Below are 41,280 nucleotides of genomic sequence, written 5' to 3' on the forward strand. Positions count from 1 at the left end.
AAGGGCAAAAAAAGAGTCGGAAGACAGGAAATCCTGCCTTCCAACTCTTTTTTTAGTCTCCCATTGATTTAAAGGAAGGGTTTTTCAGTGGCCTCCTCTTTAGGCCAGCCCTCTTTTTCATTCAGTTACTTCTTTTTGTTGATAGACAATTTCCTTTTCTGCTTCCTTAACCTCACGTGTCGGTTTTTTGATGAAAAAAGCCAGCGCCAATGCAACAAGCGCAATGAACATGGAAACAAAGAATGAAAAGTTGATTCCGTCAAGCATTGCATTATTCATGATGGTTTCAGGAGCTGCTCCGCTTGCCGCCAATTCCTTGCCAGTCGATTCTGCCCGCGTATTCATAAGCGTAATCAGGAATGCCGAACCGATTGCTCCCGCCACTTGCTGAAGTGTGTTGTTGATTGCTGTTCCGTGTGGATAAGATTTTATCGGCAGCGTATTCAGTCCGTTTGTCATAACAGGCATCATAACCATTGAGATACCAAACATACGCGCTGTATATATGGCCATAATTTCTAAATATGAAGTTTCAAGCGAAAGTTGGCTGAAAAGATACGTCGTAAATGCGACAATAGCCAATCCAGGTACCGCCAGCACTTTAGCCCCGTATTTATCGAAGAGCCGGCCAGTAACTGGCGACATAAAGCCCATCACAAGGGCTCCTGGCAACATAAGCAGCCCAGATTCAACTGGCGAAATCCCTTTAATGGTCTGAACATAAATCGGCATTAAAATCATTGCTGAAAACATGGACATCGACAATGCGACGGAGATGACCGAGGACAAAGCGAACATTGGATATTTATAGATCCGAACTTCAAGCAATGGTTCATCCAATCTTAATTGGCGGAAAACGAAAATAACAAGTGAAACGACACCCGCCGCAATGGTTCCGTATACCGCCGGATCGTCCCAGCCCATTGTTCCCGCTGAACTAAATCCGTACAAAATGCCGCCAAAACCGATGCTCGAAAGAACGATTGAGGCTTTATCCAGTGATATATCTCTATTTTGGACAGTTAAATTTTTCAATTTGAAAATCCCAAGAGCAAGTGAAATCAGCGCTACTGGCAAGATGATAAAGAATAAGACCCGCCAAGAATAATGCTCAACGATATAACCGGAAAGTGTTGGCCCGATTGCAGGTGCCACTACCATTACCAGACCGAATATCCCCATCGCCGAGCCGCGCTTTTCAACCGGAAAAGCCGCGAGAATAACGTTCATCAGCAATGGCATCATCAAAGCTGCACCAGAAGCTTGTATCATTCTGCCAGCAAGCAGGATGCTGAAAGTTGGGGCTACACCTGCAAGCAAAGTTCCCAGTGAAAAAAGCGCCATCGCTAAGATGAAAACTGACCGGTTTGAGTAGCGCTGGATAAAAAAGGCGCTTGCCGGTATCAAGATGCCGTTCACCAGCATATAGCCCGTCACCAGCCACTGCACTGTTGAAGCCGAAACCTCCAAATCAGCCATAATTCTAGGTAAGGCTATGTTTAATAAAGTTTGGGTGAAAATCGTTACGAACGCCCCGGTAAAGAGAATTGCGATTATGCCATAAGGCGGTTTTTTCTGTTCTGTCATACTATTATGCCTCCGTATTTTCTAACTGTTTTTTCCTCATTGCACTATTCTATACCGCTTGTTCATTTTAATCAATAAAAATATACTGGCAGTCTAAACGGTTTGATTTGAAAGGGATTTCACGCTAAGATAGAACTAGACTGATAGTATAAAGGTGAAAAAAATGAATCTAAAAAAACAGAACATCATTAATGCAGCTTATTCGCTGTTCATTAATAAAGGCTATATCTCTTCTTCTATTCAAGATATATTAGACGAAGCCGGCGTCTCTAAAGGCACTTTCTATAATTACTTTTCTTCAAAAAGTGAATGTTTGGTTGCCATCATGGAGTCTATTGGAAGTGAAATCCGCCAAAAACGGATGGCAGCAGCTGTCGGCAAGAAAGTGAATGATCCTGAAGTATTAGCGGAACAATTGTGCATCCGCATCCAATTGAATCAGGAGAAAAATTTGTTCACGTTATACGAAAGCATTTTTTATTCTCAGGACGAAGAACTCAAACTGTTTTCGCGACAAACGTATATAGCTGAAATCGAATGGATTTCTTCTCGGATTATTGATTTGTTTGGCGAAAAGGCAACACCGTATGCACTGGAGAATGCCGGCATCATCCATGGATCGATTCAGCAATTGATCCATCTTTGGAGACTTAGTTCAGAAGAAGAGCTCCCAATCGAAAAATTGGCGGATTTTATCATCAGACGATTGAATACTACTATCACGGAGCAAATGGAGACTGGGGACCAATTTATCCAGAAGAAACAGCTTTTTGCCGACACGCAAGTTGAGGCAGTTTCACTAGCAGCCTTGGCCGTTCAGTTGAAAAGCCAAGCGGATTTGTTGGATGAAGAAGACGCGGATGCCAAACAGCTCGTTATCTTTTTAGCTGAAGAGCTGACCCGTCCCAAACCTCGGAGATTGGTATGTGAAAGTGTCTTGGCAACTTTAGCGAATTATCCCGCCCATGAAAAAACACTTGTGATATTGCTTGAACAAACGTGGAAACAGCTTCAAAAATTATAAAAAGGCAAAGCCGAAATCCGGCTTTGCCTTTTTCTATGGTTTTACGCGGCCTTTAGTGGCCTGCTCAAACGCATAAGCATATTCAATCAGTTGCGGTTCGCTAAAAGCATGGGCGGTAAATGTGATGCCAAAAGGCTCTTTTGTTTCCGATAAACAATAAGGCACGGCAATGGCCGGAAAACCGGCCGCTGCATTGATGTTGCAGCCGTGATCTTGCGGCAACACCAGAGCATCCGCTCCCACTTCTTTCAAAGTTGCCGCTATCCCCTGTTCCGCAGCTAGAAAACGGTTGCGTTCAAGCGCTTCAATATAGTTCCGTTCGTTCAGTTTGCCGGTCGTCAAGTCCGCTTGTTCAAGCAAATTTTGGCCATAGTGCAACATTTCTTGCGAATGCTTATTATTAAAAGCAATCACATCCTCTAATGAACGGATGGGATTCAAAGGATTGGATTTCCCCAAATAGGCATTGAGATTGGCCTTGAATTCGTGCAGCAGCACAGCGAACCCCAAGTCTCCTTGATCAGCTCCAAGGTCGACATTATCGATGATTTCTGCGCCGCATTCCTGCAATTGCTCAAGAGCCTTGTCAAACAAAGTACGCTGCTCGTTGGAAATGCTGTCTTCAAAGAGACCTCTCGGTACCCCGAGCTTTACTCCTTCCAATCCATTTTTTTTAAAGTGGATGGACCAATCGTATTTTTCATACGGTTCAGCAAAACTGGTGATGGCATCTTCCGGGTCAATAGCTATCAGCGTTGCAAATACCGCCACTGCATCTTCTACTGTGCGGGCAAGTGTTCCCGGAACATCTTGCGTATGGGAAAGTGGAATTATTCCTGTGCGTCCAATCAAGCCGACTGTCGGTTTGATGCCGACTAAACTATTCTGGACTGCCGGGTTAATGATGGAACCCGAGGTTTCCGTACCAAGTGCAGCGGCCGCCAAGTTTGACGCGACTGCTGCAGCGGAACCGGAACTGGATCCGCCAACATCAAAAGCGCCATAAGGATTTTTCGTTTGGCCGCCTCTCGAGCTATAACCGTTGGTCATTTTATCAGACATGAAATTCGCCCATTCCGTCAAGTTGGTTTTCCCTAGGATAACCGCTCCCGCTTCCCGCAATTTATCCACTACTTGGGCATCTTTTAGTGCGTAGTGGTCTTTGAGCGCCCGGGATCCGGCGCTTGTGTGCATTTTATCGGCTGTATCCATATTGTCTTTTATCAATACTGGGATGCCATGGATTGCTGAGCGTGGCCCTTTTAATTTTCGTTCGAAATCCAGCGCTTGCGCTATTTGCAGGGCGTCCGGGTTGATTTCCAATATGGCGTTGGTATTTTGGTCACGAAGCGAAATATTTTCCTGGTACATCAGGACAAGCTCTTCTGATGTAATCCGGCCTTCCGCAAGCTCTTGCTGCATATCAGCAATCGTCATTTCTTCAAGTTTCGTTTGGCGGTATTCCTCTAATTTTTTTTGATGCATGCGGCTCCCTCCTCTTATCGTTTAGACTATTTGTCCATTGAAAAGAGCCGGAATACACCGGCTCAAATTTTTTCTGTATAGGTTTTCATTAATTCATATAAGGACAATTCATATAACTGTCTGCCATCAATTTTAAAGACGTTTTGTGCGACAAGGTCTTCGATGATGTTGCTGCGCTTATCTTCAAACTTTGATTCTGGTATATATTCTTCCATGATGTTCTTTCTCTCCTTGTTCAACGTTTCTACGTATCTATTACCCCTTTCTTCCAGTTCATAAAACCTAAAAGAGAAAATCGGATTAGAAATGTCGACAACTTTATGACCATTCAGAACATCAAAAAGAATATGCTAAGACTTACAGAATCGAGTCGACTGCAAGTTTGGCGATCGTGGCGTTAGACAAGATGAAGTTGTCCACTTTGATGTGTGAAAAATTCGGGATATGTTCTTCCCGTTCAATTTCCACTGTTGTATGGACACCGGGTGAAATACGTTCTACTGCACATGCAATCATCAGCGATTTTCCATCCGTGAGCATTTGGTCTTCAATTTTATCATCGGAAAAGATCAGCACCGCTTTAGCATGCTGGACATTGGCTTTTCTCAATACGTCAGGATCTGTGGCCGCACCTCGGATAAAGTGGATACGCTCATTTACTTGTTTTGCTTTTTCGATAGTGTCAATAACTACAATATCCACTTTCTGATCTCTCTCTAGGATTTCTTTCATGGCATTTTCCGCTTTATGCGACCAATCGATGATCACAATGTGCTTTTTCCCTTCGTACATCAAATCCCCTCTTTCCTTTTGCCGTCTGTATAATGATAAACTGTCTACCGCTTTTCCAATAAACGAAGCGAACAATCCAATGCCGACTACGTATAAGAACATAATTGTAAAAAGCCTTCCGCCTAACGTTGTTGGAAAAAAATCACCGTAGCCAACTGTCAGCATAGTCGTCATCGTAAACCATAGTGCATCCATATAACTCGTGAACGTTTCCGGTTCAATCAGTGGAAGCATGAAGGTGCTGAGAATGATTAAAATCAACGTACAGAAAGTCAGTACCAGCCAAGAAAGGTTGGTGGCTTGAAAATACAGTTTCTTTAAGATAATCACCATTTCCACTCCTTTTTTTATGTACTTAAAAGCTGGAAAGAATTTCTTTTTCTTTTAGTATACAATGAAGGCAAGCGTTTGCTTAATTAATTTTCACGGCAACAAAAAAAGAACCAGAGAATCAATGAACGATTCTCCGGTTCTTTTTCACTTGCTGCTTACTTGTGCATATTTCACTCCACAGGTTCTAATTCAATACTGTTCAGTAATGAACGTACTTCATCTGTCGACTTAGTGTTCATCAATTGATTTCTCAATTCCCCTGCTCCGCGGAATCCCTTAACATAGATTTTGAAAAAACGATGAAGCCCACTGATTGAGCGCGGCAATTCTTCTATATATTGGTCATGGAGATCCAGATGCAATCTTAAAAGACCAAGAAATTCCTTACTGCTATGTTCTCTCGGCTCTTTTTCAAAGGCAAATGGATTTTTGAAAATCCCGCGTCCGATCATAACGCCATCCACACCATACTTTTCCGCAAGTTCAAGTCCAGTTTCACGGTCAGGAATATCTCCATTGATTGTCAGCAGCGTATTTGGCGCGATGCGGTCCCGCAATTCCTTTATTTCCGGAATCAGTTCCCAATGTGCATCTGCTTGGCTCATTTCTTTTCGCGTCCGCAAATGGATGGAGAGGTTGGCAATATCCTGTTCGAATATATTCGTCAGCCAGTCTCTCCACTCATCTAGTTCCGAGTAGCCCAGCCGCGTTTTCACGCTTACCGGCAACCCTCCCGCTTTTGCTGCTTGAATGATCTCTGCAGCAGCATCTGGCCGAAGTATTAGGCCGCTCCCCTTGCCTCTAGATGCAACATTCGGCACTGGGCAGCCCATATTAATATCGATCCCCTTGAATCCTATCTCTGCCATCCCAATGCTCATCTGGCGGAAAAATTCCGGCTTATCGCCCCAAATATGTGCAACCATAGGCTGTTCGTCTTCAGTAAAAAGCAAACGGCCGCGCACACTTTTCATTCCTTCTGGATGGCAATAGCTTTCCGTATTAGTAAACTCCGTGAAAAACACATCAGGTCGGCCTGCTTCACTTACAACATGGCGAAATACTACGTCCGTCACATCTTCCATCGGTGCAAGCACGAAAAACGGCTTCGGCAACTCTTGCCAAAAATTTTCTTTCATTTATATTCAAACCCTTTCTCACAAGCAAAAGCAGATGATTTAGGAAGCACTTGTTCATGCTTCCAAATTGTCTGCTTTACCGTTTCAGTAAGTATTAAATTTTATCAGCTAATTCCAGCCAAGCCACTGCTTCGCAATGTGTGGACTGCGGGAACATATCGACGGGCTGCACTTCTTGTGTACGGTAGCCCCCGTCTTCGAGTATCCGCAAATCACGCGCTAATGTTGCCGGGTTGCATGATACATAGACAACACGTTTCGGGCGCTGTTTCAAAATCGTCTGCAAAAGCTGCTCGTCGCAGCCTTTACGCGGGGGGTCGACCATCAGGACGTCCGCTGTCTTGCCTTCTTTGTACCAGCGCGGAATGACTTGCTCAGCCGGTCCCGCTTCAAATAAAGTATTTTCAAAGCCATTTAGCGCCGCATTGCGCTTCGCGTCTTCGATTGCTTGCGGCACGATTTCGACACCCATGACAAATTTCGCTTTTTGAGCAAGAAACAAGGAAATTGTACCGATGCCGCAATAAGCATCAATCACCGTTTCATCCCCAGTCAGCTTCGCATATTCCAGCGCTTGGCCATAGAGGACATCAGTTTGTTCCGGATTGACTTGGTAGAAAGAACGGGCGGAAATTTCAAAGCGAACATCGCCGATCCGGTCTTCAATAACGTCTTTGCCCCAGAGCGTCACTGTTTCATTTCCAAAAATGACGTTGGTTTTTTCACTGTTGACGTTTTGGACGATTGACGTCACTTCCGGCACAAGCGTACGAATCAGCTCAATCGCCTTTTGGGCTTGCGGGAATTTCTTTTTCTTAGTAACAAGGACAACCATGATTTCACCTGTTGCACGTCCTTTACGGACGACAACGTGGCGCAGCATTCCGCGATGCGTTTGCTCTTCGTATGGTTCAATGCCCAATGCCGGCAAGTTCTTTTTCAAAGCAGCCATGATGGCATCTGCTTCCGGTGTCTGGATGATGCAGATGTCGGTATCGGCAATGTCATGTGACCGGTTTTGGTAAAAGCCTGCGACGACGCGGCCATTATTATCAGTGCCGAACGGAATCTGGGATTTGTTGCGGTAGCGCCATGGATTTTCCATGCCTTTTACCGGATGCACCGGCACTTCCGGCAATTTCCCGATACGCGTGATAGCGTCACGCACCAGCTTGCGCTTAAACGTCATCTGGCCTTCGTAAGACAAGTGTTGGATCTGGCAGCCGCCGCACGTGTCAAAGACCGGACAAGGAGCCGTCACGCGGAACGGTGAAGAGTGTTTAATTTCAAGCATTTTGGCAAAGCCATAGGATTTCAAGGTTTTTAAAACATGAACTTCCACATCTTCCCCCGGCAGCGCGCCGTGGATGAAAAGCGGATAGCCCTCTACTTTAGCAACACCCGCGCCGTCATGCGTCAAATCTTCCACATGAACGAGCAAGCGATCATTTTTCTGTACAGGTTTCAAAGCGTTCACTCCATTTCAACTTTTCGTATTATAACATAAAGAAATGTAGAAGTGGCTGTTTAGGCTCGGGTTATAAACTGTAACTTCCGAGTGCCAAGTTCCGACTTTTGAACAACGAGTTACGACTTTTGAACAACGAGTTACGACTTTTTTCTTCTGAGTTACAACCTTTACCTTCTGAGTTACAACTTCTTTAAAAACAGACAAAAAGACTGCCTCCAAAAGTCATTTATATGACCTTTTGGGGCAGTCCTATTTTTATTTCTCATCTTTTGTTGCTGGCCCATCTTTCAGTGAAAACCAGAATCCAAAAACGACGGATGCAAATAACACAAGAAATGGTGCATAAAATATCAAGAAATCCTGCAGCATAGCTGTTTCCTCCTTTGGCGCCCACTATTAAGCGTGATAATCCGATTTTCCTTTAACGTAATCTTTATCAAATAAGAACAAACGGAACAGCAGATAAAGCGATGGAAGCAATAAGCCCAATCCTGCTACAAACGCGATGATCAAGGAAATGGCCATTGTCTCATTCGTGAAACTATCGTAAATCGTCAAGTGCGGATACAGAAGATATGGATAATGGGATATTCCATAGGCGAAAAAAGCTGTGAAGAACTGGCCGACCAACAAGATGAAAGCCAACCCGTATTTTCTTCGCTTCCAGATCAAGAATACCGTACCAAGGAACAACAGGGACGATATTCCGAACAGCCACCATAAATCCATGATACGCGCAAAATGTTCAGCGTTGTGTGTCCGCAATTCGATGATAATGCCAGTTGCCGTAATGATTGCTGGCCCTGCCCAGACAAGCGCGTATTTGCGCATCAGATCTGTCGCCTTTTCATCTCCTGCTTTATTGGCATACCATGTCAGGAATACCGCGGAGATATATAGTACTGCGGTCAAACTCAATACGACGATGCTCCATGTCAACGGGCTGGTAAACAGCGCCCAATAATCAAGCTGCGGTGAATCGTTGACCATATTGATAAAACCGCCTTCAGACATGGCAAGCACCGGTGAAAGAGATGCCGGCAATAGCAACCCGGATAAGCCATACATGTAAATATAGCCACGGTGGTTGATTTTCGCACCGTAAGTCGCAAATGCGTAATAAGAACCGCGAATTGACAACAATATTAATGCAAGGCTTGCCGGCACTAAAAGCGTTGTTCCATAATAATACGCCGTCAATGGGAAAAAGCCGATCATGCCGACAAAGAAGAACACGAAGAAAACGTTCGTGACTTCCCAGACAGGCGATAAGTAACGCTGAATAATATTCGTTAAAATGTGTTGTTTGTTGGTGAACGCACTATAGGCATTGAAAAACCCGGCGCCAAAATCGATTGATCCTACAATAACGTAAAAGAACAAGAATAACCAAAGAACCGCTATTCCTAGAATTTCGAGTGTCATTCTTGTTCACCGCCTTTTTCGACTTCTCGCTGAGCCAACTCCTGCTCAACCGGGTTGCGTCGGTACATGCGGGTTAAGACGACAATTGTCCCGATTCCCAATATAATGTACAGTCCGCCAAACAAAATGATCATCAAGTCGACATTGCCGCTTGTTGTGGCCGCTTCTTGCGTTGTCATGAAGTTGCGTAAGATCCATGGCTGCCGTCCGACTTCCGTAAACCACCAGCCGGCTTCAATTGCCACTAACGCAAGAGGACCGCCTAATAACACCAGCAATCTGAACCACTTCGCCTGAATGAATTTCCAGCCACGCCATGCAGCTACTACATAGATAAATGATAAGGCTGCCAAACTCATGCCAATGGTAACCATTGTGTCAAACAGATAATGGATCCAAAGAGGAGGAATTGGAACTTCGTTTTCTCTTAATTCGTTGATTCCAGTCACTTCTTCACCTGGAACTCCGTGCGCCAAAATACTTAGCGCATATGGAACCTTAATGGCATACTTGACTTCTTCCCCGTCAAGAACCCCAAACATAACCAATCCGGCATTAGCTTCCGTCTCAAAATGCCACTCTGCTGCAGCCAATTTCTCAGGCTGGTATTCAGCCAAATATTTCCCTGATAAATCGCCGATCAATGCTGTAGCGATGGAAAACACTAAGCCCAATTTCATCATTAAATACAAAGCTTTTTTATGGTAGACATGCGTTGATCCGCTAAGAATACGCAATGCGGCAATTGATGCCAGTAAAAATGCGCAAGTCATGAAAGCCGTCGCTACAACATGTGCAACTTTCGTTGGCATCGCTGGATTGAATATCGCGAGTAGCGGCTGAACATTGACCAGTTGGCCATTTAACATTTCAAACCCTTGCGGCGCATTCATAAACGCATTAACAATTGTGATAAAGACTGAGGATGCCGCTGCACCTAAGGCTACTGGAATCAGCAGAAGCAAATGCTTGCGCTGATCTTCGAACCGATCCCATGTGTATAAGTAAATACCGAGGAAAATCGCTTCAAAGAAAAAGGCGAAAGTTTCCAAGAATAACGGCAAGGCAATAACATTTCCTGCCACTTGCATGAAATTAGGCCATAAGAGCGATAATTGCAAGCCGATAATTGTCCCGGTTACAACCCCTACAGCCACCGTGATGACAAATCCTCTCGCCCAGCGACGCGCCATCAATATATAATGATCATCTTTTTTCTTGATCCCTACCCATTGGGCAATCATGATCATAAGTGGAACCCCTACGCCAATTGTTGCATAAAGTATATGGAACGATAGCGTCATCATAGTCAAAATACGACTAAGAAGGGCTGTATCTTCGAATCCCATTTGTTTGTCCCCTTTCAAAACCTATTATCAAACTCATCCTTTTACTACCCTTATTGTACCTCATCCCTAGTTCCCGAAACTTCTGCAAAGGTCCACAAAGCTTATATTTTTCCGCTATCTTTGAATAACATGTGACATTTGACCGAAACAATTTCACTGGGAAAAGCTCATTTTATAGACAAAATAAAGAACTTGCTATCAGGTTCATGGTCAATTTCAAATTTTTTTATACTAAGAATTCCATCTTCTTTATCAGAAAGAACCCAAGAAAAAGCATTACCAATTTAATTATTTTCAAAACAAAAAAGACCAAATCCTATATGGATTCGGTCCCTTAACTGTTCGCCTAGAAGAATCTCTTTTCGAATGCCTGTTTTTTATTTCTTCATTCAAAAACTATTTTCTGTCTTTCTCACCGATTGAAGACAGCGGCACTAAAACTTCAATATGTTGGCAAAGATTTTCAAATGTAGCAGGCAAAATGCCACCGTACTCACCATCCAAATTCAGTAGAACCGTTTCTTCAGAAGTAACAGTGATTTTGCTTGCTTTCGTATAAATCACATGCGGGTCTGATAAATGCTCCCCACGCAGTGCAAGGGAAGCCAGGCGGATAAACTCAGGCATGTTGACTTCTTTTAAAATCATCAATGTAAACTTGCCGTCATTGATGCTGGCGTCTGGAGCCAGTTTCTCAAAACCGCCGACCGAATTTGTTAAGCCGATCAAGAACATCATAGCTTGATCTTCAAATACATTTCCGTCATATTCGATTCGCACTTTTGAGGAACGAATCGAAGGAAGCATTTCAATCCCTTTCAAATAATAAGCCAACTGCCCAAGCACCGTCTTTAATTTGCTCGGTACTTCGTAGGTTAATTCCGTTAATCGGCCGCCTCCGGCAATATTGATAAAATAACGGTCATTATCCATCAGTCCAACATCTACAGGAATCGACTCGCCCTCTAAAATAATGTCGACGGCTTTGTTAATATCCCGGGGAATGTGGACAGCGCGTGCAAAATCATTTGTTGTTCCCATAGGAATCAAACCAATTTTCGGACGTTTTTCAAATTGGGAAATGCCGGAAACTACTTCGTTCAATGTTCCATCGCCGCCGACTGCTATAACCAGATCGAAGTTTCGCTCTACCGCTATTCTTGCAGCTGATACAGCGTCTCCTTCACCTGTTGTTGCGTGGCATGACGTTTCATATCCCGCTTGCTCCATCTTTTCTAAGACTTCCGGTAAATGTTTGCGAAACAATTCGCGGCCGGAAGTAGGATTGTATATAATTCGTGCACGTTTCATACGAATTCAGCCTTTCTGATCGTTCTATAGAAATAAGACAGAAAAGAACCATAAAAAGTTCCCAAGAAAAAAGCCGACAACTGGCCGGCCGGTTTTCCGCTTCTACTCCACTGTTTTAACTTAACGCTTCAACAAAAGTTTTGCGAAGATCCTCGTAGACCGCTTGCCAAAACTCTGTATTCCATGTAAAAGCATCTGAAATTTCCCCAATCATTGTTTCATGATTGATGGCATAACGCGGATCATCTTTTTCAGGCAATGTTGCTCTTTTTTCCATAACAAATTCCTGGATTTTTGGAGCACGAGGGCCCCAGTGCCCCAGCACTTCCCCTTCTTGTGAAAGGAAGATGTATTTTGGGATCGAACGGCCGCCATTTGTTAAATATTGATCCATCAATTCAGGATTTTGATCCCGATAAACACATCGCACCTCAAGATTGGCCGCTTCAGCGATTCTGCGGAGAATGGCGTTGTTCATCATTGCATCTCCGCACCAATCTTCGGTAATAACTAACACTTTTGGCTGCTTTTCTTTTAGCAAATCAATGAATTCCGGATCCTCCGGCAATTCAAATTTTTCATAGATGGAATAACTTGTTTTTTGATTGGATTCCATTTGAGCCATATAGTTCTCAATTGCGATGGCATCTTCAAAATACTGCTGTTCAATTGGCATAGTATCACATCTCCTTTTCCTTTAGTTTACTTGTACAGGATAAAAGCTTCAAATTATACACTTTGAAGAAAAGGGTCGACTGATCCAATTGGCTGTAGGCTGCAGAAAACTACAGATAGGTATATGATTTTTCTTCCTGTTGCCTCTATCAGAAATACAGGGACTCTCTACATGCATATCAAACCATGCTAACAAGTTAAAAAAGATGGTCCGACTCATCGGACCATCTTTTCTTTATCGCTGACACTGTACAATTAGCGCTTTGCAATTTCTTCAAGCAAGATTTTATTAAGCAACGGCGGATTTGCCTGCCCCTTTGTCTGTTTCATGATTTGGCCGACCAAGAAACCGATTGCGCGGTCCTTGCCGTTTTTAAAGTCTTCAATTGACTGCGGGTTATTGTCGAGCGCAGCTGTAACATATTCACGTAGCGTGCCTTCGTCTGAAATTTGGACAAGGCCCTTCGCTTTAACAATGTTGTTTGCGTCTCCGCCTTTTTCAATCAATTCCTTGAAAACTTTCTTGGCGATTTTCGAAGAAATCGTGCCATCCGAAATCAGTTTGATCATACCTGCTAGGCCAGCCGGTTCAAGTTTTGTCTCGCTTAATTCTTTTTGTTCAGCATTTAAATAAGCAGATACTTCCCCCATCAACCAGTTGGATGCCAATTTAGCGTCCGCTCCTTCAGCCACAGTCGCTTCAAAGAAATCTGAAATCGGCTTCGCTAATGTCAATACCATGGCGTCGTATGAAGACAAGCCAAGTTCTGAAACATAGCGCACTTTGCGTGCATCCGGAAGTTCCGGAATTTCCGCGCGCACCCGCTCCAGCCAAGCGTCGTCAATGATAATATCCACCAAATCCGGCTCTGGGAAATAGCGGTAATCATCAGACCCCTCTTTTACGCGCATCAATAAAGTTTTACCTGTAGACTCATCATAGCGGCGTGTTTCTTGCTCGATTACTCCGCCTGACAGCAAAACTTGTTCTTGGCGAACTTCTTCATGCTCGATGCCTTTGCGGACAAAGTTGAATGAATTCAAGTTCTTCAATTCTGTTTTTGTACCGAATTGTTCCTGGCCATACGGGCGAAGGGAAATGTTCGCATCACAGCGCAATGAGCCTTCTTCCATACGCACATCGGATACGCCAGTATACTGAATGATTGCTTTGATTTTTTCAAGATAAGCATAAGCCTCGTCTGCAGTGCGGATATCCGGCTCTGAAACGATTTCAATAAGCGGTGTTCCTTGGCGGTTGAAGTCAACTAACGAATGGCCGTTTCCTGTATGCGTCAGTTTACCCGCATCTTCTTCCATATGAAGACGCGTAATGCCGATGCGTTTTTTCTTGCCATGCACTTCAATTTCCACCCAGCCGTGTTCGCCGATCGGCTCATCGAATTGAGAAATCTGATAAGCTTTCGGATTATCTGGATAGAAATAGTTTTTGCGGTCGAACTTGGTGTGCCGGTTGATTTCGCAGTTCAGTGCAAGCGCCGCTTTCATCGCCCAATCTACTGCACGCTTGTTCACGACCGGCAAAACGCCTGGGTAACCAAGGTCGATGACGTTTGTATTGGTGTTCGGTTCTGCTCCGAAATGCGCCGGTGCAGGCGAAAACATTTTCGATTCCGTCTTTAATTCGACGTGGACTTCGAGTCCGATAATTGTTTCAAAGTTCATTGTGCTGCTCCCTCCCATGTTTGAGGAGTTTTTTTATGGAAATCCGTCGCTTGTTCAAATACATCTGCAACACGGTAAACCGTTTCTTCGTCGAAGTATTTTCCGATGATCTGCAAGCCAAGCGGCAAGCCATTTTCAAATCCGCATGGAACCGAGATTGCCGGTACGCCTGCCAGATTGACCGGAATGGTTAAAATATCGTTTGCATACATCGTCAACGGATCGTCGATGATTTCACCGATCTTGAATGCCGGAGTTGGAGTTGTCGGCCCGATAATGACGTCATAGTTTTCAAAAGCTTTGTCGAAATCCTGTTTGATCAGTGTACGGACTTTTTGCGCTTTTTTATAATAGGCTTCGTAATAGCCAGAACTCAACGCGTATGTTCCAAGCATGATACGGCGTTTTACTTCATCGCCAAATCCTTCAGAGCGCGTATTCATATAAAATTCTAATAAGTTGCCCGCTTTTTGCGTGCGGTAGCCGTAACGGATTCCGTCGAAACGGGAAAGGTTTGAAGATGCTTCAGATGACGCCAACAAGTAATAAGTAGCCAGTGCGTATTTAGAATGAGGAAGCGAAATTTCTTCCCACGTTGCGCCTTTTTCTTCGAGCACTTGAAGTGCATCGCGTACTGCTTGTTTCGCCGCTTCACTGACGCCTTCAGCAAAATACTCTTTCGGTACACCGATGCGCAGTCCTTGAATGTCGCCAGTCAATGCTTCGGCAAAGTTCGGCACTTCGATATCAGCAGAAGTTGAATCGCGCTCATCATGACCTGAAATTGCTTGGAGCAAAAGTGCATTATCTTTTACGGTTCTTGTAACCGGTCCGATTTGATCAAGCGACGAAGCAAATGCGATCAATCCGAAACGGGAAACACGCCCGTACGTCGGCTTCATGCCCACTACGCCACAAAAAGATGCAGGCTGACGGATTGAACCGCCTGTATCCGAACCCAAAGTGAAAGGCACTTCGCCTGCAGCCACTGCTGCTGCTGAACCGCCGGAAGAACCGCCAGGAACTGTTTCCAAATTCCAAGGGTTTTTTGTTTTTTTGTAGTATGAGTTTTCATTCGAAGAACCCATCGCAAATTCATCCATGTTCAATTTTCCGACCGTGATCATGCCAGCGGCTTTTAATTTTTCGACCACTGTCGCGTTATAAATCGGATTGAACCCTTCCAAAATACGGCTTGAAGCTGTTGTCTCAAGGCCTTCTGTAACGATATTGTCTTTAACGCCGATCGGCAACCCAAACAACGGCCCGCGTTCCGCCAATGGCACTTTGTCCATTTCTTCCGCTTGTTGCATAGCTTGCTCTTTGTTCATTGCCAGGAATGCGTCTACTTTTGGTTCAAGCGCTTCGATCCGGTCAAACGCCTGTTTTGTCACTTCGGCAATTGTCGTTTTTTCCGTATGTATCAATTCCTGCATTTGTGCAGCTGTTTTATCTGCGAATGTCATTTGTTGGCCTCCTCCCGCTTACTCTAAAATTGTAGGAACTTTAACTTGTCCCGCTTCATGTTCTTTAACGTTTTTCAATACTAACTCCCGATCCAGTCCTGGTACGGATTTATCTTCACGCAAAACATTAACCATTTCCAATACGTGCGTGGTCGGCTCTACATTTTCAGTATCTAATTCGTTCAGCAATTCCATTGCGTTTGTAATTGCTTCCAATTGATCTGCAAAATGTACAGCTTCTTCATCAGTAATTGCCAATCTCGCTAAATGCGCGACTTCGATTACTTCTTCTTTCGTCATTTTCGCCATTCTTCTACACCTCCGGATTCAGTAAACATAAGTTATATCATATCATTTTTCTAAGAAAAGCGGAAGCGCCCGGGCAGATTCGACAGGCATAAGACAATTTGGCGAAGCGGCGTGTGTTCAGCCGCACAGCCAGATTGGCTTATGACCCCGAGAATCTGGGCGCTGGAGTCTAGACAAACCAAATGAATAGGGACAGCCCGCAGGCTATCCCTTTTTCATCGCACTTTAATCATAAATATGGACAATTGGTTCTGTTTGATTTACTTTTCGGATGACCAGAGCTTCAGGACCTTTTGACGAAGTCACACTCACTTCGACCTGAACATTTTCAGGGAAATGTTCCATGACCAAACCGGTCAAATATTGCGTAAAACCGATAATTTCTGCTGCTCCATAAAATTGGATCGGAATATCGATTTGCATCTCCCGCAATTGGTCATCTTGGTAAAAACCGGTTCCGATGACGCTTGTAAAATTCGAGAAATACTTTTCTACGTCTTGTTTGAAATTCAGGAAGGCTGTATCGACTTCCCGGTATTTTTCTTGCGTACCCGAAGTTGGGAATACGACATATTCTTCGTTGATCGCTTTCCAATCGGCTACTTCCGTGTTTCCTTTAGGAGCCACTCCGTAAGCAAAGTAAGTCGAAGGGGCAATCGCATTGCGGGCGCTTTGTTGGAAAAGCCCTACCGTAATCGGTATGTTGGCCATGCCTTCTTTTTCACGGAGACGCTTAACGATTTCGTTGGCCAGCCGCTTTCCCTCTTGTTCCATTTGATCTTGCGGGATAGACTCTTCATAAGAAAGTCCGTCTGCAGAACTGTAATATACCGAATTCAAAGCCAATCCAACCGATACTCCACCAAGCCTGATTGTGTTTTCGTTGGTTTTCACCAAATAATTTTGTTCAACAATATGAGCTAAAATTTCCGCTGGAGGTCTGTCTCCAGCTTTTTTCTGCTGGTCCGTACGCTTATCTTCCTTATTCAAGCCAGCCGGATTGTCTTTGCTGGCTCGCCCAAGCCAAGCGGCTGCATCTTCGTCCGTAATTTTCTGGCCTTCTTGGAAATAATAATCGTCCGGCGAAAATTGATTTTGAGACAAGCGCAGCAGTCCATTTTCCGCTTCTTCTATATCGTAGCGCGAATGCAAGCGGCCAATGATTTTCCCGCGAGTCGCACTTTGCTTATAAGGCAGCAGTGTCCGATAATACTGGGCGTCCAGTTGCATGCTTGGAATAATAGCTGTTTCCACTTCTTCTTCCGTATTAAGAACTTCCGTTTTATCGTTTACGGAAGGAACACATCCCGTGAGCAGCAGCATGCTTATCGGGATCCACCATATGCGTTTCATGTAAAAATCTCCTTATTTGTTCAATTCCTCGATGAGACGTTCTTCGTCCCAAACGTCCACTTTCAATTCCATCGCTTTCGCTAATTTCGAACCTGCTTCTTCGCCTGCAATCAATAAATCCGTTTTTTTGCTGACACTGCCCGAGAGCTGACCGCCGAGCGCTTCAATCTTAGCACCGGCTTCGTTTCGTGTCATCTTTTCCAGCTTGCCTGTCAGCACTATTTTCTTGCCTGCAAAAGCATTGGTTCCGGCTTCTACGCGGACGCGTTTTCCGGTATACGTTAAGTTGACGTTTGCTGAAGCCAAACGTTCCATCAACGCGCGAACTTCTTCAGTTGAAAAATACGTCACAACCGAATCCGCCATTTTATCGCCAATTTCATGAATGTCAGTCAATTCTTCTACAGAGGCTTCCATCAGTTTTTCAATTGACCCGAAATGCTCAGACAGAATGCGCGCCCCTTTTTCTCCTACATGGCGGATTCCAAGTCCGAACAATAACCGCTCCATGGAATTAGAGCGTGAAGCGTCTATGGCAGCAAGCAGGTTTGAAGCTGATTTTTCACCCATGCGCTCTAAATTCAATAATTGTTCCTTTGTCAATCTATAAATATCGGATATATCGGCAATAAGCCCTTCGCGGTACAACTGCTCGATAACCTTAACGCCTAAACCTTCAATGTTCATGGCATTGCGCGACACAAAATGGATGAGCCCTTCTGTAATTTGTGCCGGGCACTTTGGATTGACGCAGCGCAAGGCCACCTCTCCCTCGATCCGCACAAGTTCGGCATCGCATGCCGGGCAGTTTTCAGGCATTTCAAAAGGCACTTCTTCTCCGCTCCGGAGTTCTTTCAATGAAGCCACGATTTCCGGAATAACATCACCGGCTTTTCGGACAATCACTTGGTCGCCGATGCGGATATCCTTTTCTCGGATCAAGTCTTCGTTATGAAGCGATGCCCGTTGCACAGTCGATCCCGCTACAAGCACTGGATCCAAAATTGCGGTCGGTGTAACAGCGCCGGTCCGTCCGACACTAAGCTCAATGTCCCGCAACGTGCTCAACACTTCTTCAGCCGGAAATTTATACGCAGTTGCCCATTTTGGGCTCTTGGCTGTGAACCCAAGCTCCTGCTGTTGAAGATAGCGATTTACTTTAATAACGATACCGTCAATTTCATAAGACAATTCCGAGCGGATTTCCGTCCACTTTTCGATAAAAGCAAGCACTTCTTCGACACTGTGGCAAACTTGGCGTTCATTACTCGTCTTGAACCCGAGATCCGCCACATATTGAAGCGTTTCTTCATGTTCTCTTAAACCATATGCCTCGCCGTCACCGCCGATTCCATAAATGAAAACATCCAAATTGCGGCTGGCGGTTATTTTCGAATCCAATTGGCGAAGCGAACCTGCAGCCGCATTCCGCGGATTGGCGAATAATTCTTCGCCCTTTTCGGCCCGCTCTTCGTTTAGCTGGAGGAACGATTTTTTCGGCATGAACACTTCCCCACGCACTTCGATGGCAACCGGTTTTTTCAATTTCAACGGAATTGTTCGCACCGTGCGCAAATTGACAGTGATGTCTTCACCAATTCGCCCATCGCCGCGTGTAGCGCCCCGTACAAACTTGCCGTCCTCATATGTAAGCGATACAGCTAAGCCGTCGATTTTCAGTTCACATACATACTCCACTTCGTCTCCGGCAGCGCTTCGAACACGCCGGTCAAAATCACGGATGTCTTCTTCGTTGAACGCGTTGGACAAACTGAGCATCGGCTGGTCATGCGTGACTTTGTCAAAATTGGAGAGCGGCGTTCCACCTACCCGCTGAGTCGGAGAATCCGGAAAAATCAAATCTGGATACATGGTCTCCAAGCCGATCAATTCGTTCATCAATTGATCGTATACAGCATCCGGCACCGCCGGTTTATCCAGCACATAGTAGGCGTGGCCATAGCCCCGGAGCTGATCGTTTAATTCAATTACCCGTTGTTCTGCTTCTATACGGTCCATTTTCTTTCCTCCCGCTTATTGTTTTACAATCGGCGCAAATTTAGCCAATAGCCTTTTAATGCCAACTGGGCTAGGGAAAGCAATATCAAGTTCCGTTTGTTCGCCTTCTCCTTTGACGCTGACCACGGTACCTGTGCCCCATTTCTTATGAGCTGCACGGTCTCCTGGCTGCCAGCCCAATTTGTCGCCGCCTGATGTCTGATAAGCCGGACGTGAGACAGCTGCGCGCTTTGGTGCTTGTTTATAGCTTGTTGCGGCGCCGGCCCGATGATTTGCAAAAGTCGGTTCAATCAAGTCCTCTGATATTTCACCGATAAAGCGGGATGGCATATTGTAGCTGCTCTTGCCGAACAAGGTCCGCGATGAAGCATGTGTTAAATACAGGCGCTTTTCAGCACGGGTAATTCCTACATATGCAAGGCGGCGTTCTTCTTCCATTTCTTCTTCATCGTTATTGGAGCGGGAATGCGGAAAGACGTTTTCTTCAAGTCCGATGATGAACACTACCGGAAACTCCAACCCTTTTGCCGCATGCATGGTCATCAAGATAATCGGTCCGTCTGTTTCTTCTTCGTCGTCCAAGGAATCGATATCGGAAATCAATGCCAAATCTGTCAAGAACGCCACGAGCGATTTATCGTCACTTTGTTTTTCAAATGCTTTTGTCACAGTCAAAAACTCTTCAATATTCTCCAAACGGCTTTCGCCTTCGATTGTTCTGTCAGCTTGCAGCATTTGGCGGTAACCGGACTTTTTCAATACCTCTTCAACCAATTCCGTTACCGACAAGTATTCCTGCATCTGCGTAAAGCCGTCAATCATCGAGCGGAATTCCATCACTGTCTGTGCTGTCTTCGGCGATAAGCCCATAAAGTCGACTTCCTGCAAAGCGTCCATGATCGTCCGGTCCTGTTCGATTGCAAAACGCGCCATCCGTTCGAACGAAGTGGCACCAATGCCCCGCTTTGGTTCATTAATAACACGCGACAAGGAAAGATCGTCGTCATTATTTGCGATTAAACGCAAATACGCCAACAAATCCTTGATTTCTTTGCGGTCATAGAACTTGGTGCCGCCGACAATAGTGTAATTCATATTCGACTTGACGAACATTTCCTCCATGATCCGAGACTGGGCATTGGTTCGGTACAAAATTGCAAAATCGGATGTTTTGTAGCCTTCCTTATCCATCAATTTTTGAATCGTCTGGACGACATATTGTGCTTCCTGGCGCTCATCGCCTGCTTTATGCAGTATGATGGCTGGGCCTTCCGCATTGTCCGTCCGCAGCTCTTTCGGATAACGGCTGGTATTTTTCTTGATCACATCATTAGCGGCTTGCAAAATCCGTTTTGTGGAGCGGTAATTCTGCTCGAGCATGATCACTTTAGCGTTCGGATAATCTTTTTCGAATGATAGGATATTCGTAATATCGGCTCCGCGCCAACGGTAAATCGACTGGTCCGAGTCCCCTACTACGCAAATGTTCTTGAACTTGCTTGCAAGCTTTTGGACAAGCTGATACTGCGCGTTGTTCGTATCCTGATACTCATCCACATGGATATAGTGGAATTTGTTTTGGTAGAATTCCAAGACTTCCGGCACTTTGTTGAACAAATTTAATGTCGTCATGATCAAATCATCAAAATCAAGCGACTGGTTTTTTTGCAGACGCTTTTCATAAGCGGAATAAACATCCGAAACCGTTTTTTCATATGGATTGTGCTGATTCATGTCTGCTGCAAATTGGGCCGCATCGATGCATTCGTTTTTTGCCGATGAAATGGCGTTCAGCATTGTGCGCGGTTCATATTTTTTCGGATCCAGGTTTTTCTCTTTTAGCACGCCTTTAATAACCGTCAATTGGTCGCTTGTATCCAGAATTGAAAAGTTTTTTGAAAAGCCCATGCGGTCGATATCACGGCGTAAAATACGGACGCACATCGAGTGGAACGTTGATACCCACATGCGCTCGCCCGTACCGTGCCCAAGCAGGCCGTCAATCCGGTTGCGCATTTCCCGTGCCGCTTTGTTCGTAAATGTAATTGCCAATATATTGGATGGATAAACTTGTTTTTCAAGTACCAGGTAAGCGATGCGATGCGTCAGCACCCGGGTCTTCCCGGAACCTGCACCGGCCATGATCAATAACGGGCCTTCGGTCGTTTTAACAGCCTGTTCTTGTTCCGGGTTCATCCCTTTAAGTAAATTTTTCGTAATAATTTCCATTGTGCACCACCTCGAACAATTGTTCTTATTATTATAGCGATTGTTGCTCCGTTTCCGCAACCGCCTGGACAGTTTCAATCGCTTTGCTTAAATTTTCATAAATGATATTACCTACTACAACCGTGTCGGCTATTGCTGCCATTTCCCGTGCTTTTTGCGGCGAATCGATCCCGCCGCCATAAAACAGCCTTGTATTTGAAAGTTGTTCTTTAACTTGTTCGACTAATTCAACATCGCCGTACATTCCGCTGTATTCCACATAGAAAATGGGCAGCCGGAAAAAATGTTCCGCCATTCGTGCGTAAGCTACCACGTCTTCAGCCGTCAAATCGGTTTTTGCGTCAGTCAGCTTTGCCGCTTTGCAGTCGGCATTTAAAATGCAATAGCCTTCCGGAACAAGTTCTTCCCAGTCCATAATGTCTCCATACTCACGGATTGCTTCGTGGTGAAGCCCTTTTATCCATAACGGATTTTCGCTATTCAGCACCGTCGGAATAAAATAAAAATCAAACCCAGGCGTTACCGAATCGATCGCTGAAACTTCCAAAGCAACTGGGACGCTATAACGGCGCACCCTTGCCAGTAAATCCAAGACATTGTCGAGTGTGACATTATCGCTGCCCCCAATCAAGATGGCATCGGTCCCGGATTCGCAAATTCGTTCCAAATGTTCATCGGAAATCGATTTGGCTGGATCTAATTTAAATACATGGCGCCACGTTTGAAAGTCCAAAATGATTCACCTAACCTTGCGTTTTTTTCATCATCTCATTATAACAAAAAAAAGGCTGTTCACTAAGTTAAATCATAGCCTTAGTGAACAGCCTGTCTCTTGCTGATGGAGCGAGAGCCGCATTGCTGCTGCCTCGCCCTCTAGTTTATCCGCAAAGGATTTGCCCTAATTCCTTTGCGCCAACTCCTTTGTTCAGTCTTTCGGAAGTTGAAATGGTTTTTCGTCCGGATAAAGGCGCCCTAACATTTCGTCGTAGGCATCGTTCCCGTAGTTTAAGCAGCGGCGGACACGGGAGATGGTTGCGGTGCTCGCCCCTGTTTCATTTTTTATTTTTTCGTACGTTTTTTTCATTCGCAGCATATGAGCCACTTCCAATCGTTGAGACAGCGACTGGATCTCGCTGATTGTGCATAAATCATCAAAAAAGCGATATGCCTCTTCTTTATCTTTCAATGCTAAAATCGCATCAATCAACTGGTCGGTTTGAGGGCCCCGTATTTTATCGACTTGCATACAAGCTTCACCATCCTTTTATATGTTTCCATTAAGGGGAATAGCGGACCCAATTATCAATTCCGGGGGCTGACGGAACAATATGAATCCACGTCTTGCCTGGCATAAGGCCAATAGGTCTTCCATCATCTATCGGCACGAGCATGCCTTCAAGGTTGCCCCATTCGCCTTCACGAACACCGCCATTTTGAAAAACGAGCGCTTTCCCGCCACTCATCAAGTCAATTGACTGCCTGCCTTCCCCGTCTATCGTTTTATGATCCGCTTCAAAAACCAAAACATTTGAAACTTCTACCGGTTGCCCTGAATTTTTGTCTAAAGTGGCAGTTCCTCCGGAAGCTCGGCTATAAAGTGCCGTAGTTTCGTCATATGTAAATTCATTGTGAAACTGTTCACTGGTACCATACAGAACTTCCAGAATGGATGCCTGTTCCATCAGTTTATCACTTTCCCCTGAGTCAAAGAAATAATAAGATGAATGCCCGCTATATTCAGTCGATGCTTGTGCTGCATCCATGCCTTTCAAAGCATTTTCATAAGTGATGTAGCTGTTATGAGGAGCCACTCGGTCGCTTGAGCGTTTGAACAAAGTGCCATCGTAAAACAAACCGTTTATATGATCTACTGCGCCTGCTTCAAGGAGCCGCTTAGCATCCGGGCTCCAGCCGTGGGCGATAAAAAAAGCATCATAACCTCTTGCAAGATCTACAAAATAATCCCTGGCGCTCCGGACTGGGCCCATCTCTTCCGGAAATTCGCTTTGATACAACGCTACCAATCTCGTTACGCTTCCTTCAGCCAGCATTTCAAACACAATGTCTGCTTCCGCTAAGCCGGTATGCGGCCGAGCATCCGGGTGGTTGTTGATGACAGCCATAATCGGACGGCTGTTAAACGGTTCCGATCCTTCAACTCCGCTAAACGGCGCTTTGGATATCTGCGGATTTTCTGGCGCACTTTCCTTTTCCGAGCTGTTGGCCAGCAAATAAACAGCGACGCCTGTACCGAGCAGTAAAATTGCAAGGATGCCGAATATCCAATTTTTCATCGACTACCTCATAAAAGCAGGAAATAAAGTTTTTTTATTCATAACGTCATAAATCCCTTTTTGTGTAACCCGAATGTACGGCAGATGAGTTGCCTGCAGGAACAGCAGCGTATAGACTGCATCGCCTTTTGTATAGCCACGTTCTTTCAAAGCCGCTTTTAGCGTGAGTTCTTGTTCGATCAGTTGTTCCATTGGCAGATCCGACATAGCACCTCCAATTGGAAGCGGCACAGAGCAAACCGTTTCCCCGTTCTCAACAAGGACGATGCCGCCTTTCATAAGCTTCAGCTGATTAAAAGCTTCCCACATGTCTTTTCGGCTTTTGCCGATCAAAATGATGTCGCCCGTATTGCTGTAGGAAGAAGCAAAGCCGCTGACATTTGAAGCAAACCCTTTGATCAGTGTATTGACGCGCCATTTGCCATGTTTATCGAGCAGCATAAGGAAACTTTCTTCATGGTCGGTGGACAAATTGCCATTATGTGTATCAACACTTACAGAATAAGGTTTTGTGATAACGTCATTTACCATTTCAAGGCCGAACGGCATAGAAAACTGAAAATCATCTTCTGTCAGTTCAAAATCCAACGCAAGATCCGGCATGGTAGACCAGTCGATTCCTGGAAGCGACTGTACTTTGTCGCCATCTTTTTTCAGCCAGACTCCTTTGGAGATAACGCCTGATGGTACGGGATTGTCTAGTGTATCCAATATGTTTAAGTTTGCATAACGGCCTGTGGCAATCACACCGTGAAGGCTTGTTACATTGTAATATCGCGCAACGTTATAAGAAGCCATCAAGTATGCATCAATTGCCGGAACGCCAGCTTCTAAGGCAATTTTTATGCATAAGTCCATAATTCCGTCTACATGGAAAGACGGCGTCGAGCCATCTGTCGTCATCATCAATTTATCAAAGACGTTGATATCTTTTTCAATGATCCCCTTTAACAAATTTGGCAAATCCGGACGAATCGATGAATGGCGAAGCGTAACGCCATAGCCGTGGAGCAAGCGCATTTCCACTTCTTCAGCTGTCATCGCTTCATGGTCGCCATCTGCTCCAAGCAATCTCATGCGTGCCAAGGTTTTTTCCGAAGCCCCAGGAAAATGCCCTTCGATTTTCTTCAATCCCATTTTTGCCTGTTGAATCCAGTACAACATCTGGTCATCTCCGGCCAATAGCTTCGGCCAGCCTGTCAACTCACCTCCAAGCAAAACATCCGGACGGTCCAGCCATTCACCTACCGCTTTTGTTGTAAACAACTGGTCTTCTTCGTTTAGCTCGGTCTGAGAGTCAAACCGTGTCCACCAATAGAAAGAAAAAGGCAATTGGTTCAACTGGTCCAACAATGAAAACGCTTTCTCGTTTTCTAATGCCAAGAACAGCGTCAAGTTATCGGACAAGAAGGAAGTGGTTCCACGTTGTGCCGAATAATCTGCAAATGTCTGGGGATTGTATAGTTGGTAGGGATGAACATGAGGTTCAATATAACCCGGAACAACAAATTTCCCTGTTAAATTTACGATATCAGTCGAAGAATCAATTTTCGGCATCTCTTGACCAGCGTATACGATGCGGTCATCTTTGATCCAAATATTTCCTGTCATCCATTTTTTAAATATACTATGCAAATAATACGCATTAGTCAAAACGAGATCCGGAGCTATCTCTTTTGTAACTACTTTCAGCTGTTCCCTTATTTCTGTGTTTTTCCATAATGGATTCACAAGTATCCCGCTCCTTCTGTTACTTTTTCAATACATTAAATACTAGCATAACAATGCATGAAAATACAGTTGAAGATGGGAAAAAATGAATATTGCAATCGTCTTTTGACACAAAAAATCCACGCTGAAAGCGTGGATTTTTCATTAGTTTGCAATTTGGTTTGTGAAAGGTTCTAATACGTTTTCCTTGTCCACTTCTTTGTAAGTTAAAACTTTTGACACTGGTTCATGTGTTTCACCGTAAAGTTCTTCCACTTTATATGAATGAATATCTTTATAAGCTTTTTTCATCGCTTCATAAATATCTTCTTCGGTTTCTCCGTTTGGAGCCCAGTACAAGATTTCCATTGAATTTTCTTCGCCTGTCGCAACGGAGCGGCGGCAATAGCCTATTGATGCGGCATGTTCAAATCCTTCTCGTGCATAAAAGCGCAAACGTTTTTCCGTATCTGTATCTTCGTAGTTGACCGGTTCTACTTCTAGAATAATCGGTTTATTTTTATCTTTCAGCATCTGCAAGGTCTTTTTACCAAGGCCCATGCCACGGGATTCTTTTGAAACGAATAAATAATCAACAAACGAGAAGTTCGAGAATTCCGCATACATCAAAACATGATAAGGACCTTCATCTTTATAATAAACATTGCCTTTTTCTTTCAGCAACGTCTCCATATGCTCTTTCGATTTCATTTCTTCTACTGGAAAATACTGATTCAACTTTTCATACCAATTCATCAAATTGCCCCTTTCAATTTTGAAAGCTATTAATCATGTTTACAGCCATATAAAGCCATATCATTCTGGAGAGTAAATAGAGGTAACTGCGGGTCTTTCATAATTATCAACTTAAACCTATACCCAAATTCCTGAGGAATAAAACAAAAATGGCACAAATTCATATGAACATGTGCCATTTCTTATCTAATAAAACCAGCATATCATTTTTCTAATCATTTTACGATTATTTTGCTCGCCAGCCAATATCAGAGCGGTAGAAAAAATGATCCCACTGAAGCTGTTTCAACTGTTTGTATACATTTTCTTGCGCATCCTGAATTGATTTACCGGCAGCAGATACAAGCAACACGCGTCCGCCATTGCCTATAAACCCTTCATCACCTTTTTTAGTGCCGGCATGAATGATTTCCAGCCCTTGCAAATGGGCTAACTCAGGAAGCAAATGGCCTTTTTCCACTGTTCCCGGATACCCTTCGCTTGCCACAACCACTCCTAGTATTGCTTGTTCATCCCATTCAAGCGAATAAGCGCTCCCATTTAAAATGGCTTGCATAAATTCAGCAAAATCGGAAGTCATTCTAGGCAGCACGACTTGCGTTTCAGGATCACCGAATCGAGCGTTAAATTCAATCACTTTCGGCCCTTGATCAGTCAGGATAATTCCGGCATATAAAATTCCGTTAAACGGTACGCCTTCTTTTTCCATCGCCTCAACGGTTGGTTTCACAATCCGCTCGAATGTTTCATTAATTACTGACTCAGGAATTTGAGGCACCGGTGAATAAGCGCCCATGCCTCCCGTATTCGGTCCACGATCGCCGTCGTATGCCCGCTTATGGTCTTGCGAAATAGGCATCGGATAGATTTTGCCGGCTTGGACAAACGACATAAACGAAAATTCTTCTCCAGCCAGAAATTCTTCAATGACCACTTTGGAACCCGAACTCCCGAATTTCGCATCTTCGAGCATATCATTGACAGCGGCAATAGCTTCGCCTTCTGTCATGGCTACAACTACTCCTTTGCCGGCAGCTAAACCGTCCGCTTTCACAACAATAGGCGCCCCTTTTTCACGAATGAACGAAATTGCGGGTGCTGCTTCCGTAAACGTTTCATACGCAGCGGTCGGGATGTTGTATTTTTTCATTAGTTCTTTCGCGAAGGCTTTGCTCCCTTCTATTTGCGCGGCCGCTTTGGAGGGGCCGAAAATGGACAAGCCTTTTTCATTGAAAAAATCGACGATGCCTTCTGCAAGCGGCTGCTCGGGGCCAACAAATGTGAAGCTAATGTCGTTCGCCTCGGCAAAGTCCGCCAATGCGTTAAAATCCATTTCATCAATAGCGATCAGTTCTGCCTCAGCTTCCATCCCGTCATTTCCAGGAGCTGCGTAAACCTGTTCAACCGCTGAAGCACGTGCAAATTGGCGGACAATGGCATGTTCTCTGCCGCCTCGCCCAATGACTAATACCTTCATGTCGCTTCACCTCGCTTAATGTTTGAAATGACGAATTCCTGTAAAGACCATGGCAATACCGAATTCGTTCGCTTTGTCGATCGACTCTTGGTCCTTTTTCGATCCGCCTGGCTGAATGATCGCTTTTATGCCGGCTTGTGCTGCAGCTTCTACAGTATCAGACATCGGGAAAAATGCATCAGATGCCATAATAGCCCCCTGTGCCTGCTCTCCAGCTTGCTCAAGGGCAATTTTAGCAGATCCGACGCGGTTCATTTGGCCAGCTCCGATACCAAGCGTCATATCCGCGTTGCAAACAACAATTGCGTTTGACTTGACATGCTTAACGACGCTCCAGCCAAGTTTCAGCGCAGCGAGTTCCGCTTCTGTCGGTTGGCGTTCTGTTACTACTTGAATTTCGGCATCTTCGTAACCTAAAGCATCCGGTTCTTGAACAAGAAGGCCACCTTCAACAGTCACCAGATTCCAGCGGTCTTTGCGCGCCCGCTCAAATGGAATGGTCAACAGGCGAATATTTTTCTTTTGTGTAAGTATTTCAAGAGCTTCTGCCGTGAAGGCCGGTGCGATAATAATTTCTAAGAAGATGCCGGCCAATTGCTGAGCCGTATCCGCATCTACTTCCCGGTTCAACGCCACGATTCCGCCGAAAATCGACGTAGCGTCCGCTTCGTAAGCCTTGGCGAAAGCTTCACTGATCGATTCGCCTGTACCTACGCCACAAGGGTTCATATGCTTGACAGCAACAGCAGCAGGTATTGTGAACTCTTTGATGATTTGAAGCGCCGCGTTGGCGTCTTGGATATTGTTATACGATAACTCTTTGCCATGCAATTGGTCCGCACCCGCAATCGAGAAATCAGAACCGAGCGGACTGCGGTAAAATGCTGCTTTTTGGTGCGGATTCTCACCGTAGCGAAGCGGCTGGTTTAATTCGTATGTAAGGGTCAGTTGATCCGGGTATTCTTCTCCCGTCAGTTCAGTCAAATAATTGGATATGTAAGAATCATAAGCAGCCGTATGGCGGAAGACTTTTGCAGCCAGGCGGCGGCGGGTTTCGGGAGTCGTGCCGTTTTGTTCATGGAGTTCGGACAAGACCGCTTCATAATCCAAAGCATCAACAATCACTGCCACATATGCATGGTTTTTCGCAGCAGAACGGAGCATCGTCGGACCGCCAATATCGATATTCTCAATAGCATCTTCTACAGTTACATCAGGCTTTACGATTGTTTCACGGAACGGGTACAAGTTAACGCACACAATGTCGATCGGCGCAATGCCGTTTTCAGCCATTTCTCGCTGATGTTCTGTGTCATCCGGTTTGGCAAGCAGTCCGCCATGCACAAGCGGATGAAGGGTTTTAACGCGGCCGCCGAGGATTTCAGGGAATTTTGTCACTTCATCGACTGCAGTAATCGCTACGCCATTCTCTTCTAAAAAGCGCTTTGTGCCGCCAGTCGATAAAATTTCATAGCCCATCTTTTCAAGTTCTTTAGCAAAATCCAATATCCCTGATTTGTCCGATACACTGAGTAGCGCTCGTTTTTTCACTGTGAGTCCTCCTATAATGGGCTGAATTGAATTTCTTCAGCCTTGCATTGAATCATATAAATCTTTTGTCTTAACTGGTTGGTGGAATAATTTTTGCAGCGTCGCCGGATAAAGTTCATGCTCCAGTTTATGAATCTCCTCTTCCACCGCTTCTCGCCCACGGCCAGCAACGGGGAAAGACTGTTGAGAAATAATCGAGCCGGTATCCATACCAGCATCCACATAATGAACAGTGACGCCAGCTCTTTCTGCCCCTGACGCCAATGTCTGCCCGATAGCATCTTTTCCTGGAAATGCCGGCAAGACCGAAGGATGGATATTGATGATCCGGTTCTCAAAAGCTTCGAGCAAAACCGGGCCGATCAAACGCATAAATCCAGCAAGAATCAGCCATTCCACTTTATGTTCCACCAATTTTTCTTTAAGCATTTCTTCGTACAATTGTTTTGAATCATACTGCGCCGGAATAAAAGAAAACGACTTGATTCCAAGCCGTCTCGCCCGTTCCACTACGAAGGCCTCCGGCTTGTCAGTCACAACAAGTGCAATTTCTGCATTCAGCCTGCCTTCTTGAATAGCATCCGCAATTGCTTGAAAGTTTGAGCCGTTTCCTGACGCGAAAACGGCGATTTTTGGTTTAGTTGCCATGTAAGCTGCCATCCTGTTCACCAGAAAATTGAACCCCAGCTGTTTCTGAAACTTCACCAATCACATAAGCTTGCTCCCCGTTTTGAGCTGCTGCATCTAAAACCCGGCCAGCGTCTTCAGGAGCCACTGCCAAGACAAAGCCGATGCCCATATTGAAAACAGAATACAGATCCCGGTCAGCCAAACCGCCTTTTTCTTTCAACAAGCGAAAGACATCAAGCACCGGCCAACTGCCAAGCTGAATTTCTGCTCCTAGTCCCGCTGGCATCATCCGCGGGATGTTTTCGATAAAGCCGCCGCCTGTTACGTGGGCCATGCCGTGGATATGGACATCTTTTGACACCGCAGTAACTGCCTTAGCGTAGATTTTCGTAGGAGTCAGCAGCACCTCGCCAAGAGCTCCTAACGTTTCATAGCCTTCCACTGCCTGATTCAGCGTAAAATTGTTTTCTTCAAAAACAATCTGGCGGACCAGTGAATAGCCATTTGAATGGATTCCGCTTGATGCCAAACCGATCAGCACGTCGCCTGCTTGAATATTCTCGCCCGTAACAATCTTGGATTTCTCAGCAGCTCCGACAGCAAAACCGGCAATGTCGTATTCGTCTTCTTCGTAAAGGCCCGGCATTTCAGCCGTTTCTCCGCCGATCAAGGCAGCGCCGGCTTCAACGCAGCCGTCTGCCACGCCTTTGACGATCTGTTCGATTTTTTCCGGCACCGCTTTGCCGACCGCAATATAATCAAGGAAAAACAACGGTTCTGCACCTTGTGCAACGATATCGTTGACGCACATTGCAACGCAGTCAATACCAATCGAATCGTGCTTGTCCGCCATGAAAGCAAGCTTTAATTTTGTTCCGACACCGTCTGTTCCGGATACTAAAACCGGTTCTTTCAGGTCGAGCGCCGACAAATCGAACATGCCGCCAAATCCTCCGAATGTCCCCATCAAGCCTTTTCGTGCTGTTCTTTCCACATGGGATTTCATGCGGTTGACTGCTTCATAGCCCGCTTCAATATTAACGCCTGCTTTTTCATATGCTTTTGACACGTTGTTTCCTCCTATCGCACTGTTTCTTTCTCATGAGGCAATACTGTACTTGGGAAAATATTTGTTGGGTATTCCCCGGTAAAACAAGCCAGGCAATGGCCGCATTTCGAGCCTGGATCGGTTCTGCCGATATTTTGCACCATGCCATCCACTGATAGGAACGACAATGAATCGGCTCCGATGATTTCACGCATTTCTTCTATTGTATTATTCGCAGCAATCAATTCACCCGACGTACTGATGTCAATGCCATAGAAGCATGGGCTTTTGATTGGCGGTGAAGAAATGACCACATGCACTTCTGTCGCCCCCGCTTCTTTCAGCAAATTGACGATATGGCGGGAAGTCGTGCCGCGGACGATGGAATCATCGACCATAACGACGCGTTTGCCTTTGACCACTTGGCGGACCGGCGACAATTTCATCTTCACGCCCTGTTCACGCAAATCCTGCGACGGCTGGATGAACGTCCGGCCGACATAACGGTTTTTGATCAACCCAAGTTCATAGGGAATGCCGCTTGCTTCCGAATACCCAATAGCAGCCGAGATGCTTGAGTCTGGTACACCGGTTACAACATCCGCTTCTATTTTAAATTCTTTTGCCAGCTGGATGCCGAGGCGTTTGCGGGCTGCATGGATATTGACTCCATCAATATCAGAATCGGGGCGTGAAAAATACACGTATTCCATTGTGCAAATTGAACGTTCTTCTGGATAAGCAAAGCGTTCTGCACGTACGCCGTCATTTGTGATGATTAAAAATTCGCCAGGTTCAACTGAACGAACGAATTCTGCTCCAACGATATCAAAAGCGCAAGTTTCGGATGCTACTACCCAGGAATCGCCCAGCTTCCCTAGCGACAATGGGCGCAAGCCGTTCGGATCAAGTGCAACATACATTGCTTCTTCCGATAAGATAATACAAGCAAAAGCACCTTTTAAAAGGGACAATGCATTTTTTGCTTTTTCTTCAAATGTTGCATAGCCGCTTCGTTTGATCAAATGAGCCAATACTTCTGTATCAGATGTTGTTTGAAAAATGCTGCCTTGGCGTTCCAGATGGCCTTTTAACTCGGTTGCATTCACCAAGTTGCCGTTATGCGAAATAGCCAAACTGCCTGTCGTTGAATTGAACAAGAGCGGCTGTACATTTTCAATGCCGCTGCCTCCTGCTGTCGCATAGCGGACATGGCCGATTGCCGCTTTCCCTGCAATTTTTTCAATTTTCTCAGGCGTAAACACTTCACTGACCATACCTTCGCCTTTTAACGGCTTCAAAGATTGTCCATCTGTTGAAACGATTCCGGCGCCTTCTTGCCCGCGATGCTGCAGCGCATGCAAACCGTAATAAGTCAATTGAGTTGCATTGGCATGTCCCCAAATACCGAAAATACCGCACTCTTCGTTTAAGCTTCTGATTTCAGCAAGCATGGGATAGCTCCTTTCCAAGCTGAGCGAAGCGCATCGACTGATTTATTGATCCAAGCCGTGCCGTCTTCACTTTTGATGATTACATGGTCTCCAGTGACAGTACCGATCCGCTTGGCATCCTTGACAAGTGCTTCAAATTCTTCAACATGTTCCGGTGATACGGAAATGATAAATCGTGATTGCGATTCGCTGAAAAGAGCTGTTGTTGCTGATCCTAGAAGCGTTGCTTCAATCCCTAATCCGTTGCCGAACGTTTTTTCTGCAAGTGCAACAGCCACACCGCCTTCTGCTACATCATGTGCAGATGCAACAAGACCTTTTTGGATGGCTGCTAGAATTTGTGCTTGGCGCTCCGCTTCAACCGCTAAGTCGATTGCCGGCGCTTTTCCAAAAATGCGGCCTTCAACCATTTTTTGAAGCTCACTGCCGCCGAATTCCGTAAAGCTTTCCCCGATCAAATACACAGCATCTCCGATATTCTTCACATCTTGCGTTGTTACATGAGCCAGGTCTTCTACAAGCCCAACTAACCCGATTGTTGGTGTTGGATAGATTGCTGTACCGTTTGTTTCATTATATAAAGAAACGTTTCCGCCGATAACAGGTGCATCTAAAATAGTGCAAGCTGCCGACATGCCATCAGCCGCTTTTTCAAGCTGCCAGAAGATCTCCGGCTTTTCCGGATTCCCGAAATTCAAACAATCGGTAATGGCCAGCGGTTTTGCTCCTGAAACGACCACATTGCGTGCCGCTTCCGCTACTGCAATCTTGCCGCCAGTTTCCGGATCCAAGTAAATATAGCGGGAATTGCAGTCTGTTGTCATTGCCAATCCTTTGTTTGTACCGCGAACGCGGACCACCGCTGCATCAGATCCTGGGCTGACTACAGTGCTTGTACGCACTTGATGGTCGTATTGATCGTAAACCCATTCTTTTGAAGCGATTGTCGGCTGCTGCAATAAGTTCAACAAGGCTTCCTGATGGTTTTCCACTTTCGGCTCTGCATTGTCCATCGCCTGATATTCTTTAAAGTAAGCAGGAACACTTGATGGTTTATGGTAAACCGGTGCATCTTCTGCAAGTGCATCAACAGGAACTTCAGCTACTACTTCTCCTTTATGAAGAAGGCGCAAAGTAGAATCGTCTGTAACCGTCCCAACAGTTACAGCATCCAAGCCGTATTTTTCGAACAACTCGACAATTTCCGGCTCTCTTCCTTTTTTCACTACAATCAGCATACGCTCTTGCGATTCAGACAACATCATTTCATAAGCTGTCATTCCTGTTTCACGCTGAGGCACATGGTCAAGATCCATTTCAATACCCGATCCAGCTTTAGAAGCCATTTCAGCTGATGAAGAAGTCAGTCCAGCAGCGCCCATATCTTGAATGCCAATCAGCGCATCAGACTTTACAAGTTCCAAACAGGCTTCAAGCAGGAGTTTCTCCATGAATGGATCGCCCACTTGAACAGCTGGACGGTTGTCTCCTGAGGATTCAGTTAATTCTTCTGATGCGAATGTAGCCCCATGGATACCATCTCGGCCAGTTTTCGCGCCGACATACATAACCGGGTTGCCAACGCCTGATGCAACACCTTTTTGGATATCTTCGTGATTGATCAAACCGACACACATTGCGTTAACAAGCGGATTGCCATCATACGAATCGTCAAATTGCACTTCGCCGCCAACAGTCGGGATGCCGATGCAGTTGCCGTATCCAGCGATACCAGCCACTACTTCTTCAAACAAGTATTTAACCCGTGGAGTTGTCAATTCGCCAAAACGCAGAGAGTTCAGCAAAGCGATTGGTCGGGCGCCCATCGAGAACACGTCGCGGATGATGCCGCCAACGCCTGTTGCTGCCCCTTGATAGGGTTCAATTGCAGATGGATGGTTATGAGATTCCATTTTGAAAACGACCGCCTGGCCATCACCGATGTCGACGATGCCAGCGCCCTCTCCTGGCCCTTGCAAAACGCGAGGTGCTTTTGTCGGGAATTTGGAAAGAACAGGCTTTGAGTTTTTGTATGAACAGTGTTCAGACCACATAACCGAAAACAAACCAGTTTCCGTGTAGTTCGGCGTTCTTCCCAAAATCTTTTCAACCATTGCAAATTCCGCATCTGATAAGCCCATTTGCTGATAAATCTTCTGTTCTTTAATCTGCGCTGTATTTGGCTCAAGCATGAGTGACATTTGCTTCCCTCCACTGTTTTACAATTGATTTGAATAACGCAAGCCCGTCGTTGCCGTTGATCAGTTCAGAAACCGCGCGTTCCGGGTGAGGCATCATGCCAAGCACGTTTCCTCTTTCATTGATGATGCCTGCAATCTGGTTGCGGCTGCCGTTAAAATCGTCTGCATACGAGAAAACGATTTGATTGTTTTTTTGAAGTTGCTCATACGTTGCATCGTCGCAATAGTAATTGCCTTCGCCATGCGCGATCGGGATTTGGATTTCTTGGCCTTTTTCGTACTCGGTCGTGAACAGCGTATCAGCATTTTCGACTTTCAATCCAACCGTTTTGCACATGAACTTCAAGTTTTTATTGCGTAAAAGTACGCCTGGGAGAAGTCCTGCTTCTGTCAAAATCTGAAAGCCGTTGCAAATGCCAAGAACCGGCTTGCCGGCTTCTGCCGCTTTTTTCACTTCGTCCATGACTGCTGATGATTGGGCAATTGCACCACAGCGCAAGTAATCGCCATATGAGAATCCGCCTGGCAAAAGAATGCCATCGTATTTGCTCAAGTCTTTTGAATCGTGCCAGACGTATTCTGCTTCTTCGCCCAGCTCATCTTTGATCGCATGGTACATATCCAAATCACAATTTGAGCCTGGAAAAACAATCACTGCGAATTTCATTGCGAGACAGCCTCCTCAATTTCAAAACGGTAATCTTCAATTACAGTATTCGTAAGCAACTTTTGGCACATTTCATTGACTAACGCATCGATATCACGGGCATCATCCGCTATGTTCAATTCCAAGTATTTGCCGATTCGTACATCTTCAACTTCCGCGTACCCCATTTTATGAAGAGACCCCATAACTGCAGAGCCTTGTGGATCTAATACACTTTCACGCAATGTCACATAAATTTTTACCTTCTTCATGAATGTTGACCTCCCAGTCGAGTTAAAATGAGTTCATATGCGTCAGTTAAGTTGCCGAGGTCTCGGCGGAATACATCTTTATCCAGCTTCTGTTTTGTTTTTGCGTCCCAAAGGCGGCACGTATCCGGAGAAATTTCATCTGCAAGCAAAATCGCCCCGTTCGAATCGCGTCCAAATTCGATTTTAAAATCGATCAAATCGACGCCGATTTCATGGAAGAAACCGATCAGTACTTGGTTGATGGCAACCGCTTTTTCACGCAGCTGCTCTACTTCAGCTGAAGTCGCCAACTCAAGCAATTCAATATGGTCCTCTGTGATGATCGGATCGCCGAGTTCATCGTTTTTTAAGTAGAACTCAACAATCGGGCGGGCAAGCACTGTGCCTTCTGCAATGCCAAGGCGTTTTGCCATGCTGCCTGCCACGATGTTTCGCACTACGACTTCAATCGGGATAATGGAAACTTGCTGAACCAGCTGTTCACGGTCAGACAATTGCTGAACGAAATGAGAAGCAATTCCTGCTTTCTGCAATTTTTCAAATAGTAGCGAAGTGATTTTATTGTTCAAGAGACCTTTGCCGGCGATTTCCGCTTTCTTTTCTCCATTGAAAGCGGTCGCTGAGTCTTTGTATTCAACCCATAAAATTTCCGGTTTGTCTGTTGCATATAAGCGTTTTGCTTTTCCTTCGTACAAAAGTTGACCTTTTTCCATTATGAAAGCCCCCGTTTAGTTTAGTCCAAGACGATTGAAAATCATGTCTACTTGCTGTAGGTGGTAGTTGTAGTTAAAACAATCATCCAATTCTTCTTTTGTTAATTGAGAAGTAATGGTTTCATTCGCTTCTACAATCTTACGGAAATGCGTTTGTTTCTCCCAAGCTTCCATAGCACACGGTTGAACAGTATCGTAAGCCGCTTCGCGTGCCATTCCTTTATCAATCAACGTCAGTAGCACCCGCTGTGAATAAATAAGGCCCAGTGTCGAATCCATATTGCGTTTCATGTTTTCCGGGAATACCGTCAAGTTTTTCACGATATTGCCAAAGCGGTTTAACATGTAGTTAAGGGCGATTGTCGCATCCGGCAAAATCACCCGCTCTGCAGAAGAATGTGAAATGTCGCGTTCGTGCCATAGTGGAACGTTCTCGAATGCCGTGACCATATAGCCCCGAATCAATCTTGCAAGACCTGTCATATTCTCAGAACCGATCGGGTTGCGCTTATGCGGCATTGCAGATGAGCCTTTTTGGCCTTTTGCAAAAAACTCTTCCACTTCGCGTGTTTCTGATTTTTGAAGGCCACGGATTTCTGTTGCAAACTTTTCAACCGAAGTTGCAATCAATGCGAGCGTACTCATATATTGTGCATGGCGATCGCGCTGAAGCGTTTGTGTAGAAATCGGTGAAGCTGCAAGGCCAAGCTGTTTGCAGACATATTCTTCAACAAACGGATCGATGTTGGCGTATGTACCAACCGCTCCTGACATCTTGCCGGTTTCAATCGATTTCGCTGCTGCTTCAAAACGCTCTAAATTCCGTTTCATTTCCTCGTGCCACAATGCCAGCTTCAAACCGAATGTTGTCGGCTCAGCATGGACGCCATGCGTACGGCCCATCATGACCGTCATTTTATGTTCTTTAGCCTTGTTCGCTAAAATCTCGATAAAGTTTGTTAAATCCTTGCGGAGGATCTCGTTCGCTTGTTTAAGCAAATACGATAATGCCGTATCCACAACGTCAGTTGATGTTAACCCGTAATGAACCCATTTTCGTTCTTCACCCAGGGTTTCCGACACCGCTCTTGTAAAAGCGACCACATCGTGGCGGGTTTCTTCTTCGATTTCCAAAATGCGGTCTACTGAGAATGAAGCATCTCTCCGGATTTTCGCAACATCTTCTTTTGGAATATCGCCGATTTCCGCCCAAGCTTCACATGCCAGAATTTCAACTTCCAGCCAAGCATTGTACCGGTTTTCATCTGTCCATATGGCGCCCATTTCGGGCCGTGTGTAACGTGCTATCATCTTTTAGTTCCTCCAATTATTCCGGCCAAATGCCGGATTCGTCTATTTCTTTTAAGGTTTGGTCCAAATCATCCGTCAAAATGGTAATATGCCCCATTTTTCGCTTGTGTTTCGCTTCTTCTTTTCCGTACAGGTGAATAGACCAATTTGGATAATGGGCAATTCGTGAAGCAAGCGGTGCTACATGTTCGCCTAATACATTAACCATCACCGTATCTGACCACAACTTCGGCTCTCTGAGCGGCCAGCCGCAAATTGCACGAATATGTTGATGAAACTGAGAAATGTTTGTACCTTCTATTGAGTAATGTCCAGAATTATGAGGGCGTGGCGCCAATTCATTGACGATAATATCGCCTTCTTCTAATACAAACATCTCTACAGCCAGGGTTCCCACCATATTCAAATGCGAGGCGATTTTTCTTGCAGCTTCTTTTGCCTGCTCCAACGTCCTTGGTTCAATTCGTGCTGGCACAATGGTTTTATGGAGAATATGATCTTTATGGATATTCTCTCCTACGGGCAGCACAGTCATCTCTCCATGTACGTTCCGTTGAATTATTACTGAAATTTCTTTTGTGAAATGAACAAATGCTTCCGCTACACATGCTCCGCTTTGGAACAGCGGTTCAGCCAGGGGCAATTCTTCCACGGAAGTGATGGTTTGCTGTCCTTTGCCGTCATACCCTCCAGTTGCCGTCTTCACGACAAAAGGAAAATTCAATTGATTGCTTTTTTCTTTGAACTCTTCGTAACTAGTTGCTTCTATATAATTAGCTATAGGCACTCCCGCTTCTGCAATCGCTTGTTTTTCATAAATGCGATTTTGCGTAACACGGATCAGTTCAGCGCCTTGAGGCACGTAAGACGTTTCTGCAAGCTGTTCCAGACCAGTTGCATCGATATTTTCAAACTCATAAGTGATAACATCACTTACTTCAGCCAATTCTTCCAAAGCATGAAAATCGTTGAAAGGAGCAACAATTTGAATATCTGCTACTTGGCCAGTTGGCGAATCCATTGCCGGGTCAAGTACAGCAATTTTAAATCCAGCTTCTTTAGCTGCCAGTGCCATCATGCGTCCTAGTTGGCCACCGCCAATAATGCCGATTGTCTGTCCTGGCAAAATCGTCTTCGTCATATCAGGTCACCTGAACTTTCCAAAACCTTAGCATTTGTTTGATTTCTACGTTCCTGTAATGTCTCTGCAATCGTAGGATCGACAGTGCCAAGAATCTGGGCTGCAAGGAGTCCTGCATTGGTCGCTCCCGCTTTTCCAATCGCAACAGTAGCAACGGGTACGCCACCAGGCATTTGCACAATAGACAAAAGTGAATCCAAACCATTCAGCGCCTTTGATTGCACCGGTACTCCAATGACAGGCAATGTAGTTTTCGCAGCAACCATTCCGGGTAAATGAGCTGCTCCGCCGGCTCCTGCAATAATAACGTGCAAACCGCGTTCCCGAGCTTCCTCTGCATAGGCAAACATCAAATCAGGCGTGCGGTGAGCAGAAACCACTCGTTTTTCATAAGAAATATTCAACTCATCTAATATATCACATGCATGTTTCATTGTTTCCCAGTCACTTGTGCTTCCCATTATTACACCGATTCGCGGATTCATTCTATTCTCTCCTTATAAACAAATAAAAGCCCTCAAGTAAACTGCTCACTTTACGTGAAAAGCAGAATACTTAAGGACTTTGTACATTTAACGAATTCGAAAACAGGCAATAGTAAAACCTATTTCTCGTCAAGTCTCCATAAGTTGCTTTCCCGCATAGTCCGGACATTACGGTGTCCTGGTAGAAACGCAGAAGCCAATCCTTCTGCATATATGGGGTATCCTCATTCATCATATCAAGTCGAGTAGGTTGAGTCAACGGTAAACTCGAACGTTACGCTTTTAAATGATGCTATTGTTCGTATTTATTAGGAGATAATTTCTAATTATCCATTTTAACGCCTTTAAATTTAACAATTTGCTTTACAGGAATCGGTTTGCCATCAATTTCTTCAAATACCGGTTCTTCTTTGCGGCCCATAGCCATATAGCCTTGCTCTCTCATGCGTTCTAGACAATTGTCCAAAGTTTCATTTTCCTCAACCTCAAACCAAACTGTTTTTTTGCTCATTTGAACAAGTTTCCTCTCCGGACAGTTTTTACCCAAAAGCCCCCATGAATCGTTTTCGGTTCATAAGTAATAATAAAAGCTTTCGGATCAATTTCTTGGATAGTTCTATATAGCGCCAGTTCCATTTTGCGAGGAGTCAGAATTTGCATTGATTGACGATCGCCATCTCTTCCATTTGCAGTCCAATCTGTCACACCATATCCTTTTTCTCTCAATTCACGTGGCAGCTTTTCCCCTGCTTCGCTCGTAATTACATTTACAGTAATATACCCTAAAGCCATTTTTTCTTCTATTTTCGAACCAACAATGACCCCTGTACCAAAACCAATGGCATAGGCAATCAGATTCTGAATCTGATCAAGATTATCAAGCACTAGTCCAAGCCCAACTATATATATAATAGTTTCTACTATACTTACACCTGCAGCGATGTATCGATATCCTTTCAAAGTCAAAATCATGCGTATAGTTAAAAATGCTACATACACAATGTTTATAGTAAAAATAATAAAAATCATTATCCAAGGGTTTATATCCACTATTCTTTTCCTCTTTTCTCTGAATCATTACGTTACATACTAATTTAATTATACCGGGAATGCAAGAGCGTAAAAAATATCGTCTTTTCTTTAAATTTATTTTCTATTAAAGGTATTTAAAGTTCCTACAAAGAATAAGTTTTCATTATAAGATGTAAATAGAGAGCTGAAAGGAGAGGTATGTGTTGAAGCAAGTACTTTTGATTATAGACGCCCAGCAAGAATTGATCGATGGCAATCAAAATGAACCTGGCATATCGGCGAAAGAAAGCTTGCTCGCATGCATTAACAAAGTTATCGAAAAAGCTGTAGCATCAACCATACCAATTGTATTTATACGTGATTTAGACGTTTCTGAAGGAGAAGGGCCTGGTTTTCAAATTCATTCAGCTATCACGCTGCCTGAAAACGCAACAATTTTTGATAAAAAAGCAACAAATGTTTTTTATCAAACACCTCTTCTTGATTTTTTAAAACAGCAAGAAGTTCAACATATTATTATTATGGGGTGCAAGACCGAGTTTTGCATTGATACTGCCGTTCGCACTGCTACAGTAAACGAATTCGATGTTACTCTAGTCAGTGATGGTCACTCTACGACAACTTCTATTATATTGCCGGCGGAAAAAATTATTGCACATCACAACAAAACTTTGCACGGGTTTGATAATATAGATCATTTTTCTTTAGTCCGTGACAGTAAAGAAGAACTATTCTCCCCTATCCACAATCAATATCGGTGATAAAAAAATAAAAAAGCCGTTACCGAAATCGGTAACGACTTTTTTCATGCCCAGCGACGTCCTACTCTCACAGGGGGAGACCCCCAACTACCATCGGCGCAAAAGAGCTTAACTTCCGTGTTCGGGATGGGAACGGGTGTGGCCT

At 44.8% G+C, this 41,280-nt stretch carries 38 protein-coding genes, 1 rRNA gene, 1 pseudogene and 1 riboswitch; of the genes and pseudogenes, 2 read left to right on the forward strand and 38 right to left on the reverse strand.

What is annotated here, in order from left to right:
• Nucleotides 1-117: 117 nt before the first annotated feature.
• A complete protein-coding gene (locus B0H99_RS16570) occupies nt 118-1,587 on the reverse strand; it encodes an MDR family MFS transporter (RefSeq protein ID WP_106534801.1) in 1,470 nt (489 codons plus the stop codon).
• A gap of 163 nt (nt 1,588-1,750) precedes the next feature.
• Here B0H99_RS16570 and B0H99_RS16575 point away from each other — a divergent pair, with 163 nt between their 5' ends.
• Nucleotides 1,751-2,611: a TetR/AcrR family transcriptional regulator gene (locus B0H99_RS16575; protein ID WP_106534802.1), complete on the forward strand. Its 861-nt coding sequence runs from the start codon at nt 1,751-1,753 to the stop codon at nt 2,609-2,611.
• A gap of 33 nt (nt 2,612-2,644) precedes the next feature.
• Here B0H99_RS16575 and B0H99_RS16580 read toward each other — a convergent pair whose 3' ends face one another.
• The 36 genes and pseudogenes from B0H99_RS16580 to B0H99_RS16745 form a co-directional block, all read right to left on the reverse strand.
• A complete protein-coding gene (locus tag B0H99_RS16580) occupies nt 2,645-4,096 on the reverse strand; it encodes an amidase family protein (protein WP_106534803.1) in 1,452 nt (483 codons plus the stop codon).
• Between the two features lie 62 nt (nt 4,097-4,158).
• Nucleotides 4,159-4,311: a Fur-regulated basic protein FbpA gene (locus B0H99_RS16585; RefSeq protein ID WP_245894557.1), complete on the reverse strand. Its 153-nt coding sequence runs from the start codon at nt 4,309-4,311 to the stop codon at nt 4,159-4,161.
• Nucleotides 4,312-4,453: 142 nt separating this feature from the next.
• The gene (locus B0H99_RS18180) at nt 4,454-4,888 is read right to left on the reverse strand and encodes an NAD-binding protein (protein ID WP_281258879.1); all 435 of its coding nucleotides are present in this window, start codon (nt 4,886-4,888) and stop codon (nt 4,454-4,456) included.
• 27 nt (nt 4,889-4,915) lie between these two features.
• A pseudogene (locus tag B0H99_RS18185) lies at nt 4,916-5,242 on the reverse strand (potassium channel family protein); the annotation flags it as partial.
• A gap of 149 nt (nt 5,243-5,391) precedes the next feature.
• Complete coding sequence (locus B0H99_RS16595) at nt 5,392-6,360, reverse strand: tRNA dihydrouridine synthase (protein WP_106534805.1); 969 nt, start codon at nt 6,358-6,360, stop codon at nt 5,392-5,394.
• A 94-nt stretch (nt 6,361-6,454) separates the two neighbouring features.
• Nucleotides 6,455-7,828, reverse strand: a complete 1,374-nt coding sequence (gene rlmD / locus B0H99_RS16600) for a 23S rRNA (uracil(1939)-C(5))-methyltransferase RlmD (RefSeq protein WP_106534806.1) — start codon at nt 7,826-7,828, stop codon at nt 6,455-6,457.
• A 258-nt stretch (nt 7,829-8,086) separates the two neighbouring features.
• The gene (cydS, locus tag B0H99_RS18245; RefSeq protein WP_425440393.1) at nt 8,087-8,197 is read right to left on the reverse strand and encodes a cytochrome bd oxidase small subunit CydS family protein; all 111 of its coding nucleotides are present in this window, start codon (nt 8,195-8,197) and stop codon (nt 8,087-8,089) included.
• Between the two features lie 30 nt (nt 8,198-8,227).
• Entirely contained in the window at nt 8,228-9,256 is a 1,029-nt protein-coding gene (locus B0H99_RS16605; protein WP_106534807.1) for a cytochrome d ubiquinol oxidase subunit II, read from the reverse strand.
• Entirely contained in the window at nt 9,253-10,605 is a 1,353-nt protein-coding gene (locus B0H99_RS16610; RefSeq protein WP_106534808.1) for a cytochrome ubiquinol oxidase subunit I, read from the reverse strand. Before B0H99_RS16610 ends, B0H99_RS16605 begins: the two co-directional genes overlap by 4 nt.
• 396 nt (nt 10,606-11,001) lie before the next feature.
• Nucleotides 11,002-11,916 carry a diacylglycerol kinase gene (locus B0H99_RS16615; protein WP_106534809.1) on the reverse strand — a complete coding sequence of 305 codons (915 nt, stop codon included), beginning with the start codon at nt 11,914-11,916 and terminating at the stop codon, nt 11,002-11,004.
• A gap of 115 nt (nt 11,917-12,031) precedes the next feature.
• Nucleotides 12,032-12,592 carry a thioredoxin family protein gene (locus tag B0H99_RS16620; protein WP_106534810.1) on the reverse strand — a complete coding sequence of 187 codons (561 nt, stop codon included), beginning with the start codon at nt 12,590-12,592 and terminating at the stop codon, nt 12,032-12,034.
• 254 nt (nt 12,593-12,846) lie between these two features.
• Entirely contained in the window at nt 12,847-14,277 is a 1,431-nt protein-coding gene (gene gatB / locus B0H99_RS16625; protein WP_106534811.1) for an Asp-tRNA(Asn)/Glu-tRNA(Gln) amidotransferase subunit GatB, read from the reverse strand.
• Nucleotides 14,274-15,713: an Asp-tRNA(Asn)/Glu-tRNA(Gln) amidotransferase subunit GatA gene (gatA, locus tag B0H99_RS16630; RefSeq protein ID WP_425440394.1), complete on the reverse strand. Its 1,440-nt coding sequence runs from the start codon at nt 15,711-15,713 to the stop codon at nt 14,274-14,276. The genes gatB and gatA overlap by 4 nt, the downstream gene beginning before the upstream one ends.
• Before the next feature lie 48 nt (nt 15,714-15,761).
• Nucleotides 15,762-16,052 (reverse strand): Asp-tRNA(Asn)/Glu-tRNA(Gln) amidotransferase subunit GatC, encoded by a 291-nt coding sequence (gene gatC, locus B0H99_RS16635; protein ID WP_106534813.1) that lies wholly within the window; start codon nt 16,050-16,052, stop codon nt 15,762-15,764.
• Nucleotides 16,053-16,277: 225 nt separating this feature from the next.
• A complete protein-coding gene (locus B0H99_RS16640) occupies nt 16,278-17,405 on the reverse strand; it encodes a CamS family sex pheromone protein (RefSeq protein WP_106534814.1) in 1,128 nt (375 codons plus the stop codon).
• A gap of 12 nt (nt 17,406-17,417) precedes the next feature.
• Nucleotides 17,418-19,424 (reverse strand): NAD-dependent DNA ligase LigA, encoded by a 2,007-nt coding sequence (ligA, locus tag B0H99_RS16645; RefSeq protein WP_106534815.1) that lies wholly within the window; start codon nt 19,422-19,424, stop codon nt 17,418-17,420.
• Nucleotides 19,425-19,439: 15 nt separating this feature from the next.
• Nucleotides 19,440-21,653, reverse strand: coding sequence for a DNA helicase PcrA (gene pcrA / locus B0H99_RS16650; RefSeq protein WP_106534816.1), 2,214 nt, complete (start codon nt 21,651-21,653; stop codon nt 19,440-19,442).
• Between the two features lie 31 nt (nt 21,654-21,684).
• A complete protein-coding gene (gene pcrB, locus B0H99_RS16655) occupies nt 21,685-22,386 on the reverse strand; it encodes a heptaprenylglyceryl phosphate synthase (RefSeq protein WP_106534817.1) in 702 nt (233 codons plus the stop codon).
• A 192-nt stretch (nt 22,387-22,578) separates the two neighbouring features.
• Nucleotides 22,579-22,899 carry a YerC/YecD family TrpR-related protein gene (locus B0H99_RS16660; protein WP_106534818.1) on the reverse strand — a complete coding sequence of 107 codons (321 nt, stop codon included), beginning with the start codon at nt 22,897-22,899 and terminating at the stop codon, nt 22,579-22,581.
• A gap of 31 nt (nt 22,900-22,930) precedes the next feature.
• Complete coding sequence (locus B0H99_RS16665; protein WP_106534819.1) at nt 22,931-23,947, reverse strand: DUF3048 domain-containing protein; 1,017 nt, start codon at nt 23,945-23,947, stop codon at nt 22,931-22,933.
• A gap of 3 nt (nt 23,948-23,950) precedes the next feature.
• Nucleotides 23,951-25,678, reverse strand: a complete 1,728-nt coding sequence (locus B0H99_RS16670; RefSeq protein ID WP_106534820.1) for an adenine deaminase C-terminal domain-containing protein — start codon at nt 25,676-25,678, stop codon at nt 23,951-23,953.
• Between the two features lie 144 nt (nt 25,679-25,822).
• A complete protein-coding gene (locus tag B0H99_RS16675; protein WP_106534821.1) occupies nt 25,823-26,413 on the reverse strand; it encodes an N-acetyltransferase in 591 nt (196 codons plus the stop codon).
• Nucleotides 26,414-26,639: 226 nt separating this feature from the next.
• Nucleotides 26,640-27,890 carry a phosphoribosylamine--glycine ligase gene (purD, locus tag B0H99_RS16680; protein ID WP_106534822.1) on the reverse strand — a complete coding sequence of 417 codons (1,251 nt, stop codon included), beginning with the start codon at nt 27,888-27,890 and terminating at the stop codon, nt 26,640-26,642.
• Nucleotides 27,891-27,905: 15 nt separating this feature from the next.
• Nucleotides 27,906-29,441 carry a bifunctional phosphoribosylaminoimidazolecarboxamide formyltransferase/IMP cyclohydrolase gene (gene purH / locus B0H99_RS16685; protein ID WP_106534823.1) on the reverse strand — a complete coding sequence of 512 codons (1,536 nt, stop codon included), beginning with the start codon at nt 29,439-29,441 and terminating at the stop codon, nt 27,906-27,908.
• 36 nt (nt 29,442-29,477) lie between these two features.
• A complete protein-coding gene (gene purN, locus B0H99_RS16690; protein WP_106534824.1) occupies nt 29,478-30,089 on the reverse strand; it encodes a phosphoribosylglycinamide formyltransferase in 612 nt (203 codons plus the stop codon).
• The gene (purM, locus tag B0H99_RS16695; RefSeq protein WP_106534825.1) at nt 30,079-31,140 is read right to left on the reverse strand and encodes a phosphoribosylformylglycinamidine cyclo-ligase; all 1,062 of its coding nucleotides are present in this window, start codon (nt 31,138-31,140) and stop codon (nt 30,079-30,081) included. The genes purN and purM overlap by 11 nt, the downstream gene beginning before the upstream one ends.
• Before the next feature lie 11 nt (nt 31,141-31,151).
• A complete protein-coding gene (gene purF / locus B0H99_RS16700) occupies nt 31,152-32,573 on the reverse strand; it encodes an amidophosphoribosyltransferase (RefSeq protein ID WP_106534826.1) in 1,422 nt (473 codons plus the stop codon).
• Entirely contained in the window at nt 32,549-34,774 is a 2,226-nt protein-coding gene (gene purL, locus B0H99_RS16705; protein ID WP_106534827.1) for a phosphoribosylformylglycinamidine synthase subunit PurL, read from the reverse strand. Before purL ends, purF begins: the two co-directional genes overlap by 25 nt.
• Nucleotides 34,758-35,441 (reverse strand): phosphoribosylformylglycinamidine synthase subunit PurQ, encoded by a 684-nt coding sequence (gene purQ, locus B0H99_RS16710; protein WP_106534828.1) that lies wholly within the window; start codon nt 35,439-35,441, stop codon nt 34,758-34,760. Before purQ ends, purL begins: the two co-directional genes overlap by 17 nt.
• The gene (gene purS / locus B0H99_RS16715) at nt 35,438-35,692 is read right to left on the reverse strand and encodes a phosphoribosylformylglycinamidine synthase subunit PurS (protein WP_106534829.1); all 255 of its coding nucleotides are present in this window, start codon (nt 35,690-35,692) and stop codon (nt 35,438-35,440) included. The genes purQ and purS overlap by 4 nt, the downstream gene beginning before the upstream one ends.
• Nucleotides 35,689-36,405 (reverse strand): phosphoribosylaminoimidazolesuccinocarboxamide synthase, encoded by a 717-nt coding sequence (purC, locus tag B0H99_RS16720; RefSeq protein ID WP_106534830.1) that lies wholly within the window; start codon nt 36,403-36,405, stop codon nt 35,689-35,691. The genes purS and purC overlap by 4 nt, the downstream gene beginning before the upstream one ends.
• A 15-nt stretch (nt 36,406-36,420) precedes the next feature.
• A complete protein-coding gene (gene purB, locus B0H99_RS16725) occupies nt 36,421-37,716 on the reverse strand; it encodes an adenylosuccinate lyase (protein WP_106534831.1) in 1,296 nt (431 codons plus the stop codon).
• Between the two features lie 16 nt (nt 37,717-37,732).
• Entirely contained in the window at nt 37,733-38,857 is a 1,125-nt protein-coding gene (gene purK, locus B0H99_RS16730; protein WP_106534832.1) for a 5-(carboxyamino)imidazole ribonucleotide synthase, read from the reverse strand.
• Entirely contained in the window at nt 38,854-39,342 is a 489-nt protein-coding gene (purE, locus tag B0H99_RS16735; protein WP_106534833.1) for a 5-(carboxyamino)imidazole ribonucleotide mutase, read from the reverse strand. Before purE ends, purK begins: the two co-directional genes overlap by 4 nt.
• Nucleotides 39,343-39,479: 137 nt before the next feature.
• Nucleotides 39,480-39,579, reverse strand: a riboswitch (purine riboswitch).
• A gap of 85 nt (nt 39,580-39,664) precedes the next feature.
• On the reverse strand, nt 39,665-39,853 hold the full coding sequence (locus B0H99_RS16740) for an NETI motif-containing protein (protein ID WP_106534834.1): 189 nt from the start codon (nt 39,851-39,853) through the stop codon (nt 39,665-39,667).
• Nucleotides 39,850-40,371: a DUF2179 domain-containing protein gene (locus tag B0H99_RS16745; RefSeq protein ID WP_106534836.1), complete on the reverse strand. Its 522-nt coding sequence runs from the start codon at nt 40,369-40,371 to the stop codon at nt 39,850-39,852. Before B0H99_RS16745 ends, B0H99_RS16740 begins: the two co-directional genes overlap by 4 nt.
• 206 nt (nt 40,372-40,577) lie before the next feature.
• Between B0H99_RS16745 and B0H99_RS16750 the strand changes: the two genes are divergently transcribed.
• Nucleotides 40,578-41,135, forward strand: a complete 558-nt coding sequence (locus B0H99_RS16750; protein ID WP_106534837.1) for an isochorismatase family protein — start codon at nt 40,578-40,580, stop codon at nt 41,133-41,135.
• Nucleotides 41,136-41,183: 48 nt separating this feature from the next.
• Here B0H99_RS16750 and rrf read toward each other — a convergent pair.
• Nucleotides 41,184-41,280, reverse strand: a 5S ribosomal RNA gene (rrf, locus tag B0H99_RS16755); the annotation flags it as partial.

Origin of the sequence: Planomicrobium soli (assembly GCF_003014655.1) — a bacterium.
Taxonomy (GTDB): Bacteria; Bacillota; Bacilli; order Bacillales_A; family Planococcaceae; genus Planococcus; species Planococcus soli_B.

Excerpts from the sequence above, each read along its gene's own strand:
- B0H99_RS16570 (WP_106534801.1), bottom strand. The coding sequence starts at position 1,587 with ATGACAGAACAGAAAAAACCGCCTTATGGCATAATCGCAATTCTCTTT.
- B0H99_RS16575 (WP_106534802.1), top strand. The coding sequence starts at position 1,751 with ATGAATCTAAAAAAACAGAACATCATTAATGCAGCTTATTCGCTGTTC.
- B0H99_RS16580 (WP_106534803.1), bottom strand. The coding sequence starts at position 4,096 with ATGCATCAAAAAAAATTAGAGGAATACCGCCAAACGAAACTTGAAGAA.
- B0H99_RS16585 (WP_245894557.1), bottom strand. The coding sequence starts at position 4,311 with ATGGAAGAATATATACCAGAATCAAAGTTTGAAGATAAGCGCAGCAAC.
- B0H99_RS18180 (WP_281258879.1), bottom strand. The coding sequence starts at position 4,888 with ATGTACGAAGGGAAAAAGCACATTGTGATCATCGATTGGTCGCATAAA.
- B0H99_RS16595 (WP_106534805.1), bottom strand. The coding sequence starts at position 6,360 with ATGAAAGAAAATTTTTGGCAAGAGTTGCCGAAGCCGTTTTTCGTGCTT.
- B0H99_RS16605 (WP_106534807.1), bottom strand. The coding sequence starts at position 9,256 with ATGACACTCGAAATTCTAGGAATAGCGGTTCTTTGGTTATTCTTGTTC.
- B0H99_RS16610 (WP_106534808.1), bottom strand. The coding sequence starts at position 10,605 with ATGGGATTCGAAGATACAGCCCTTCTTAGTCGTATTTTGACTATGATG.
- B0H99_RS16615 (WP_106534809.1), bottom strand. The coding sequence starts at position 11,916 with ATGAAACGTGCACGAATTATATACAATCCTACTTCCGGCCGCGAATTG.
- B0H99_RS16620 (WP_106534810.1), bottom strand. The coding sequence starts at position 12,592 with ATGCCAATTGAACAGCAGTATTTTGAAGATGCCATCGCAATTGAGAAC.
- gatB (WP_106534811.1), bottom strand. The coding sequence starts at position 14,277 with ATGAACTTTGAAACAATTATCGGACTCGAAGTCCACGTCGAATTAAAG.
- gatA (WP_425440394.1), bottom strand. The coding sequence starts at position 15,713 with ATGCAGGAATTGATACATACGGAAAAAACGACAATTGCCGAAGTGACA.
- gatC (WP_106534813.1), bottom strand. The coding sequence starts at position 16,052 with ATGGCGAAAATGACGAAAGAAGAAGTAATCGAAGTCGCGCATTTAGCG.
- B0H99_RS16640 (WP_106534814.1), bottom strand. The coding sequence starts at position 17,405 with ATGAAACGCATATGGTGGATCCCGATAAGCATGCTGCTGCTCACGGGA.
- ligA (WP_106534815.1), bottom strand. The coding sequence starts at position 19,424 with ATGGACCGTATAGAAGCAGAACAACGGGTAATTGAATTAAACGATCAG.
- pcrA (WP_106534816.1), bottom strand. The coding sequence starts at position 21,653 with ATGGAAATTATTACGAAAAATTTACTTAAAGGGATGAACCCGGAACAA.
- B0H99_RS16660 (WP_106534818.1), bottom strand. The coding sequence starts at position 22,899 with ATGCAAGTCGATAAAATACGGGGCCCTCAAACCGACCAGTTGATTGAT.
- B0H99_RS16665 (WP_106534819.1), bottom strand. The coding sequence starts at position 23,947 with ATGAAAAATTGGATATTCGGCATCCTTGCAATTTTACTGCTCGGTACA.
- B0H99_RS16675 (WP_106534821.1), bottom strand. The coding sequence starts at position 26,413 with ATGAATTGGTATGAAAAGTTGAATCAGTATTTTCCAGTAGAAGAAATG.
- purD (WP_106534822.1), bottom strand. The coding sequence starts at position 27,890 with ATGAAGGTATTAGTCATTGGGCGAGGCGGCAGAGAACATGCCATTGTC.
- purN (WP_106534824.1), bottom strand. The coding sequence starts at position 30,089 with ATGGCAACTAAACCAAAAATCGCCGTTTTCGCGTCAGGAAACGGCTCA.
- purF (WP_106534826.1), bottom strand. The coding sequence starts at position 32,573 with ATGCTTGCTGAAATCAGAAGCTTAAACGAAGAGTGCGGTATTTTCGGT.
- purL (WP_106534827.1), bottom strand. The coding sequence starts at position 34,774 with ATGTCACTCATGCTTGAGCCAAATACAGCGCAGATTAAAGAACAGAAG.
- purQ (WP_106534828.1), bottom strand. The coding sequence starts at position 35,441 with ATGAAATTCGCAGTGATTGTTTTTCCAGGCTCAAATTGTGATTTGGAT.
- purS (WP_106534829.1), bottom strand. The coding sequence starts at position 35,692 with ATGAAGAAGGTAAAAATTTATGTGACATTGCGTGAAAGTGTATTAGAT.
- purC (WP_106534830.1), bottom strand. The coding sequence starts at position 36,405 with ATGGAAAAAGGTCAACTTTTGTACGAAGGAAAAGCAAAACGCTTATAT.
- purB (WP_106534831.1), bottom strand. The coding sequence starts at position 37,716 with ATGATAGCACGTTACACACGGCCCGAAATGGGCGCCATATGGACAGAT.
- purK (WP_106534832.1), bottom strand. The coding sequence starts at position 38,857 with ATGACGAAGACGATTTTGCCAGGACAGACAATCGGCATTATTGGCGGT.
- purE (WP_106534833.1), bottom strand. The coding sequence starts at position 39,342 with ATGAATCCGCGAATCGGTGTAATAATGGGAAGCACAAGTGACTGGGAA.
- B0H99_RS16740 (WP_106534834.1), bottom strand. The coding sequence starts at position 39,853 with ATGAGCAAAAAAACAGTTTGGTTTGAGGTTGAGGAAAATGAAACTTTG.
- B0H99_RS16745 (WP_106534836.1), bottom strand. The coding sequence starts at position 40,371 with ATGATTTTTATTATTTTTACTATAAACATTGTGTATGTAGCATTTTTA.